Annotated in this window: 44 protein-coding genes and 4 pseudogenes (1 of these 48 running past the window's edge); 25 read left to right on the top strand and 23 right to left on the bottom strand. The window is 69.8% G+C overall.

Features of this window, described 5'->3' with window-relative positions; translation table 11 throughout:
- Together QIT00_RS31870 and QIT00_RS31865 are read left to right on the top strand one after the other, a co-directional pair.
- On the top strand, positions 1-2821 hold the 3' portion of the coding sequence (locus tag QIT00_RS31870; RefSeq protein WP_282538939.1) for a TIGR02680 family protein. It extends 1436 nt beyond the left edge of the window; the window shows 2821 of its 4257 coding nt (coding positions 1437-4257); the start codon falls outside the window, past its left edge; its stop codon occupies positions 2819-2821.
- On the top strand, positions 2818-4098 hold the full coding sequence (locus tag QIT00_RS31865) for a TIGR02679 family protein (protein ID WP_282538938.1): 1281 nt from the start codon (positions 2818-2820) through the stop codon (positions 4096-4098). The genes QIT00_RS31870 and QIT00_RS31865 overlap by 4 nt, the downstream gene beginning before the upstream one ends.
- 334 nt (positions 4099-4432) lie before the next feature.
- Here QIT00_RS31865 and QIT00_RS31860 read toward each other — a convergent pair whose 3' ends face one another.
- From QIT00_RS31860 to QIT00_RS31850, 3 genes are all read right to left on the bottom strand, one after another.
- Positions 4433-4906, bottom strand: a complete 474-nt coding sequence (locus QIT00_RS31860; protein WP_282538937.1) for a hypothetical protein — start codon at positions 4904-4906, stop codon at positions 4433-4435.
- Positions 4907-5675: 769 nt separating this feature from the next.
- The gene (locus QIT00_RS31855; RefSeq protein WP_282538936.1) at positions 5676-5879 is read right to left on the bottom strand and encodes a hypothetical protein; all 204 of its coding nucleotides are present in this window, start codon (positions 5877-5879) and stop codon (positions 5676-5678) included.
- Between the two features lie 827 nt (positions 5880-6706).
- Positions 6707-9616, bottom strand: coding sequence for a putative dsRNA-binding protein (locus QIT00_RS31850; protein WP_282538935.1), 2910 nt, complete (start codon positions 9614-9616; stop codon positions 6707-6709).
- Between the two features lie 770 nt (positions 9617-10386).
- On the opposite strand from QIT00_RS31850, the gene QIT00_RS31845 reads away from it, so the two are divergent.
- Entirely contained in the window at positions 10387-10620 is a 234-nt protein-coding gene (locus QIT00_RS31845) for a hypothetical protein (RefSeq protein ID WP_282538934.1), read from the top strand.
- The gene (locus QIT00_RS31840; protein WP_282538933.1) at positions 10610-11254 is read left to right on the top strand and encodes a protein-L-isoaspartate(D-aspartate) O-methyltransferase; all 645 of its coding nucleotides are present in this window, start codon (positions 10610-10612) and stop codon (positions 11252-11254) included. The genes QIT00_RS31845 and QIT00_RS31840 overlap by 11 nt, the downstream gene beginning before the upstream one ends.
- Before the next feature lie 5 nt (positions 11255-11259).
- Here the strand turns inward: QIT00_RS31840 and QIT00_RS31835 are convergent, their stop codons facing one another.
- Entirely contained in the window at positions 11260-11712 is a 453-nt protein-coding gene (locus tag QIT00_RS31835; protein WP_282538932.1) for a YbhB/YbcL family Raf kinase inhibitor-like protein, read from the bottom strand.
- Positions 11713-11820: 108 nt separating this feature from the next.
- Between QIT00_RS31835 and QIT00_RS31830 the strand changes: the two genes are divergently transcribed.
- The gene (locus QIT00_RS31830) at positions 11821-12381 is read left to right on the top strand and encodes a nucleoside-triphosphatase (protein ID WP_282538931.1); all 561 of its coding nucleotides are present in this window, start codon (positions 11821-11823) and stop codon (positions 12379-12381) included.
- Positions 12382-12873: 492 nt separating this feature from the next.
- On the opposite strand, the gene QIT00_RS31825 is transcribed toward QIT00_RS31830, so the two are convergent.
- Entirely contained in the window at positions 12874-13296 is a 423-nt protein-coding gene (locus QIT00_RS31825) for a secondary thiamine-phosphate synthase enzyme YjbQ (RefSeq protein ID WP_282538930.1), read from the bottom strand.
- Positions 13297-13418: 122 nt separating this feature from the next.
- Between QIT00_RS31825 and QIT00_RS39075 the strand changes: the two genes are divergently transcribed.
- From QIT00_RS39075 to QIT00_RS31810, 4 genes and pseudogenes are all read left to right on the top strand, one after another.
- Entirely contained in the window at positions 13419-13502 is an 84-nt protein-coding gene (locus tag QIT00_RS39075) for a putative leader peptide (RefSeq protein ID WP_350234457.1), read from the top strand.
- 57 nt (positions 13503-13559) lie between these two features.
- Positions 13560-14279 (top strand): annotated as a pseudogene (locus QIT00_RS31820) (ABC transporter permease).
- Positions 14252-14998, top strand: a complete 747-nt coding sequence (locus QIT00_RS31815; protein WP_282538929.1) for an ABC transporter ATP-binding protein — start codon at positions 14252-14254, stop codon at positions 14996-14998. The pseudogene QIT00_RS31820 and the gene QIT00_RS31815 overlap by 28 nt, the downstream one beginning before the upstream one ends.
- Positions 14999-15569: 571 nt before the next feature.
- The gene (locus tag QIT00_RS31810) at positions 15570-16805 is read left to right on the top strand and encodes an NAD(P)-binding domain-containing protein (RefSeq protein WP_282538945.1); all 1236 of its coding nucleotides are present in this window, start codon (positions 15570-15572) and stop codon (positions 16803-16805) included.
- Here the strand turns inward: QIT00_RS31810 and mltG are convergent.
- The gene (gene mltG, locus QIT00_RS31805) at positions 16726-17601 is read right to left on the bottom strand and encodes an endolytic transglycosylase MltG (RefSeq protein ID WP_282538928.1); all 876 of its coding nucleotides are present in this window, start codon (positions 17599-17601) and stop codon (positions 16726-16728) included. The genes QIT00_RS31810 and mltG overlap by 80 nt on opposite strands.
- Before the next feature lie 182 nt (positions 17602-17783).
- The gene (locus QIT00_RS31800) at positions 17784-19613 is read right to left on the bottom strand and encodes an ABC transporter ATP-binding protein (protein ID WP_282538927.1); all 1830 of its coding nucleotides are present in this window, start codon (positions 19611-19613) and stop codon (positions 17784-17786) included.
- 211 nt (positions 19614-19824) lie between these two features.
- Between QIT00_RS31800 and QIT00_RS31795 the strand changes: the two genes are divergently transcribed.
- The 4 genes from QIT00_RS31795 to QIT00_RS31780 all read left to right on the top strand — a co-directional run bounded on the left by QIT00_RS31795 (position 19825) and on the right by QIT00_RS31780 (position 26527).
- Positions 19825-21027, top strand: a complete 1203-nt coding sequence (locus QIT00_RS31795; protein ID WP_282538926.1) for an IS110 family RNA-guided transposase — start codon at positions 19825-19827, stop codon at positions 21025-21027.
- Between the two features lie 103 nt (positions 21028-21130).
- Entirely contained in the window at positions 21131-21583 is a 453-nt protein-coding gene (locus QIT00_RS31790) for a MarR family winged helix-turn-helix transcriptional regulator (RefSeq protein ID WP_282538925.1), read from the top strand.
- A gap of 102 nt (positions 21584-21685) precedes the next feature.
- Positions 21686-24607 (top strand): FAD-binding and (Fe-S)-binding domain-containing protein, encoded by a 2922-nt coding sequence (locus tag QIT00_RS31785; protein ID WP_282538924.1) that lies wholly within the window; start codon positions 21686-21688, stop codon positions 24605-24607.
- Positions 24608-25045: 438 nt separating this feature from the next.
- Positions 25046-26527, top strand: a complete 1482-nt coding sequence (locus QIT00_RS31780; protein WP_282538923.1) for a Gfo/Idh/MocA family protein — start codon at positions 25046-25048, stop codon at positions 26525-26527.
- A 58-nt stretch (positions 26528-26585) separates the two neighbouring features.
- Here QIT00_RS31780 and QIT00_RS31775 read toward each other — a convergent pair whose 3' ends face one another.
- Positions 26586-28052 carry a cation:dicarboxylate symporter family transporter gene (locus QIT00_RS31775; protein WP_282538922.1) on the bottom strand — a complete coding sequence of 489 codons (1467 nt, stop codon included), beginning with the start codon at positions 28050-28052 and terminating at the stop codon, positions 26586-26588.
- Between the two features lie 174 nt (positions 28053-28226).
- Entirely contained in the window at positions 28227-29084 is an 858-nt protein-coding gene (locus tag QIT00_RS31770) for a L,D-transpeptidase family protein (RefSeq protein WP_408909894.1), read from the bottom strand.
- A gap of 267 nt (positions 29085-29351) precedes the next feature.
- Here QIT00_RS31770 and QIT00_RS31765 point away from each other — a divergent pair, with 267 nt between their 5' ends.
- Both QIT00_RS31765 and QIT00_RS31760 read left to right on the top strand, forming a co-directional pair.
- Positions 29352-31373 carry an ABC transporter transmembrane domain-containing protein gene (locus tag QIT00_RS31765; protein ID WP_282538944.1) on the top strand — a complete coding sequence of 674 codons (2022 nt, stop codon included), beginning with the start codon at positions 29352-29354 and terminating at the stop codon, positions 31371-31373.
- Complete coding sequence (locus QIT00_RS31760) at positions 31370-33151, top strand: ABC transporter ATP-binding protein (protein WP_282538920.1); 1782 nt, start codon at positions 31370-31372, stop codon at positions 33149-33151. Before QIT00_RS31765 ends, QIT00_RS31760 begins: the two co-directional genes overlap by 4 nt.
- A 223-nt stretch (positions 33152-33374) precedes the next feature.
- On the opposite strand, the gene QIT00_RS31755 is transcribed toward QIT00_RS31760, so the two are convergent.
- A complete protein-coding gene (locus QIT00_RS31755) occupies positions 33375-34118 on the bottom strand; it encodes an SDR family oxidoreductase (protein WP_282538919.1) in 744 nt (247 codons plus the stop codon).
- A gap of 136 nt (positions 34119-34254) precedes the next feature.
- Here QIT00_RS31755 and QIT00_RS31750 point away from each other — a divergent pair, with 136 nt between their 5' ends.
- Together QIT00_RS31750 and QIT00_RS31745 are read left to right on the top strand one after the other, a co-directional pair.
- Complete coding sequence (locus QIT00_RS31750; RefSeq protein ID WP_282538918.1) at positions 34255-34578, top strand: transposase; 324 nt, start codon at positions 34255-34257, stop codon at positions 34576-34578.
- 237 nt (positions 34579-34815) lie between these two features.
- Positions 34816-35540 (top strand): annotated as a pseudogene (locus QIT00_RS31745) (alpha/beta hydrolase).
- Positions 35541-35714: 174 nt separating this feature from the next.
- Here the strand turns inward: QIT00_RS31745 and QIT00_RS31740 are convergent.
- Positions 35715-36293 carry a TetR/AcrR family transcriptional regulator gene (locus QIT00_RS31740; protein ID WP_282538917.1) on the bottom strand — a complete coding sequence of 193 codons (579 nt, stop codon included), beginning with the start codon at positions 36291-36293 and terminating at the stop codon, positions 35715-35717.
- A 91-nt stretch (positions 36294-36384) separates the two neighbouring features.
- On the opposite strand from QIT00_RS31740, the pseudogene QIT00_RS31735 reads away from it, so the two are divergent.
- A pseudogene (locus QIT00_RS31735) lies at positions 36385-36819 on the top strand (anthrone oxygenase family protein); the annotation flags it as partial.
- A gap of 260 nt (positions 36820-37079) precedes the next feature.
- Here QIT00_RS31735 and QIT00_RS31730 read toward each other — a convergent pair.
- Entirely contained in the window at positions 37080-37871 is a 792-nt protein-coding gene (locus QIT00_RS31730) for a metal-dependent hydrolase (protein ID WP_282538916.1), read from the bottom strand.
- Between the two features lie 145 nt (positions 37872-38016).
- Here QIT00_RS31730 and QIT00_RS31725 point away from each other — a divergent pair, with 145 nt between their 5' ends.
- From QIT00_RS31725 to QIT00_RS31715, 3 genes are all read left to right on the top strand, one after another.
- Positions 38017-40530, top strand: a complete 2514-nt coding sequence (locus tag QIT00_RS31725; protein WP_282538915.1) for a DEAD/DEAH box helicase — start codon at positions 38017-38019, stop codon at positions 40528-40530.
- Positions 40531-40634: 104 nt separating this feature from the next.
- A complete protein-coding gene (locus QIT00_RS31720; protein ID WP_282538914.1) occupies positions 40635-41522 on the top strand; it encodes an acyl-CoA thioesterase in 888 nt (295 codons plus the stop codon).
- Positions 41519-42040, top strand: coding sequence for a tetratricopeptide repeat protein (locus QIT00_RS31715; protein WP_282538913.1), 522 nt, complete (start codon positions 41519-41521; stop codon positions 42038-42040). The genes QIT00_RS31720 and QIT00_RS31715 overlap by 4 nt, the downstream gene beginning before the upstream one ends.
- Before the next feature lie 91 nt (positions 42041-42131).
- On the opposite strand, the gene QIT00_RS31710 is transcribed toward QIT00_RS31715, so the two are convergent.
- Positions 42132-43250 carry a DUF6397 family protein gene (locus QIT00_RS31710; RefSeq protein ID WP_282538912.1) on the bottom strand — a complete coding sequence of 373 codons (1119 nt, stop codon included), beginning with the start codon at positions 43248-43250 and terminating at the stop codon, positions 42132-42134.
- 200 nt (positions 43251-43450) lie between these two features.
- Positions 43451-43858, bottom strand: a complete 408-nt coding sequence (locus QIT00_RS31705) for a roadblock/LC7 domain-containing protein (protein WP_282538911.1) — start codon at positions 43856-43858, stop codon at positions 43451-43453.
- Positions 43859-43934: 76 nt separating this feature from the next.
- Here QIT00_RS31705 and QIT00_RS31700 point away from each other — a divergent pair.
- Positions 43935-44039, top strand: a pseudogene (locus tag QIT00_RS31700) (PPOX class F420-dependent enzyme); the annotation flags it as partial.
- Positions 44040-44047: 8 nt separating this feature from the next.
- Here QIT00_RS31700 and QIT00_RS31695 read toward each other — a convergent pair.
- From QIT00_RS31695 to QIT00_RS31675, 5 genes are all read right to left on the bottom strand, one after another.
- Entirely contained in the window at positions 44048-44659 is a 612-nt protein-coding gene (locus QIT00_RS31695) for a GTP-binding protein (RefSeq protein WP_282538910.1), read from the bottom strand.
- Positions 44660-44925: 266 nt separating this feature from the next.
- A complete protein-coding gene (locus QIT00_RS31690; RefSeq protein ID WP_282538909.1) occupies positions 44926-45348 on the bottom strand; it encodes a DUF742 domain-containing protein in 423 nt (140 codons plus the stop codon).
- A gap of 45 nt (positions 45349-45393) precedes the next feature.
- On the bottom strand, positions 45394-45831 hold the full coding sequence (locus tag QIT00_RS31685) for a roadblock/LC7 domain-containing protein (protein WP_282538908.1): 438 nt from the start codon (positions 45829-45831) through the stop codon (positions 45394-45396).
- The gene (locus tag QIT00_RS31680) at positions 45828-48413 is read right to left on the bottom strand and encodes a sensor histidine kinase (RefSeq protein ID WP_408909893.1); all 2586 of its coding nucleotides are present in this window, start codon (positions 48411-48413) and stop codon (positions 45828-45830) included. The genes QIT00_RS31685 and QIT00_RS31680 overlap by 4 nt, the downstream gene beginning before the upstream one ends.
- Positions 48414-48465: 52 nt before the next feature.
- A complete protein-coding gene (locus tag QIT00_RS31675; protein WP_282538907.1) occupies positions 48466-49242 on the bottom strand; it encodes an MHYT domain-containing protein in 777 nt (258 codons plus the stop codon).
- A gap of 205 nt (positions 49243-49447) precedes the next feature.
- On the opposite strand from QIT00_RS31675, the gene QIT00_RS31670 reads away from it, so the two are divergent.
- The 3 genes from QIT00_RS31670 (at position 49448) to QIT00_RS31660 (ending at position 51731) form a co-directional block, all read left to right on the top strand.
- Entirely contained in the window at positions 49448-50110 is a 663-nt protein-coding gene (locus tag QIT00_RS31670; RefSeq protein ID WP_282538906.1) for a class I SAM-dependent methyltransferase, read from the top strand.
- 27 nt (positions 50111-50137) lie between these two features.
- Positions 50138-50473 (top strand): hypothetical protein, encoded by a 336-nt coding sequence (locus tag QIT00_RS31665; RefSeq protein ID WP_282538905.1) that lies wholly within the window; start codon positions 50138-50140, stop codon positions 50471-50473.
- Positions 50474-50621: 148 nt separating this feature from the next.
- Complete coding sequence (locus QIT00_RS31660; protein WP_282538904.1) at positions 50622-51731, top strand: hypothetical protein; 1110 nt, start codon at positions 50622-50624, stop codon at positions 51729-51731.
- A gap of 31 nt (positions 51732-51762) precedes the next feature.
- Here the strand turns inward: QIT00_RS31660 and QIT00_RS31655 are convergent, their stop codons facing one another.
- The 4 genes from QIT00_RS31655 to QIT00_RS31640 all read right to left on the bottom strand — a co-directional run bounded on the left by QIT00_RS31655 (position 51763) and on the right by QIT00_RS31640 (position 57587).
- Positions 51763-55449 (bottom strand): HEAT repeat domain-containing protein, encoded by a 3687-nt coding sequence (locus QIT00_RS31655; protein ID WP_282538903.1) that lies wholly within the window; start codon positions 55447-55449, stop codon positions 51763-51765.
- A 127-nt stretch (positions 55450-55576) separates the two neighbouring features.
- A complete protein-coding gene (locus QIT00_RS31650) occupies positions 55577-55885 on the bottom strand; it encodes a hypothetical protein (RefSeq protein ID WP_282538902.1) in 309 nt (102 codons plus the stop codon).
- A 31-nt stretch (positions 55886-55916) separates the two neighbouring features.
- Entirely contained in the window at positions 55917-56099 is a 183-nt protein-coding gene (locus QIT00_RS31645) for a hypothetical protein (RefSeq protein ID WP_282538901.1), read from the bottom strand.
- A gap of 369 nt (positions 56100-56468) precedes the next feature.
- Entirely contained in the window at positions 56469-57587 is a 1119-nt protein-coding gene (locus tag QIT00_RS31640; RefSeq protein WP_282538900.1) for a fatty acid desaturase family protein, read from the bottom strand.
- Positions 57588-57671: the final 84 nt, after the last annotated feature.

Raw genomic sequence — 57671 nt, 5'->3', positions numbered from 1 at the left:
GTTGGAGAACGCCGAGGTGGTCGCGAAAAACCGGGCCCGGATGGTTCAGGAGGTGACCCGCCTCATCTCACGGGCGGACGAGGCCCGAGCTGCGGCAGCTCAGGCCGATGCCGAGCGCGAACGGGTGGAGGGCGAGGCGGAAGAGGCCGCCGGCCATCTCGACGACAGTCGTCAGAAGGTCGCCGAGGAGAGCGGCGCCTACTCCCGGCAAGTCGCCGAGTGGGCGGCGCACACGCGGAATGCGCTGGGTCCGGACTGCCCATCACTGGACGCCGTCCACGCCACCGTCGGCCACGAGACCTCTACCGACGCGCCCTTCGCGGACCGTACGCTGCCGCCCGACATCGACAGCCAGGCGTGGCGGACCGCTCAGGCCGCATTGGAGCCGTACGGCGAGGAACTCACCGGACACCGAGACGCCCTGGCACTCAGCGTCAACTGGCTCAGCGAAGAACTCGACCACCTAACGGAGCAGAAGCGGGGCTGGGAGCAACGTACCGACCCCGAGCCGCCGGCTCCGCACCATCGCGCTGCCGCGAGGACGCCGGGCAGTGGAGCACCTTTCTACCGGCTCGTGGACTTCGTGGACGAGCTGGCTCCGACCAACCGAGCCGGTCTGGAAGGGGCGCTGGAGGCAAGTGGAATCCTGGACGCGTGGGTGAGTGCGGACGGCGCCCTGCTCGATCCGCGCACCCGGGACACCCTTCTCCAGCCGGGTCCCGTGCTGTCCGACGGGCCGACCCTCGCCTCGGCCCTGCGCCCAGCCCCTGAACCGGGTTGCGGCGTCACGGCCGAGCAGGTGGAGGGTCTGCTGGCCACCATCGCACTCTCATCAACACAGGAGACCTCCGTACACAACGCGGTTTCCTATGACGGAAGTTGGCGCCTGGGCGTACTCAGCGGTCGTCACGACAAGGGCGACACCGAATACGTGGGAGCCGCCGTACGCGCCGAGACCCGGCGCCGCATCCTCGCCGAGTTGGAGGAGCGGATCGCGCAGACTGCACAGCGGCTGGCCGATATCCGCGAGGAGCTTGCCGCAGCCGATGCCATGCGTCGAACTCTCACGCTCGCGGAACGGGATTTCCCCAGGGCACGGAATCTCGCGGACGCCTGGAGCAGAAATGAATCAGCCGAGCGGACGCTGCGCGACCTGACCGCCAAGGCAGCCCGGGCGGCGCGGCTGGCGGAGGAGGCACGCGCTCTCGCGGCATCGGCGCGGACCAAGTCGCAGGCCACCGCCACCGCCCACGACCTGCCCGGCGACCCGGCCGCCCTGGACCGTGTGCGCACCGCACTGACCGGCCTGCTCGGCGGTATCGGGCATCTGCGCAGGGCAGTCAGCGGCACGGGCGAGCGGCTCGGTACTAACCAGGCCGATGCCGACCGGTACGCACGCACCCAAGAGGATCGCCTGGCCGCGGACGAGAGCTACCGGCTCCACCTCGCCGGACTGCGCACCGCTGAGCAGGACCTGCGTACCCGCGAGGAGGCCATCGGATCGTCCGAGGAGGAGATCCTCTCCCGCGAGCAGGAGGCCAAACAGCGCATCGCGAACGCCGGCCGCGGCCTGCCCGGGGCGCAACGAGCGCGCGACGACCTCCACGACCAGCGCGTGCGCGCGGAAGAGGACGAGAAACGCCTGCGCGGGACCCTGGCGGACCAGGAAACGACGGTCATCGACACCGGCAGCGCTCTTCGCGCTGCTCTCGGCCGACCGGAGGTGGTGCTCGGCGCCGGCCTCGACCGGTCCTCGCTGCCCGAGTACGTGTCGGACGATCCCGGCGCGGACGTGCGCAGCCGTCTGCGAGCGCTGCGGGCCCTGGCCGACGGCGTGGAGCAAGCCCTCGGCCGCCCGAAGGGCGAGGTGTCGGACAGCACCCTGCTCAACCGTCACACCGATCTGCGCGATCAACTGGCCGGCGGGTTCGACGCGCAGCTGGAGGAGCGCGACGGGATCAAGGTGTGCCGCCTGGTCGACGACCACGGGTCCCATGACGTCGCAGCCGTGGGCGAGCGGATCGCGGTTCAGGCCGCGGAGGCCCGAGGGCGGCTCACCGAGCGCGAACGTGAGGTCTTCCAGCGGTTCCTGACCGGCGAGCTAGGCGACCACCTCTCGGCACAGGTCATCACCGCTGCGAACCTGGTCGCGGCTCTCAACGACACCCTGCGGACCGTGCGCACCTCCCACGGCCTCGGCGTCGAACTGCTGTGGAAGCTGGACGAGGACGTGGACGCGGATGTACGCGCGGCCGTCGAGCTGCTGCGCAGTCCGTCGAGCCTCAGGACGCGCGACCAGACCGAGCAGCTGCGCGAGGTGCTGCAACGCCGGATCGAGGACGCCCGCCGTGCCGACCCATCAGCCGGTTACGCCGCCCATCTGCGGACCGCGCTGGACTACCGAGACTGGTTCCGCTTCCACACCTTCGTGGTCGAGGACGCGGCCCCGGGCCGCCGTAGGAAACTGACCGGCCGGACGGGGCTCAGCCAGGGCGAACAACGGGTCCTCTCCTACCTCGTGCTCTTCGCCGCAGCAGCCGCCCACTTCACCAGCCTCGCCGAGTCGGCACCGCACGCACCGCGCCTGATCCTCCTGGACGATGCCTTCGCCAAGGTCGATGAACCCACCCACGGCCGACTGGGCCGTATCCTCGTCGACCTCGATCTCGACTTCGTCCTCACCAGCGAGCGGCTCATGGGCAACTGGCCCGAGGTGCCGTCCCTGCATATCTATGAGTGCCTCCGTGATCCCCACGTACGCGGGGTGGCCACCCTGCACTACACCTGGAACGGTCGGCACCGGCGTCTGGTGTCCGTATGAGCGGGCTGCCCGCCGCAACGCGCGAATGGCTGACGGGACCTGGACTCACCCGGCTGTGGCAGGGGGCACGTAAACGCCTGGAGAGCAACGGCGTACAGGCCACGGGTTCGCTCCGGCTGACCGCGATGAACGCCCGGGAACGCAACGATCTGTCCCTCCTACTGGGCAAACCCCTCACAGGTGCCGCCGTGACCGTACGGCTCGACGTGCTCGACGCACGGCTACGCGCTTCTGCCGCCGGACTCGGACTCAGGCAGACCCTGGAAGAACTCGGGCCGCCGCTCACCGACCGCCGTGCCGCCCGCGCGGATGTGACGGCCCGGCGGGAGCGAGTGTGGTCGTCCCTTGCTTCGTCACTGGACGCCTCCCCGCTCGCCGACCAGGAATGGCCCCGGCAGTGGTACGAAGTGATGCGCCGTGCTGGTGTTCCGAAAGGAGTGACGTCTGAAGCGGCAATATGGACACTCCAGCAGGCGGTCCAAGTCCTCACCGCTCTCCTCGGACCCGAAGGAACTGAACGCAACGGCACACACGGCCGAGGAGAACTCGCCGCCATGACGACCGGCTCCGCGCACGGCCTGGACGACGGCACCTGGCTCGCACGCCTCGTCCAACGCGGCGTCGCCCTCGCCCATGGCACCGAGTTCCCCGACGACGCGGCCGGCCGACGCGCTCTGTGGCGACTGGTGTCCGTCAGGCCGGACGAGGTCTCCAGCACGGTGCTCACCTACGGGCTGCGACCCGTCGGCGAGGGCTGGCGGGAGCGGGCTCTGCGGGAGCGGGCCGACCATCACTGCGAAGTTCACATCACACCACGCGACCTCCATGACCTCCGGCTGCAGCTCCCCGCCGCAACGCTCATCCACATCTGTGAGAATCCGCGCGTGGTGGAAGCCGCGGCGGATGCGGCCTGCGTTCAGCCCATCGTGTGCACCTCCGGGAGCGCCGCCACCGTGGTCTTCACGCTTCTCGACGCCCTCGCCGCCACGGGTTGCCGCTTCGCGTACCACGGCGACTTCGACTGGCCGGGGATCGCGCTGGCCAACCGGGTCATCCGCCGCTACGAAGCCCTGCCGTGGCGCATGGGCACCGCGGACTACGAGCATCTGGCCGCCCGCAGTCAGGCCGAAGGCATCCCTCAACTGGCACTCGACGGACAGCCGGTCGACGCGGACTGGGACCCGGGCCTCGCCCCCGCCATGACCGCCCTCGGCGTCGCGCTCCACGAGGAGGCCACCCTCGATCTCTTGGTGGCAGACCTGTCACACCAGGTGTAGAGCGACGTCGGCATCATGCCGAACTCACCTGGGTTGTCAGTCCTTTTCGGCATGATTGACGCTCACACCTGATACGTCGCCGTGCCCGGGTGGCTCTGACCAGAGGATCACGTCGCGGGGCGGTGTCGACGATTGGAGTCCGATGGCCGCGGCGGAATCACGCTTGTCTCTTCCTTACGACTTCCTGCGTACGGTCATCGCGCAGGCGTCCGAGGATTCCCCGCCTACCCGCATGGCTGTCGAGGCGATACGCACGGCGCCCCCGGGCACGGATCGGGACGGTTTGGCCATGTCCCTGCTTACGGGACCGCTCGCAAAGTCGGCGCCCGAGTGGCTATTGGCCATGGCGGTGGAGAGCGACCTCGATCGCGAACCGCGCCCGCACATGACGACCGGTCGCATGGACTTGACCCGCGTCGCCCTGTCGCATCAAGGCTGCCCGGACGCATACAGGGCGCAAGTCCTGGAGAAGTGCACCGAGGCGCAACTCGGTGCACTCGGCCGGAGAGAGGGTGGCGTAGCACTCATCCACACCGTCGCTGCTGCGCTCCACCGCCGCTCGAAATCGCGCCTGCCCATCACCCCCGAGCTGCTGACGGATCCGACGCCCGCCCAGGTCGTTCTTGGTGAACACGGCCTGCACCAGGACGTGTTCATTGCAGCCCTCGACTGCCTCCCGCTCGGGCCAGACAAGCATGACGGCGAAGAAGACGTCGATGCGTGGATGGAGCGCCACCGCGCCGCATCCGACGCCTGGGAAAGCATGTGGGACGGCGTCCTCCGGGCCCAGACCGAACACCACCGCCACCTATTGGCCTGGTCCGCGAGTCAGCCCGCCGCCGATCGCGTGGTGCGTGAACACCTGCTCGGCTCCATACCGTGGCACGTAGAACCAGCCCTGTTGGAGGAAGTCGCGGCACACAATCTGAAGTCCTTCGAGCGTGCGGTCCTCGTCACCCGGATTTACCGATCCTGCCGGGACGGGCTGACGCGCGCAGGCACGGGAGCGCTACACCGACGAGCTGGCCGCCGCGTCCCAGGAGGAGCGGGACTACGTGGAACAATTCCTCGACGAGGAGATGCAGTCCAAGTCCATCCAGACCATTCTCTGCCGCTCCGCCGTCGACTGGGTGGAGCGGGCAGGAAGCCAGACCTGGCGGTTCCTCCTCAACCCCGGCGAGGCCCAGCGTTACGGCCGGCCCCGAGAATGGCTGGCGTCCCAGGAGCTCGTCGCCGCCCTCGGCACTCGGTTCGCAACGATCTGCCTTTCCGCTCTGAACCTCTGGGAACCGGAACCCGCTTCGCGCTATCGGGTCGTGCGCGATCTCGGCTGGTTGCACGCACTCCTCGTACATCTCCCCGAAGTCCCGGAGGAGGCGCGACAGAAGGCGCGCCTCGTAGTCGAGGACACCAGGAGGTCCCTGGCTGCCCGGTCTGGTGCACACGGCTACCCGTCCAGCCATTCTGCGTGGGAGAAAAACCAACGGGCCAAGGAGCTGATTGCCACCATCATGCCGCTCGTCACGGATCCCGTCCCTGCCCTGCCTGGCCGACGCACAGCCTCCCCCGGCGACCCGCTAAGCATCCGGTTCAGACAGCTTGCCGACGCCGACGAGGCTGTTCTCGTTGCGTACCTGGACCGGCACACGGGAAACGACGCGCTCGTCGAGGAGGCCCTGCTCTCCTTCGCCGCCCGCTCCTACCGAAAGTCCCTCACCTTCGACGACGTACTGGCCCGCCACTCCGCCCCGCAGCAGACTCTGCTCGATCTCACACTGCACCTGCGCAGGCGCCTGGGCGGCGGACCCGAACTGCGCGGAAGCTGGGCGCAGTGCCGGCCCTCGCCGACACGGTCAGCCTCTTCACCCCACCGGTCCTGGCCATCGTCGGCGCACTCGCCCAGGCAGGCGACCACCTCCTGGCCGGCATCCGCGAGACCACCTATTACCGCTTCCTCCCCTTGGCCACCCGCGAACTACACGTCGCCGCCTCGATGTTGGGCCCCGCGCGGGCATCCTGGGCGCGGCCTGCGAGGTCACGGAAGCACGCTTCGCACCGGGGCGCGGTGGACGCGGTACTGCGGTGGGGGCGGTGCTCCTGGGGTACCCCAGGTACGCGGCCGAGCAGTTCGAGCCCCGAACCGAAGGCCAAAAGGTAGGCCCGGTTCGACCGTGCCTGTTCATCCCGTCTGCTGAGCACGCCTCAGGGGCGTGGGCCGCTTGCGGCGCAGATGGCGGCGGTCGTGCCCTGCCGGGTGACGAGCCGGTGCCGGGCGAATGTCTTGGAGCTGGCCACCGTAGACCCGATGCGATCGTGGGCGTTGGTTTGAGTGTGCGGTTCTTGCTCTCCGGCAGACGCTTGCGCAGGAACAGCCATCCAAGGGCACCCACGACTGCGAAAAGCCGGAGCGGCCCTGTCGGTGTGATGAGTTGGGACAGGGTGAGCGTGGTTAGCGCCACGCTGAAGTCAAGGCCAGTGCGTGAACGAGCCGACGACGGACGTCTTTCCGCGAACGGTGTGGGAAACATCTCGCTGTTGACCAACCACAAAGAGATGTCGAGGGCTGCCGCGAAGGCCGTGATGCAAGTGAACCTACCCGGTCTCCTCATCAGCCCTGAAACGGGTCGCGATTAGCAACTTCCCCAGTGGGCCAGCGCCGTTCCGGCAGTCCGGAGGTGTAGACGTTGATGCCTGCTGTGGCCAAGGGGTTAAGTAGAGCTGTCTCGGGGTCACCGTGCAGGCGCAGCAGTACGTGGTCGTCACCGACCATGCAGTCGGTGTAGGGAAGCGCGTGGGAGAGCAGACGGGCAAAATCGTCGCAGGCCGTCTTGACGTCCACCTTGTCGAGGCCGAGACAGACATGCAGCGTGCCGTCTTGAACCGTCAGTTCGACATCTATGCGCGCGTCGGCCGCCTCGGCAGCTTCGCCGCCCCATGTCAAAGTCTCGTCCACTGCGGCGAGATGGACGGGGAGCGGACGAAATACCTGCTGCCGCATATCGTCTCGGACTGCCACTCCGGTGACCGGGGCTTGATCTCGCCACCAAGCCTGCACAACGTCACGGACCGAGGCAGCCTGCGGCCCACTGTGCAGTGCTCGTCCCACAGCATCTGCCGCGTTGCTCCGAACCACGCTTGCGGCGTCGGTGCCCGGGGAAGCGGCCATGCGGCGCAAAAGCGAGCCCGGCCCGATACGCATGTCCTCGAGAACCTTCCGATACAGCTGATGCAGCGCCTCTGGTACGACTGTGCCGCCCTCCGCGAGCAAGGGGCAGACTCGCTCTGTCCAGGCGAGAAATGCTTCGGTATCACCGGTGGCGAGGAGATCGGCACCGAAGTCGCCGCGGGCGAGTGCCCGAGCTCGTTGCCGCTCCGTCGGCCGGCCAAGGCCATCGAGCTGGGCACGCAGAGCGAAGACGAGCAACTCCCGCTCCGAGACAGGGAGATCGTCGACGGCACCGCTGCTGGGAGCTGCGAGGATGTCCAGGACAGCCTCCGCCGTTGCTTTCTTCGCCTCCGGCTTCCCAGGGGTTCCCGGCACCTGCTCGGTCCACCGGTGGTCCCGGCCCCGAGCATCCCGCAGCTCAAGGGCGGCGACGTAGCTCTTCAAGTGGTCCGGCCCTGATGATGCGTAGGTGTACTCGTAGGCGATGCCATACGTGGCTGCCAGGGCGTCGAAGACGGTCACCGGATCGTGCTGGTGCTCCAGGCCGGAAAGCCACTCATGAAGAACAGCGGGTTGCCGCCCGAGAAGCCGGGGCCCGTGGACTCGCCAGGCCGCTGCGACCACCGCCTGGACTGCGTCCGAGACCGCTGCGCGGCCCCGCCCGCTCTCGCCATGGCTTGTCAGGAGACCTTCCGAGAGCTGGAGAGCGGCACCGAGGCGGGCGGTGTCATCGTCAGCGGCGGGGAGGATGCGTGCCTCGTCCTCGTCGGGAGCAAGGCCCTTCGCGAGGGTTCGGCGGACGCGGAGGTGGGCGGATAGGTGATCCACGACGTGCGAGCCGTGGTGGGCGAGGAGGTCGTTGTTGCGCTGGCGGGCTGCGGCCGCTGCCACCGGGTTCTCGTGGACCCAGGAGGCATGGGTGAGCGCCTGGGCAAGAAGTCCGTCAGCGCGGCGGCCGAGCTCGAACATCGCCGCTAGGTCGCTTACCGCGTCCCGATGTTCTTTGCCCGCCCGTGCGTACGACAAGGGTGCTGAGGCCGATGGGCTCGTGGCTCCGGCATTTCGTTTGACGCCTGCTGACGCTGCCCGTTGCGGATACGAGTCGAGCAACGCTTGTGCCGCAGCCGCTCTTGCCGCCTTCTTGGACAGACCGGTGCCTTCCGCCATCCGGCCGTTTCCGGTACGGACAACGGCGCGGAAGACCTTGCGATGGTCAGGGCCTTCCTCGTCATAGTCGTAGCTGAGTCCTTCCTTCTGGAAGGCTGCTTGCGCCAGTGTGACGGAGTCCGCTCCCGCTGGCGTGGACGGGCGGTCGAGGTCTGGCCACACTGCCGCGACCAGCCGCCGGGCGGCCCCGTGTTCACTGTGGAGGCTGAGCACGCCGAGGATCTGCCGAGCCACCGCTTCGTAGACGGACTTGGCAGGCTGCTGCGCCTCTCCTGCTCCCATGCGCGCCAGTCCATGTTCAGCAGCCCAAGCGCCGAGCGCGCTATCTGCGGCGCGGCGTCTGCGGGCGTGCTCGCTCGATTGCTCGCCCGCCTTCTTCGGAGTCGCCCATCTTGCGTAGGCATCGAGGAGGATCACGTTGAGCGTGGTGGCACCGAGACGGTCGAGTAAGCCAAGCACATGTGGTGTGACCTGTTCGGCGTGGTTGCTCTCGTAGAGGTGACTGCGGTGCTCGGCGGCCAGGCCGAGCCATGTGGTCACCGCGGTGCCGGGTTCCCATCCGCCCACAGTCGTTTCAACAATTCTCTGGACCTCTTGGCCAGCGCCTACCAACGACACAGGCGGCTCGCACAGTTCCGGGTGCGTGACATCGTGAACGTCACGCACCCGCTCGACGCTCAAGTAGGGCCGGACCGGCTCCGGCGACGGACGAGGTCCGATCGCAGGCGGAGCCGGGCGCACTGGCCGAGCCAAACGGGCGGCGTCGGGAACTGTGGACCTGCCCCTGCGGGTGGTCACCGGACGCTGGCGGGCGGACCGCGCGTCACTGCGCCGACGCGCCGCCCGCGCCCTTCGCCCGCCGGCCGTCCACGTGCCCGAACGACTGTCCAACAGCCCCCGGAGTTCGATGGTGAGCCAGGAAGGAAGCCTGCTCGGGGGGTAACCGCCGTCGAAGAAATCTCCGGCCAAGTCGACGCAGTACGCGTGCCGTTCCCAATCTCGGTGGCGAGCGTACTCCTGACCGAGCGTGCGCAGCGCCGACCGCATCCGCGCGTACGGCACCACCTGGGTGGCCAGCTGGTACGAAGTCCGCTTACGCGCAGCGTCGATCGCGAGCGCGATGCGGTGCAAGGGTGTCGGCGGCGCGGTCTCACGCAGCGACACAATGCCGACCCAGCGATTCATTCTCTCCCCCTGCCGTGTGACGCGCCCCCGTCACTCTCTCCCAGGCAACGGTGGCGCGCGTCCCAGCAGTTGATTACGCGCGTCGGTCTGCCCACCTGCCTTGCCTCATCTCCCGCCGCACCTCACCGACCCCTCGTGATCGCGGCGGAACGGACAGTCAGCGTAGGCCGCCAAGTGCAGGTCCGGGAAGGGCGCACTCGACGCCGTTCAGTCCGCTCAGACGTGACTCAGATTCGGCCGGCACCACCATTCAGCATCTGCGAGGAGCCCCGGCTGCAGCGCCCGCAGACTTCGGCACCCGTCCAGGACCATCGAGTGCGGGAACCCTCCGGACGGGGTGATCCGATTACCGATCAAGAGGCCGCGTACGTCTCCACCGAGCTCAACCACACGCACACGGTGTGCGGGCAGACCGCGCTGATCCTGAGCCGACTGGCCCGCCGGACCTTCGGTGACAAGGTGCCCGTCCCCTGGGAGGAGCTCACCGCGGACTACGGCGATGGCTTTCGGCTGCCCAACCCCGTGAACGAAGGAACGTCACCCAACCCCCCGGCGGCAGGGCCGCCTTCACCGGCAACTCCCACGCCATGCCAGGGCGCCCCAAAGGCATCTGCTGTCGCAGACCCTGCGCTCCCACGACCAGTGGAACACTGTTCCGTGCAAGAACAACGAGCGCCGTCACGGCGTGCAAGGCACCCGGCGCGTCGTACGCCAGGGCCCCAGCGGACCGCACCGCGCTCGGGCTCTCCCACTGCGAAGGGGTGCATCTCGTGAGTGCCTGGACGGACCGCACCGAGCGCGGCACGGAGGACTTCCGGCTGGTCGCCTGCCCGACCGCACCCGGCTGGGCCGCCGCCCACCACCCGGAGACCGATGTCCTGGTGCCACGGGACAGTACGGCCGATATCAGCAACGCGCCGACGTCGAGGGGGATCCTGGTCAGCCCGGAACGCACCACGACCGGGACCGCCACCGCCACGGCCCCGCGGTCCGATGGCTCATAAGGGGAACCCCGAAGACCTGGTTCGCGCGGCCCGCGCCGTGGGCGTGACCGACGACCGCCTCCTGGCGGCCGTACGGAGCATTCCCCGGGCAGAATTCGTCCCCGCGGACGAAGGCGCATCCGCGTACCTGGACACGCCCGTCCCGCTCCCCCACGGGCAGGTGACCACCCAGCCCTCGCTGATCGCCATGATGGTCTCCGCTCTCGGCCTCACCGGAGACGAACAGGTCCTGGAGGTCGGGACCGGATACGGCTGGCAGACCGCGCTGCTGGCCCGCTTGGCCTCGTACGTCGTCAGCGTCGAGCGCTGGCCCGACCTGGTCGTCGAGGCCCGCCGGCGGCTGACCGGGCAGGGCGTCGGCAATGCCGAGGTCGTACTCGGCGACGGGACCCTCGGGATTCCGACCCGGGCCCCGTACGACGCCGTCATCGTCTGCGCTGCCTTCCCGCGAGTGCCTGAGCCGCTCGTGGATCAGCTTCGCCCTGGTGGCCGGCTCGTCCAGCCGATCGGGCAAGGCAGGCAGGAGCGCGTCGAGCTGTACGAGCGGCATGCCCGCGGCCTGGTGCGACGCAGGACGATCACCGCGGCCCGCTTCGTCCGGCTGTACGGCGCCCATGGCTACGACCAGCGGTGACGCGCTCAGCGCTGATAGGTCCCGACCAGGGTGCCAGAGGCCAGCTCCCTGCCCTTCAGGGCATGGTGCACGTCCTCGGCACCCGGGTAGCCGTGCAACGGGAGCGACTCGGACAGGGCGTACAGGCGGAAGAAGTAGCGGTGCGGCCCGTGCCCGGGTGGAGGCATCGGCCCTCCCCAGCCCACGCGGCCGAAGCCGTTGGGCCACGGCCGGCCCCCCAGGGGCTCCTGGCCCTCCCCCGCCCCGGTGGTCTCCGGATCGATGCCGGTCACCAGCCAGTGCAGGAAGGTCGCCCCCGGCGCGTCCGGGTCCTCACACAGGAGCACCAGCTCCGTGGCCTCGTGGGGCACCCCCGACCAGGTCAGGGGCGGTGAGATGTTCTCGCCCTCCCCGCTGTACCGACGGGGGATCACCGTTTTGTCGTCGAACGCGGTACTGCTGAGTTCAATTCCGCTCATGCGCGCCGCCATACCCGCAAGCGCGGCACCGGCACCGGTCCGCACCCCCAAAAACCCTGTTCGGCCGAGCCCACCCGGGCCGCCGGAAGCGGGGAGGAAGATGGCAGTGTGCCGATAAGGATCCTGCTGGAGAGCCGCCCTGGGGCGGGCAAGACGACCGCCATCCGTCGGCTGGCCGCGCTGCTGCCCACCCACACGGTCGCTGGCTTCACCACTGAGGAGATCCGGCATTCCGGCGCCCGCGTCGGATTCGCCTTGGAGACTCTGGCAGGCCGACGGGAGGTACTCGCCCATGTCGACCTGCCCGGTCCTCCACGGGTAGGGAAATACGGTGTCGACCTGGGCGTCATGGAACGACTGGCGCTGCCGTCGCTTCGGCCGGCAGCAACCGAGGGGGCCACAGGACGGCTGGTGCTCATCGATGAGCTGGGGCGGATGGAACTGGCGTGCACGGCGTTCCGGCACGCGGTCGACGCACTGTTCGTCGCCGAGATCGACCTCGTCGCCACGGTCCACACGCACCACGATCCGTTCACCGACGCCCTCAAGCGGCGCGCCGACATCGAGGTCGTCCAACTCACTCCGGCAAACCGGGACGCCCTGCCGGGAGAGCTCGCGACCCGGCTGCAGCAGCCCCGGCCGCATGGAAGGCCGCTCTCTCACGGATGAGAGACCGGCCTCCGACCTACCGAAAGCCTCGCAGCCGCGCGGAATCCCTCTTGAACCGTCACTGCGCGGCCACTGGATCTGGCAGCCGTTCGACATGGGACGGGACCGGGAGAACATGTCGGACTCCCGAAGGGACTTCTCTTCGGCACCGGCACCACGACCTGCCAGATCGAAGGAGCAGCCGCGGAGGACGACAAAGGCCCACGTGTCCGGCCCGGGAATCACCTGGACTGCGTGCCTCTCCTGCAGCCGGCGGTCTTCGGCGCGGCACGGCTACCCACCACAGGGCTCATTTGGTACGGCCGGAATCCTCGCCTACTGTCGCGCCCTGTCAACCCACCAGCCGAAGGAGGCGAACCCTGCCCACCTGTTCCATCTCACCCAGTCGCCAGCCCCATGGCTTCAGAGATGACGCGGCTCGGTTGCTTTCCACGCAGGGTCGGGCCCAGAGAGTGCGCCGACGTGACGGCCGAACCTCCGCGGACACGGCGATCAGCCTAGGAAGCTCAACCTCACCTGACGGTTGGTGTTACTCCTGTTTGTATCCACCAAACACACCGACTGCCAAGTCCCCAACTCCAACCGCCCGTTGACCACCGGCAACGTCGCATGGGGCGGTACCAGCGCCGGCAGGACATGGTCGCGGCCGTGGCCGGGAGAGCCGTGGGCGTGTTGCCAGCGGTTGTCGGCGGGGAGGAGGGTGTGGAGGGCGGCGAGGAGGTCGTCGTCGCTGCCTGCTCCGGTCTCGATGACCGCGATTCCGGCCGTGGCGTGTGGCACGAAGATGTTCAGGAGGCCGTCGCGGCCGGCCGCCGCCTCGGCGAGGAAGCGCTCGCAGTCGTGGGTGAGGTCGACGACCTGTTCCGTGGTGCCGGTCGTGAGGTTCAGGACGTGCGTGGTGAAGGAGTCGGGCATGCCGCCATCGTCGCGCACCCGACCCCCGCGTGCCCCTCGGCCGCACCGGTGCGCTCACCGCGCACGTCCGTAGACGAGACGCCGGTTGACCCTACGTGGATCATCTCGCTACGTTCAGCGGCATGTCGCGTTCAGCACTGCTCACCACGCGCGGTCACATCGACCTGCTGCGGGTGGCTTCCGCCGCCTGTCGTCGCGGCTGCTGACGCCCCTGTCGGCGTCTCCTTGCTGAGTTGGGTTTCCGCCTCTGACGCTTCGGGGCGTTGTCCCTTCGTCTCGCCGATGAGTCCTCCTCCGCCCGTCCTCGAACCCCTCTCCTCCCCCCGGCCACCTCCTCTCGCCGCTCCCGCGTCCGCGTCCCCCGTTGGCTGCGTCGTACCTCCGGGCCGCTGTTGCTTCTTCTCGTCTGGCAACTCGCCAGCGCAGGCGGGGTGTTGAAGGCCGACGTGCTCGCCTCGCCCGGGACCACCGCCGGGGTCGCGAGGGATCTGGTCGCCGACGGGTCGCTCACCTCCGCCATGGGGGTGTCGCTGCAACGGGTCGCGCTCGGGCTTCAGCTGGTTCGGGATCGGCGAGGCGCCCAAGGTCGCCGTCATCACGCTCGGCATGACCTTCCCGCTCCATCTCAATGTGTACGCCGGGATCCGCGGCGTCGACACCCAGTTGATCGAGGCCGGGCAGTCCCTCGGGCTCCTGCGGTGGGGGCTCGTACGGCAATGTCATCCTGCCGGGGCGTTGACCGGGGCCATGACGGGGCTGCGGTTCTCGCTCGGGGTGGCGTGGCTCGCGCTGGTCTTCGCCGAGCAGCTCAACGCCGATTCCGGGATCGGCTTCCTGATGGTGCAGGCGCGTGACTTCTGCGGACCGACGTGATCGTCGTCTGCCTGATCGTCCACGCGTTCCTCGGCCTGCTCGCCGACTTCGTCGTCCGTACCCTCGAAAGGCTGTTGCCGCAATGGCGACCGACATTCACCGGGCAGTGAGCCCGAGCCAGACCGAGCCCCCTCGCCAGGCCGAGCCACCGCGCCAGGCCGGGGAGGAACCGGCCGCCGTCGTGTCCACGGACCGTCCCGCACCCTTCGACGGACTGCGGGTCATCGACGATCTCCAACTCACCGTGCGGCCAGGCGAGTTCGTGGCTCTGCTCGGGAGGAGCGGATGCGGCAAGTCGACGCTGCTGAAGATCCTCGCCGGGCTCGACCGGGACGTCGAAGGAACCGTACTCGTGCCGCGCCGCAAGGCGACCGCGTTCCAGGCGCCGCGGCTCATGCCGTGGAAGAAGGTCTGGCGCAATGTCCTCCTCGGACTGCCCGGTAAGCCCGAGCGGGCTGTCGCGGAAAGGGCATTGGCGGAGGTCGGCCTTGACCACCGGGTCGACGCCTGGCCGAAGACGCTCTCCGGAGGCGAGGCCCAGCGGTCCTCGCTCGCCTTCGGGGCGCTCGACGCGCTCACCCGGATCAAGGCGCAGCGACTGGTCGGCGAGCTGTGGCAGCGGCGCGGCTGCGCGGTGCTGCTCGTCACCCATGACGTGGAGGAGGCGGTGCTCCTCGCCGACCGTGTGCTCGTCATGGACGACGGAGTGATCGCCCACGAGACGGAGATCGACCTGCCGCATACCCGGGACATCACCGACCCCGGTTTCGCCGAACTCCGCACCCACCTCCTCGACCACTTGGGCGTCGAGGCCCCGGCCCACACCTGACCTTCGTACGAGAGCGCACACCTCGTACGGCTGAAGAACGGAACCTCATGCGACCACCACGCCGCGCGCTCCTGTCCGCCCTGCTCCTCCCCCTCTCCCTCCTGCTGTCCGCCTGCTCCGGGGCCTCGTCCGCCGCCACCTCTCCGGGTGGACGGGCCGGGGCGCCGTGGACGGGAAGGGTTCGCTGACGCTCAACGTCGGGGACCAGGAGGGCGGTTCGCGAGCCGTGCTCGCCGCCGCCGGGAAGTTGGACGACCTCGACTACAAGATCAAGTGGTCCACGTTCAGCTCCGGCCCACCGCTGCTCGAAGCGGTCAACGCGCAGGCCGTCGACCTCGGTGCCGTCGGCAACACCCCGCCGGTGTTCGCCGCCGGCACCGGATCGAAGATCACCGTGGTGGCCGCGACCCACGGCACGGCCTACGGGGAGGCCGTGCTCGTACCGAACGGCTCGCCCCTGAAGCGTCCCGAGCAGGCCGGTTTCCGGGCCCGCTCCCTGGGCGGGAAGATTCCCACCCCCACCCGAGTTAGTAGAAACGTGAACGAATTTGAGGTACGCGCAGCGACGGACGTGGTACGGAACGTCCAGGTCGTGGTGGTGGGTGCCGGGCAGGCCGGCCTCTCCGCCGCCCACCATCTGCGGCGCACCGGCTGCGAGCCGGACCGGGATTTCGTCGTCCTCGACCACGCCCCGCGCCCCGGCGGCGCCTGGCAGTTCCGCTGGCCGAGCCTCACGTACGGCCGCGTGCATGGCATGCACGCCCTGCCCGGCATGGAGCTGACCGGCGCCGACCCCGAGCGGCCTTCGTCCGAGGTGATCGGGGAGTACTTCACGGCGTACGAGGAGACCTTCGACCTGCGCGTGCACCGTCCCGTCGACGTGCGCGCGGTGCGGGAGGGCGAGGGCGGGCTGCTGCTCGTCAAGAGCTCGGAGGGTACGTACGCGACGCGGGCGCTGATCAACGCGACCGGCACCTGGGACCGGCCGTTCTGGCCGCGCTATCCGGGGCAGGAACGGTTCCGCGGGCGGCAGCTGCACACGGCGCAGTACCCGGGGCCTCAAGAGTTCGCCGGGCAGCGTGTGATCGTCGTGGGCGGCGGCTCGTCCGGGGTGCAGCATCTGCTCGAGATCGCGCCGCTCGCGGCGGAGACGACGTGGGTGACGCGGCGCGAACCAGTCTTCCGCGACGGCGAGTTCGGCCGGGACCAGGGGCGGGCCGCGGTGGCGCTCGTGGAGGAACGGGTCCGCCGGGGGCTGCCGCCGCGCAGCGTCGTCTCGGTGACGGGCCTCGCCTTGACGGAGGCCGTGCGCCAGGGTCGGGCCGACGGAACGCTGGACCGGCTCCCGATGTTCGACCGGATCACGGCGGACGGCGTGGCCTGGGACGACGGCCGCGAGGTGGCGGCCGACGTGATCCTCTGGGCGACCGGGTTCCGTCCTGTCGTCGACCACCTGGCGCCGCTGCGGCTGCGCGAACCGGGCGGCGGCATCCGCCTCGAAGGGACGCGCGCGGCCCGCGATCCGCGAGTGCATCTGGTCGGGTACGGCCCGTCGGCGAGCACGATCGGCGCCAACCGTGCCGGTCGGGCGGCGGTTCGTGAGGTACGGCAACTCCTGGAGGGAGAAAGGGAGTTGAGGGCGGGGTCCGCTGAGCGCGGGCGACCCTCGGCTATGGCCCGGACGCTCAGCCCGCGGGGTTGGCCTCGGGCTGTTGATGGCCGGTCGCTCAGCCCGCGGCGTTGGCCTTCGGCGCGTCGGGGCGCTCCTTCTGCTGCCGCGCTCCCTCGGACTCGCGGACGCGGTTGAACTCCTCGACGTTGCGGCGGTGTTCCTGGTAGTCGGCAGTGAAGCGGGTGTCGCCCGGCTTCACGGTCACGAAGTACAGCCAGTCCCCGGCCGTGGGCGCGAGCGCCGCCTTGACGGCCTCGTCGCCGGGATTGGCGATGGGCGTCGGCGGCAGGCCGGTCTTCTCGTACGTGTTGTACGGGCTCTTGATTTTCGTGTCCGCGGTCGTGGTGTCGAGGGTGGAGCGGTTCAGGGCGTAGTTGAGGGTGGAGTCCATCTGCAGGGGCATGCCGCGGTCGAGCCGGTTGTAGATGACGCGGGCCACCTTGCCCATGTCCTGCTTGGTCTCGGCCTCGGACTGGATGATGCTCGCGATCGTGACCGCCTGGTAGACGGAGACGGCGTTGCGGTCGGCGCCCTTGGTGACGGCTCCCGCGCCGAACTTCTTGTTGGCCGTGTCGACCATGTACGCGAGCACGGACTTCGGGGTGGCCTGGTCGCCGATCGGATACGTCGCGGGGAAGAGATATCCCTCGGGGTTGCCGGCGGACTCCCCCGGCAGCTTGAGGCCCGCCGATCCCGCGGCCTTCTTCGTGGTGCCCTTCCGCACGCCGAGGGCCTCGTCCACCGCCTCGTAGACCTGGCCGGAGCGCCAGCCCTCCGGGATGAGCAGGGTGTCCGGTCCGTCGTCGCCACGGTTCAGGAGCAGGGGCACCGCCACGGCCGTGCCGATCACGAGGGCGCCGGTCACCAGCAGGGCGACCCGGCCACGGCGGGTCAGCCGGATCTTGCCCTGGCGCGGAGTCTTGTTCACCATGTGGGAACGGTACCCCGAGCATTCGGACAATCCAGGCATATCTGACATATCTTCAGCCCGGAGTGTACTCAGGTGCGGTGAACCGTGCGGCAACGCGTGCGGTGTGTGCGGCGAGCCCTGCCAGAGCCTCGTGAGGCCGTACGCCGGGGCGACACTTCTCGGCGGCCATGGCACTCTGCGGCTCAGCCGGTTCCGTGGGGCGGTTCTATGTGGGCGTCCTTCCGGACCAGGGCTGCGTAGCGGCCGTTCTCCTTCATCAGCGCTTCGTGCGGGCCGCGTTCGGCGATGCGGCCCGAGTCGAGGACCACGATCTCGTCGGCGGATCTGACCGTGGAGAGCCGGTGGGCGATGGTGATGCTGGTGCGGTTCGCGGAGAGGGCGTCGACGGCCTGCTGCACCGCGTGCTCGGTTCGCGTGTCGAGGGCGCTGGTGGCCTCGTCGAGGATGAGCACGGGCGGGTCCCGCAGGATCGTACGGGCGATGGCGAGGCGCTGCTTCTCGCCGCCGGAGAAGCGGTGACCCCGCTCGCCGACCACCGTGTCGTACCCGTCGGGCAGCGACGCGATGTGGTCGTGGATCTGCGCCGCGCGGGCCGCTTCGTGCAGCTCCGCGTCCGTCGCGTCGGGCTTCGCGAAGCGCAGGTTGTCGGCGACCGAGGCGTGGAAGAGGTACGTCTCCTGGGAGACGACCCCGATCGCGCGGGCGAGGGTGTCGAAGTCGAGGTCGCGCACGTCGACCCCGTCGAGGGTGACGCGGCCGCCCGTCACGTCGTACAGGCGCGGGACGAGGTGGCTGAGCGTCGACTTGCCGGAGCCGGTGGGGCCGACGACGGCGAGGCTGCCGCCGACGGGGACGGTCAGGTCGACGGCGTCGAGCACGGGGGCGCGGGCGGGCTCGGCCGCCACGCCTTCGGCGTCGTACCTGAACTGCACGTTCTCGAAGCGGACTTCGCCCTTCACGGTGTCGAGCCGGACGGGCTCGGCGGGCTCCTCGATGTCGACGGGCAGGTCGAGGTATTCGAAGATGCGCTGGAACAGGGCGAGGGAAGTCTGGATCTGGACGCCGGTGGAGAGCAGGCTCACCGTCGGCCGGAACAGGCCCTGTTGGAGGGAGACGAACGCGACGAGCGTGCCGAGCGAGATCGCCGGGCCGCCGAAGTGCAGGGCCAGGCCCGCGGCCCAGTAGATGACGGCGGGCATGGCGGCCATGACGATGCCGATGACGGACATCCGCCAGCGGCCGGCCATGCTGGAGCGCACCTCCAGATCGATGAGGCGCTCGGACTCGGTGGCGAAGTTGCGGGTGAGCGACTCGCCGCGGCCCATCGTGCGGCCGAGCAGGATGCCGCTGACGGAGAGCGACTCGGTGACCGTGGCGGCCATCGCGGCCATCTGCTTCTGCCGCTGGGTGGCGATCTTCTTGCGCTCGCGGCCGACGCGGCGGCTGATCCACACGAACAGGGGCAGCAGGGCGAGCGAGACGACGGTCAGACGCCAGTCGAGGGCGAGCATCGCAACGATCGTCGCGACGACGCTCGTGAGGTTGGAGACCAGGGAGGTCGCGGTGGATGTGACCGTCGCCTGCATGCCGCCGATGTCGTTGGCGATGCGGGACTGGACCTCGCCGGTGCGGGTCCGGGTGAAGAAGGCGAGCGACATGCGCTGCAGGCGGGCGTAGACAGCCGTGCGCAGGTCGTGCATGACGCGTTGGCCGACCGTCGTGGAGATCAGCGTCTGCAGCACGCCGAAGACGCTGGTGACGACCGCGCTGAGGATCATGCCGAGCGCGAGCAGGCTGAGCAGTCCGGTGCGGCCCTCGGGGATCGCGGTGTCCAGGATCTCCTTGAGCAGGAACGGCGTCGCCACGGAGACCAGCGAGGACGCCGCGACGAGCAGTCCGACGAGGGCGAGGCGACCGCGGTAGGGGCGGAAGAGCCGCAGGATGCGGCGGATCTGGCGGGGCTGGTCGGGATCGGGGGGTGGTGGCGTCCAGCCGGAGTCTTCGGGGTGCATGGGCCTCCGTAAGTTGTTAGGCGGCCCGGGAGGGCCGGATGTGGCTTATGGGTCTCTGCCAGTGGTGGCTTCTCAGGAGTGGCCGTCCGGCTCTCCGGGGCGCCCTGGCTGCTGATTGAGATGTGCGCGCTTCGTGCGGTCGCTGATTACGGAGATGACAGCGGGGTGTTCCTCGGGCCGACGGCAAGCCGTGTGGAACGAGGAGGGGCAAGTGAGCGAACGACAGGCCCGAGCCTGGGCGGGCGTCGACGCGGGGAAGGGCCACCACTGGGCGGCGCTGGTCGACGAGACCGGCGCGACGTTGTGGTCGAAGAAGATCGACAACGACGAGTCGGCGATCCTGACTGCACTCGGCGAGATCCTCGACCTGGCCGAAGAGGTCCACTGGGCGGTGGACATCTCCGGCACGTCCTCCGCACTGCTGCTGGCGTTGCTCGCGGCCCACGGCCAGCAGGCCGTCTACGTGCCCGGCCGCACTGTCAACCGCATGTCGGGCGCCTACCGTGGTGAGGCCAAGACCGACGCCCGCGACGCCTATGTCATCGCCGAAACAGCCCGCCACCGGCGTGACTTCGCCACCATCGACGTGCCCGCCCAGCTCGCCGCCGACCTCGCCCTGCTGACCGCCCACCGGTCGGACCTGGTGGCCGACCGGGTCCGGATGATCAACCGTCTCCGCGACCTGCTGACCGGTGTTTTCCCCGCCCTGGAAAGGGCCTTCGACTACTCCGCCCACAAAGGCGCTCTGGTCCTGCTGACCGGTTACCAGACCCCGGCCGCCATCCGGCGCCGCGGCCGGGCGAGGCTGACAGCGTGGCTGGCCAACCGCGATGTCCGGGGCGCCGACACGGTTGCGGACACCGCCCTGACAGCAGCCCAGGCGCAGCAGACCGCACTGCCCGGCGAAGAGGTCGCCGCCCAGATCGTCGCCGACCTCGCCACGCAGATCCTGGCCCTGGACGCCCGGCTCAAGCGCGTCGACCGGCAGATCCGCGAGACCTTCCGCAGCCATCCGCATGCGGAGATCATCGAGTCGTTGCCCGGCATGGGGCCGATCCTCGGCGCCGAGTTCCTCGTCGCAGCCGGCGACTTGACTGCCTACCCAGACGCCGGCCACCTCGCCTCCGCTGCCGGACTGGTACCCGTCCCGCGTGACTCCGGCCGTCGGACCGGCAACCTGCACCGACCCAAGCGATACAGCCGCCGCCTGCGTCGGGTGTTCTACATGTCCGCGCAGGTGAGCATCATCCGCGCGGGCCCGAACCGGGACTTCTACCTCAAGAAGCGCGGCGAAGGCTGCAAGCATGTCCAGGCGGCCATCGCGCTGGCTCGGCGACGGGCGAGCGTTCTGTGGGCGCTGCTGCGTGACGGACGAGTCTTCACCCCCACCCTGCCGGCCACGCAGGAGGCTTGACTTCATCATTGAGACTCCTGAGGTCGCGAGCACGATGACTGCGTTGAGCCTAGCTCATTGTTACCTCTATTCACAATGAGCATTGTCCTGCTAGGCTGCGATCATGACCACAGCGGCCACGTCCTCACCCGATCCGGACGGCCTCCTCGCCGACCACCTGCTCCGCCTGGCCCGGCGGTTGCACCGCGCGCAGAAGCGCCACCTCGAACCGGTCGGCCTGACCCCGGGTGAGTCCCGGCTGCTCCGCCTGGTCGCGCACCACGAGACGCCGCCGCGCATGGCCGATCTGGCGCACGGCCTCGAGGTGGTTCCGCGCGCCGTGACGACCCTGGTGGACGGCCTGGAGGCGGCCGGTTGCGTACACCGGGCGCCCGACCCGGAGAACAGACGCGTGATCCGGATCGAGATGACCGACGACGGACGCAAGACACTGCGTGCGCTGCGCGACGCGCGCAGGGCCGCCGCAGAGGACATCCTGGCTCCATTGACCGCCGACCAGCGCGAGGTGCTCGGCGGACTGCTCACCACCCTGGTGGACGACCGGGGCCCGTGCTGAGTACCACCCGGACGGGTTGCCGGGTCAGGTGCTGAGCATCGGCCCGGGAGACTGCCCGGGCCGAGGCTGAGAAGAACGGACGACGACGTCGAGGAGGCGCTCATGCCCCTGCTGGAGCCCAACGCGGACGCCCTGCGGCCCACGGTGCGGCAGCCCGCGCCCGCCCCGGACCGCGTGCCGGACCGGCAGGCCGCCGGCACCCCCGAACCGCTCAGGAGCGACCTGACCGCGCTGCTCGGCGAGGACAAGGTACTGCACAAGATCTCCGACCTGGTGCGGTACGCCTCGGACGCCAGCCCCTACCGCTTCGTGCCGCAGGTCGTGGTCGTCGCCGAAGACGTCGACGACATCTCGGCAGTCCTCTCGTACGCACACGGCAAGGGCCGCGAAGTCGTCTTCCGCGCTGCCGGGACCAGCCTCAACGGGCAGGCGCAGGGCGAGGACATCCTGGTCGACGTGCGCCGGCACTGGGCGGGCATCGAGGTGCTCGACGACGGGGCCCGGGCCCGGATCGGTCCCGGTACGACCGTGGTGCGCGCCAACGCCACCCTCGCCCGGCACGGACGCGTCCTCGGGCCGGACCCGGCGAGCGCCATCGCCTGCACGCTCGGCGGGGTCGTCGCCAACAACGCCTCGGGCATGACGGCCGGCACGACCCGCAATTCCTACCGCACACTCGCCTCGCTCACCTTCGTCCTGCCGTCCGGGACGGTCGTCGACACCGCCGAGGCGGACGCGGACGAGCTGCTCGCGCACGCCGAACCCGTGCTCTGCCAGAGCCTGTTGGACCTGAAGGCGGAGATCGAGGAGGACCCGGAGCTCGTCGCCCGGATCCGCGCCAAGTACGAGATCAAGAACACCAACGGCTACCGCTTGGACGCCTTCCTCGACGGGGCGACGCCCGTGGAGATCCTGCGCGGCCTGATGGTCGGCTCCGAGGGGACGTTCGGCTTCATCGCGGAGACCGTCTTCGACACGCTGCCGCTCGACCGCCTCGTCTCCACCGCTCTGCTGTTCTTCCCCTCGCTGCCCGCGGCCGCGGCCGCCGTGCCCCGGTTCAACGAGGCAGGCGCGCTCGCCGTGGAGCTGATGGACGGCAACACGCTGCGCGCGTCCGTGAGCGTGGCCGGCGTCCCCGCCGACTGGGCCGACCTGCCGAAGGACACCACGGCGCTCCTCGTCGAGTTCCGCGCGCCCGACGAGGAGCAGCAGCGCTCGTACGAGGAGAGGGCCGCCGCGGTCCTGGAGCATCTCCAACTCGTCGCGCCCGTCGCCTCGGTGACCAACGCGTTCACGCGCGACGCGAAGGCCATCGCCGGGTACTGGAAGGCTCGCAAGGCGTTCGTCACCGCCGTCGGCGGATCACGCCCTTCCGGTACGACGCTCATCACCGAGGACTTCGCGGTGCCGCCCGCCCGGCTCGCCGACGCCTGCTCCGCGCTGCTCGACCTGCAGACGCGGCACGGCTTCGACGCGGCCGTCGCCGGGCACGCCGCCCACGGCAACCTGCACTTCCTGCTGGCGTTCGACGCGGGCCAAGCCTCGGACGTCGAGCGGTACGCCGCGTTCATGGACGAGTTCTGCGCGCTGACGGTGGAGCGGTTCGACGGCTCCCTGAAGGCCGAGCACGCCACCGGCCGCAACATCGCGCCGTTCCTGGAGCTGGAGTGGGGCCCGAAGGCCACCGAGTTGATGTGGCGGACGAAGCAAGTCATCGACCCTGACGGGGTGTTGGCGCCGCGCATCGTCCTGGACCGCGACCCCAAGGCCCATCTGCGCGGCCTGAAGACCATCCCGCAGGTGGAGGCCGTCGCCGACCCGTGCATCGAGTGCGGCTTCTGCGAACCCACCTGCCCCAGCCACGACGTGACGACCACGCCGCGCCAACGCATCGTGCTGCGCCGCGAGATGATGCGCCAGTCCCCCGGCTCCCCGGTCGAGGACGGCCTGGTGGAGGCGTACGGATACGACGCCGTGGACACCTGCGCGGGCGACTCCACCTGCAAGCTGGCCTGCCCCGTCGGCATCGACACAGGCCTGCTGATGAAGGACTTCCGGCACGCCCGGCACTCACCGCGCGAGGAGCGGATCGCCGCACTCACCGCCCGCAACTTCAAGCTCGTCGAGACCTCAGCGCGCCTCGCCGTGGCCGCCGCCGACAAGATCGGGGACCGGCTCCTCACGTCGGTGACACGGGCCGCGCGCAAGGCCGTTCGCCCCGATCTCGTACCGGAGTGGCTCCCCGAGATCCCCGGCCCCGCCGCGCGCAAGCTGCCGTCCACGTCCCGCGTGGGCGCCGCCGCGGTCTACTACCCGGCCTGCGTCAACCGCATCTTCGGCGGGCCAGGGGAGGGCGTCTCGCTCGCGCAGTCCGTCGTGGCCGTGTCCGCCCGGGCGGGCAAGCCGGTGTGGATCCCGGACGACGTGACGGGCACATGCTGCGCGACGATCTGGCACTCCAAGGGGTACGAGGCGGGCAACCGCGTGATGGCCAACCGGATCGTGGAGGCCGCCTGGGGCTGGACGGCCGGCGGACGGCTGCCGCTCGTCGTGGACGCCTCGTCCTGCACGCTGGGCATCGCGCACGAGGTCGTGCCGTATCTCTCCGACGACAACCGGGAGTTGCACGCGGAGCTGACCATCGTCGACTCGCTGGTGTGGGCCGCCGAGGAGCTTCTGCCGCACCTGACGGTTCGGCGCACGGTCGGTTCGGCCGTCCTGCACACCACGTGCTCGATGCGGCACCTCGGGGACGGCGAACAGTTGCGGCAGCTCGCCGAGGCCTGCGCGGACGAGGTCGTCACCCCCGACGACGAGGCCTGCTGCGGCTTCGCCGGTGACCGCGGCATGCTGCACGAGGAACTCACACGCGCGGCCACGGCCCGCGAGGCGGCGGAGGTCACGTCGCGCGAGTACGACGCGCACCTGTCGGCCAACCGCATGTGCGAGGTGGGGATGGATCATGCGACGGGGCGTAGTTACCACTCGGTGCTGGTGGAGCTGGAGCAGGCTACTCGCCCCTGAGCGGGACCCTGCGGGGCTTGAGGGCGGTGTCATCGCATAGGGGGTGGGGCCGCTCCGGCGGCGGGTGAGTACGTCGCCTCAGACGGCGGCGAGGACGAACGGGTGCCGGAGGAACCGATGACGTAGGGCTGGAGGCTGTCCGCTCGGCTTCGGCGAGTACCGCCTCGGCCCGTTCCGTTCGCGCCGCGTCCGGCGTGACGTCGAGCTGAGCCTCCAGTCGGCGGAGCCGGTCTGGCGTGCCCGCGGCGTGGGGAGATGGAGTGGGGTGCGCACATCGGGGGCACACCGCGCGGCGCCACCGGAATCGCTGAGTCCAAGTCCGCACGCGATAAGTCCAAATCCCCGTCCCTGTCGGTCCCTTGCGCCAAGCGTGATCTTCCGGACAGGGTGGCGTCGCCGTTGCTCCACCCACGTACCACCTACGCGTACGGAGGTCCCATGCACGACGACACGCCCCTGCCGCAGCCCGACGGTTCCGCCGATGAGGCGGCGACGGAGCCGACTCCCGGTCAGGGCGGTACCGGTGTCTCCCGCAGAGCCATGATGCGCAACACCGGAATCGCCGGTGTCGGCCTGGGACTCGCGGGCCTCACCGGTGGTACGGCGCACGCGAACCCCGCCGCCGCGACCACGCCCGCACAGGCCGAAGCCGCCGCCCAGGCCCCACCCCGCAAGGGCCGGACCATGATCGGGGTGCCGTTCGAGAAGCGGTCCACGGTACGGGTGGGAATCGTCGGCCTCGGCAACCGCGGCGGCAGCATGATCGACCTCTTCCTCGCGTTGCCGCAGGTCAAGGTCGTGGCGCTGTGCGACCCGGTCAAGGAGAAGGCCGCCACGGCCGCGAAGAAGGTCACAGACGCGGGCCAGCCCGCCCCGGCCACGTACACCAAGGGACCGGACGACTACGAGAACCTCTGCAAGCGCAGCGACCTGGACTTCGTGTACGTGGCGACGCCCTGGGAATCGCACTTCGAGATGGCGAAGGCGGCGATGCTGAACGGCAAGCACGTCGGCGTGGAGTGTCCGATCGCGCTCGAACTCGGCCATCTCTGGGAGCTCGTGGACCTCTCCGAGCGCACCCGCAAGCACTGCATGCAGCTGGAGAACTGCTGCTACGGCAAGAACGAGATGCGGGTGCTGCGCATGGCGCACGCCGGGCTCTTCGGTGAACTGCTGCACGGCGCGGGTGCGTACAACCACGATCTGCGCGGCTTGATGTTCGACCCGGACTACTACGAGGGTCCCTGGCGCCGGCTCTGGCACACGCGGCTGCGCGGCGACCTGTACCCGAACCACGGCTTCGGGCCGGTCGGCAACTACATGGACGTCAACCGCGGCGACCGCGTCACGCACATCTCCAGCTTCGGTACCCCGGCGCTCGGCCTCGCCGAGTACCGCAAGGAGCACATGCCTCCGGGCGACCCGAGCTGGAAGGAGACGTACATCGAGTCCGACCGCACGATCAGCCTCGTACAGACGGAGAAGGGCCGCGTCATCCGGCTCGAGCACGATGTGTCGACGCCACACCCGTACTCACGTATCAATAGCCTCGGCGGCACGAGGGGTGTGTTCGAGGACTACCCGGAGCGGATCTACCTGGAGCCCACCCACACCGACGATCAGTGGCACGACTTCGGCGAGTACGCGGAGTGGGACCACTGGCTGTGGAAGGAGCACTCCGACCCGCCCGGCGGGCACGGCGGTATGGACTACATCATGCTGTTCCGCCTGATGCAGTGCATGCAGCTGGGGTTGGTCCCGGACTTCGACGTGTACGACGCGGTGACGTGGACGGCGCCGGTCCCGCTGAGCCATGCCTCGATCAAGGCGAAGGGCGCACCGCAGGCGATACCGGACTTCACGCGTGGGCTGTGGAAGAAGGCCCGGCCCGGGGTGGACTCGGAGAAGCCGGAGGGGTAGCGGACGGGGCGTTGTGGTCCGGCCCTGGTTCACCGGGGCCGGACCGCAACGTGTCGGCTCAACTCACTCTCGGATCCGATTCGTTGGAGGTGGCGGTGGCGGCTGCGGCGGAGGTGGCTCCGGACGTCGCTGCCGAGGCAGCGAGCACGTCATCGCTCGGGGACTTCCTCGAAGGCTCAACCGAGTCCTTCGTCAGGTCCACGCCGGACTCCTGCTCATCTTCCGGTACGAACGCGATCTCCCCGGACAGCACCTTCTTCGCCCTGTGGGCGTCGAGCGCGCCCTCCCAGCGGGACACGGCGAACACGGCCACGCAGTTGCCGAGCAGATTGACGGAGACCCGCATCGCGTCCATGATCCGGTCGACGCCGAGCAGCAGGGCGACAGCACCGGCGGGGATGACTCCCAGCGCCGACGCGGTGGCCGACAGGGCCAGGAACGCGGAACCGGGAACTCCGGCCATGCCCTTGCTCGTCAGCATCAACACCAGTACGACGGTGATCTGTTGACCGAGCGTCAGGTCGACACCGACGGCCTGCGCGATGAACAACGTACCGACGGAGAGATAGATCGAGGCACCGTCGAGGTTGAACGAGTAGCCGGTCGGCAGCACAAGCCCCACGGCGTCGTCACGGCAGCCCGCCTGCCGCAGTTTCTGCATCATGCGCGGCATGACGGTCTCGCTGGACGCGGTGCCGAGCGCGAGCAGCAGCTCCTCGCGGGTGTAGCGGATGAACTTCCACAGGCTCAGCCCGGTGACCGCCTTGAGCGCGATCCCGAGCAGAACGAGGAAGATCAGCGCGACCGCGTAGCAGATGCCGATGAGCTTTCCGTACGTGGAGAGCGCGCCGAGGCCGTACTCCCCCACGAGGTGCGCGGTGGCGCCGAACACGGCGAGCGGGGCCAGCTTCATGATGAAGCCGACGACCGCGAAGACCAGCTCCTGCGCCTGCTCGATGGCGGGCAGGATCGCGGGCACCTTGGTGTTGCCGAGGTGCAGCAGCGCCGCGCCGACGAGGCAGGCCAGGACGAGGACCTGGAGCAGGGAGTTCTCGGCGAACGCACCGACCGCGCTGTCCGGCAGCGAGTGCAGGATGAACTCCGAGGTGGACGGCAGCTCGCCGCCACCGGTCTTCTCGTCGACGGCTGACGCGTCGAGGGACGCGGGGTCGACGTTCATGCCGACGCCTGGTCGCCCGAGATTGCCGGCGACCAGACCGACGACGAGGGCGATGGTGGTGGCGACCTCGAACCAGATCAGGGCCTTGATCCCGATCCGGCCGAAGGCCTTGAGGTCACCGGCCTTGGTGATACCGGCGACGACCACGCAGAACACGAGCGGGGCGATCATCGCCTTGATGAGCCGTACGAAGCCGTCGCCGAGCGGTTGGACGGCGGTGGCCACCTCGGGCCACAGCCGTCCGACGAGGACTCCGATGACAAGAGCGCAGGCGACCTGCGCGAACAATGAGGTACGCAACAAGCGTGCGACGCGTCGCGGTAGGGACGGTACGGACTGCGGCACGGGCACTCCTCCGAAGTGACTTCTGGTATGCGGAAACCAACTTCCGCGAGGCGCACTCTTACTGAGAGATGACGCTTGGAGAAGACGTCAGTGTCAGATCCGTGTAAATCTTGGATCTTGCTACAAAGGCGTGGAGTGTGAGGGCCCGGGCGTCGACGCGTTTGGGGCGTCGTTTCAGGCCGACGAGCCGAGGTTGCCCTGGTCGCCCATGACGATCACCGGGTGGGACTTGGGGTCCAGCTCCCGCAGCAGGTACCGCATCGCCGACTTGGACACGCTCACACAGCCCGACGTGCCGCTGCCATGGTCGAGGTGCAGCCAGATGTAGCCGCCCTTGGACTGGCCCTGCGGACGGTTCGGGTCGTTGGGCGGGGTGCCCTTGACGCGGTTGTAGTCGATGGCGATCACATGGTCGAAGTCGTGCCAGTGCGTCTTGGGCCACGTGCGGGACGCCTGGAACGCGGGCGAGTGCGTGTACGGAAGGCGGGCGTCCGGCGCGGCCAGCACCCCGCCCGCGTCGCTCAGCGTGAACACTCCGACCGGGCTCCGCTTGTCGCCCTCGCGGTGATCGGTGGTCCAGCCGCGCTTGCCGTTGTGCGCGGGCCAGTTGCGGGTGCGGTCCCAGGTCGCGCCGTGCTTCTCGTACAGGTACAGCGTGGACTTCGCCGAGTCCTCACCCTCACCCCGGACCACCAGCGCCTGACGGGACACTGCGGGGATGCGCTTGTGCAGGGCGGTACCCACGTCCGGGAGACGTTCGAGGTTCTTGGTGACTGCGGGGTTCTGCGGCTTTTCCGGCTTCTCCGGCTTCTCCCGGTTCTCCCGGTTCTCCGGGTTCTCCGGGTTCTCCGGGTTCTCCGGGTTCTCCGGGTTTGCAGGGCCCGCCTGGTTGGCTGAGTTGCCGGTGCTCCCCGTCGTACCGCAGGACGTGAGGGCCGCCAGAGCGAGCACCGTCGCGAGAGCCGTCCCCACGGTCGTCCGGACGGTTGTCCCGCGTGCCGTCCCCGCCCTGAGTGCCCCCGATATGCGCATACGGCCCATCGTCGCACCCGGTGCCACCGGCTCCGCCCATGCGTGCACCGCACTCCGAAGGAATGACCGGTTCTTTGCAAGCAGGCAGAAAACCGTTTGCCTCGGGCCCCGTTCCGGAGTCAGCCTTACACGGTTTCTCCCATTTCCTCAGACCTCCCCCTTCCTCCCTTCCTCCCCCCCCAACCTCAAGCCCCCTGTCATCAGCTCCTCAGCCGCAATCAGCGTCGTGTGCTCCACCGCAGCGCGGCGATCGACCTCTGGGACGTCATGCAGATCAGCGATCTTCCGTACGCCGACCCGGGTGTGCCCGACGCCCGCTCGGGCCCCCGGTTCCTGTGGTGGCTCGGACGCAACCAACTGGGCGGTCAACTCAAGTCGCTCGCTTGGGGCCTGCTGCACTTCACGGCCGTCATGACCCTGCCGCTCGGGGTGGGCTTCGCCGTCCAGGCCGTCGTCGAGCGGTCCGGCACGCGTCTCGCCGTGGCCGGGCTGCTGCTCGTCCTTTCCGGTATCGGCATCGCACTCGGCGACACCATGCTGCACCGCACCGCCGTCACCAACTGGATCACGGCAGCCGCCCGCGTCCAGCAGCTCCTCGCCCGCAGGACCGCGTATCTGGGCGCGGCCCTGACACGTCGCGTCGCCGCCGGTGAGGTGGTCGCGGTGTCCACGGGGGACGTGGAGAAGATCGGCTGGTTCGTGGAGGCCGTCTCCCGGTTCACCGCCGCCGCCGTGACGGTCGTCGTGGTGTGCGTGGGGCTCGTCGTCTACCAACCTGACCTCGGTCTCGTCGTCGCCATCGGCGTTCCTCTCGTCGGTCTCGGCGTGCTGCCGTTGCTGCCGCGCGCCACCCGGCTCGCGGATGCCCAGCGCGAGAAGGCGGGCAAGGCCACCGAACTCGCCTCGGACACGGTGGCCGGTCTGCGGGTGCTGCGCGGCATCGGCGGCGAGGAGCTCTTCCTCGACCGCTACCGCCGCGCCTCCCAGGACGTGCGCCACGCGGCCGTACGCAGCGCCCGCATGTGGTCGCTCATCACCGCCGCCCAGGTGCTGCTCCCTGGTCTGCTGCTCATCGCCGTGGTCTGGCACGGAATCGGTCTGGTCCGGGACGGCCATATCGCGGTCGGTGAACTGGTCACCGTGTACAGCGCGGTGATGCTTCTGACCTATCCGCTCCGTCACTTCGAAGAGATCGCGATGGCGTACTCCTTCTCCCGCCCGTCCGCGAAGCGCGCCGCGCGGGTGCTTTCGCTGCAGCGGGGCTCTTCGGAGGGTTCGGATTCGGATTCGGATTCGGGTTCGGGTTCGGGTTCGGGTGCTCCTGGCAGTTCGGCTGTTCCTGGCAGTTCGGGTTCGGGTCCCGGCGGTTCGGGTTCGGGTGATGCCCCTTCCGGGGACCTGTACGACCCCGTGACCGGTTTGCTGGCCCCCGAAGGGCGGCTCACGGCCGTGGTGTGCGGGGACCCCGACGAGGCGGGCCGGCTCGCCGAACGGCTCGGCGGGCACGCCGCGCTCGACACCCCCGCCCCCTCGGTACGGCTCGGCGACGCCCAGCTCGACGCCCTCCCCCTCGCCACCGCCCGCGCCGCTGTCCTCGTACAGGACAAGGACCCCGTCCTGCTCTCCGGCACCTTGCGGGAACTGCTCGACGTGCCCGCCTCGGGAAAGGTCGCCGTCGCTGACGCCCTGGCCGCAGCCGAGTGTGCCGACGTGCTCGACGCACTTGCGCAGAACTCGGTGGACGACGACCCGATGGAGGCACCGATCACCGAACGCGGCCGGTCTCTCTCCGGCGGCCAGCGCCAACGCCTGGCCCTCGCCCGCTCGTTGGTGACCGACCCGGAGGTGCTCGCACTGGACGAGCCGACTTCCGCCGTCGACTCACACACCGAAGCGCGCATCGCGGACGGCTTGCGCTCCATCCGCCGGGGCCGCACCACCGTCGTCTGCACCTCGTCCCCGCTGGTCCTGGACCGGGCCGAGCGTGTGGTGTTCGTCCACGAAGGCGAAGTCGCGGCGGTCGGCGTGCACCGCGAACTCGTTCACACCCACCCCCGCTACCGCGCCGTAGTGACGCGGGAGACGGACGAGGAACAACAGCAGCACACCGGCACCGGCGCCAGGACGGACTCGGACACAGGCACGGCCGACGGCACAGGCAGCGGCACCAGCACCGGCACGCGCACTGGTCCGGCTGCGTCCGGCAGGGCGGGCGGGAAGACCACTGCCCGGGTAGGCACGACCCGCGTCGGCATCGAGATCGACATCGACATCGAGGAGAGAGCATGATCGGCCTGGCGCCGCCGGAGTACGATCCGGCGGCTCCCCGCACCACGGAGACGCTGCCTGTGGGCAGCCCCGCGACGGTACGGGCGTACGTGCGTGAACTGTTCGCCCGGCACAGCAAGGCCTTCGCCCTGCTCATCGGCGTCAACGCCGTCGCGGTGATCGCGTCCATGGTCGGCCCCACGCTCCTCGGCGATCTCGTGCAGCACGCCGCCGACGGCAGCGGTGATCTCCAACTGGGCCGCGCCATCGGGCTGTTCACGGCCGCCCTCGTGCTCCAGGCGGTGTTCATCCGCCTGGTCCGGCTGCGCGGGGCGATGCTGGGCGAGCAGATGCTGGCCGACCTTCGCGAGGACTTCCTGATCCGCTCCGTCGGCCTGCCGCCCGGCGTCCTGGAGCGCGCCGGCACCGGTGACCTGCTGTCCCGTATCACCACGGACATCGACCGGCTGGCCAACGCCATGCGCGAAGCGGTGCCGCAGGTGACCATCGGCGTCGTGTGGATCGGCCTGCTCCTCGGCGGCCTGGCCTTCACCTCGCCGCCGCTCGCGCTCACGGTGCTCCTCGCTGTTCCCGCGTTGGTCATCGGCTGCCGCTGGTACTTCAAGCGCGCCCCGTCCGCGTACCGCTCGGAAGCCGCAGGGTACGCCGCCGTGGCCGCCGCGCTGACGGAGACCGTGGACGCGGGACGCACCGTTGAGGCGCACCGGCTCGGTGCCCGCCGGATCGCGCTGTCCGACCAGCGCGTCGGGGAATGGACTGCTTGGGAGCGATACACCCTCTACCTCCGTTCCGTGCTCTTCCCCGTCATCAATGCCACCCACGTCACCGTGCTCGCCGCGGTGCTGCTCATCGGCGGCGTCTTCGTCCTGCGGGGCTGGATCGACGTCGGCCAGCTCACGACCGGCGCCCTGATCGCCCAGATGATGGTCGACCCGGTGAATCTGATCCTGCGCTGGTACGACGAGTTGCAGGTGGCCCAGGTGTCCCTGGCCCGCCTCGTGGGCGTCCGCGAGATCGAACCGGGCGCGGGCGACACGTCCGTCAGCCCCGACGGGCGCGAAGTCACCGCGGACGGCGTGCACTTCGGCTACCGGCCGGGCGTGGACGTACTGCACCAGGTGTCCCTGTCCGTACGCCCCGGCAGCCGGGTCGCACTGGTCGGGCCGTCCGGCGCGGGCAAGTCCACCCTCGGCCGACTGCTCGCCGGGATCTACGGTCCCCGTGCCGGCTCGGTCGCACTCGGCGGTGCGGAGCTGTCCCGGATGCCCGCGGAACGGGTCCGCGAGCACGTCGCCCTGGTCAACCAGGAACATCACGTGTTCGTCGGCTCTCTGCGCGACAACTTGCTCCTGGCCCGGTCCGACGCGCAGGACGCCGAACTGTGGGCAGCGCTCGCCGCGGTCGACGCCGACATCTGGGCGCGGTCTCTCGACGACGCCCTCGACACCGAGGTCGGCTCGGGCGGCTTCACGCTCACTCCCGCGCAGGCTCAGCAGATCGCCCTGGCCCGCCTGGTGCTGGCCGACCCGCACACGCTGGTCCTGGACGAGGCGACGTCCCTGCTCGACCCTCGTGCGGCCCGGAACCTGGAGCGGTCCCTGGCACGCGTCCTGGACGGCCGTACCGTGGTCGCCATCGCGCACCGCCTGCACACGGCCCATGACGCCGACGTGATCGCGGTCGTCGAGCAAGGCCGGATCAGCGAGCTGGGCAGCCACGACGAACTGGTCGCCGCCGACGGTGCATACGCGGCACTGTGGCGGTCCTGGCACGGGTGATCCGGAGGGTACGTGTGCCGACCAAGTGGGCGGGACCGCTGAAGTGACCGAGCATCACATGCGAGGCGGCGAACCTGCGCGCAGACCGGAGGAGCTGTCGGCCGGCGCCGGACGGCGGCTCCCCCGCCCGTCGACCCGCGTCAGGGCGTGCACCACGCCCGGCCCTTCTCCTACCTTCCCCTTTCTTCCGCTCCTACCTCCGCCCCTTCTTCTGCCGTTGCCCTCAGCCGATCCCTCCCGTGGCCCGGATGTTCTGCCCCGTGATCCATCTCCCGTCCGGCCCCGCCAGGAAGCCCACCACGTCGGCCACGTCGGACGGCTGTCCAAGTCTGCGGAGCGGCGTCAGCGCCACGGCCATCTCGAGGTTCTCGGCCGAGTTGGTGCCTCGTAGGAGATCGGTGTCGGTCGCGCCGGGTGAGACCGTGTTCGCCGTAATGCCCCGTGGCCCGAGCTCCTGCGCCGCCACCGCGGTCAGCTGCTCGATCGCGCCCTTGCTGGCCACGTACGGGGCGTTCTGCGGGGCCGGGCGGACGGTGTTCAGCGTGGAGATGGTGATGATGCGGCCGCCGTCACGCATGTGCCGTGCAGCGTAGCGGATGGTGAGGAATGCGGCCTTGGCGTTGACCGTCATCGCCTGGTCGAAGACCTCCTCCTCGGTCTCCGCGAGAGGCGCCACCGAGAAGTTGAGCGCGGCGTTGTTCACCAGGATGTCGAGTCCGCCGAACCGTTCGTCGGCGACCTCCATGAGGCGCTCGGGCGCCCCTCGCTCGGCCAGGTCGAGCTGCACGCCGTGGACGCTGCCGCCGGCGTCCTCGACTTCTCGTACGACGTCCGCCGCCGCCTCGGTACTGTGCGCGTAGTTGAACACCACGCTCGCCCCGTCACGGGCCAGGCGCTCCACGATCGCCCGGCCGATGCCCCGCGAGCCGCCCGTGACGACCGCCGTCCTGCCCTTCAGCACTCCCACTGCGCCCTCCCCGAATCGTGCGCGGCCCTGCCTTCGAACACACTCGAATCTACGCCCTGGATCGCCCGGAATCCGACGTTCCCACAGGCCGGAACATTCGCTGATAGCAGAGCGGCGAGCAGTGTGAAACCTGAACGTGCACCTGCCGGACATCCGCTCACGGCGTGGACCGCGCCGACGGCGACCGGTCAAGATCCGGGCTGACAAGGCGTACTTCTCCACCGACCACCTGGCCTGGCTCCGCGTCCGCAACCTGATCCCGCGGATCGCGCGTCCGGGAATCGAGTCCGGCGAGCGGCTCGGCCGCCACCGCTGGAAGATCGAGCGGTCGATCGCCTGGCTGTTCGGCTACCGCCGACTCACGGTCCGATACGAACGCAAGGGCAGTCACTTCCTCGCCTTCCTCGGCCTCGCCACAACCCTGACCTGCTACAAGAAGCTGGCGAAACTCACCACGTGAGACATCCTCTAAGGGCGTGTCCCATGTGCTGAGGCGACATCAGCCAACGAAGCTCCACAACAATCCGTTGGCGGCATCGCGGCGTCCACTGCTATTTTTGCGGCGGCCGTGCGAGAGAACGAGGAGGTGGTACCCGTGAACGCAGTTTTGACATGGGTGCTCCCCTCCGGGGTCACGGTCGGGCGATAGGTCGTCGTCCGGGAGCGCCGTACCACAGCACTCCCGAAAGGCACGACCATGGACTTCACTTCCGAGCAGCGCCTCGACGACGGCGTCCACGAACGCGAATTCCCCCTCGGCGAGATCCCCGGCACCCTGTGGACTCCCAAGTCCACCGCACCGGCTCCGCTGGTCCTGAGGCCCACAACAACGGCTTGCCCAAGGCGGACCCCCGGCTGGTGGCCCGTGCGCGGTACACCGCGGCACGCGGCTACGCGGTGGCCACCATCGACGCCGCCGGGTGCGGTGACCGGCCCCGTTCCGCCGCCGAGGAACAGGCACGCGCCGATTTCCAACACGCGATGCAGGCCGGCGAACCGGTCGATGAGGCATTCGAATCCTTCATCGGCCCGCTGGTCGAAAAGGCCGTCCCGGACTGGCAGACCACTCTGGACGCTCTCCTGACACTGCCAGAGATCGGCGGACCGGTCGGGTACTCAGGGGGATGGGCCGCCCTCGGTATCCGTCTTGCGGTGGTGGAGCCGCGCATCACGGCAGCCGGTTTCTTCGCCGGGGGTTACGTGCCCCTCGCCCAGCGCGAGGAGGCCCGGCAGCTCTCCCTTCCGCTGCTGTTCTTGCTGCAGTGGGACGACGAGGGGAATCCACGTCAACGGGCACTGGAGCTGTTCGACGCCTTCGGCAGCAAGGAGAAGACGCTGCACGCCAATATGGGAGGGCACACCGGCACCCCGTGGTTCGAGTTGGAGGAAGGGTGCCGATTCCTGGATCGCCACCTGAGGTGAGGCCGGTCCACGCGGTGAGGTCGGTCCACGCGGCAGACAGACAGCGGTAGGCGGCGTCGGACAGCGCGGTCACCTTGGCCTACGCCGTCGTGAATGACCCGGGAAGCGATGTCGCAGCCCGGGGCAGCCGGGCCGGAGACTCCGGCTGCCCCGGCTGCCCGTTCGGACGGCGCGTCAGAGCACTGCGAGTCTGTCCACCAGCAACTCCACCCTCCGCTCGGCGTCTCCCGGCGGCAGCCGTCCGGCCCGGGTCAGGGTTGCCAGCCCGTGCAAGGCCGCCCAGAACACCTCGGTGAACAGCCCTGGATGGACTCCGTCCCCGGCGACCTCGCCGAGGGTCTCCAACAGGGCGGCGAAGGCGTCCTTCAGAGGCTCCGGGGTGTCCTCCTCCGCGAACGCCAGGCCGCCGTCGAGCTGGAACATGGCGTCGTAGACCGCCGGGTGGTGCTCGGCGAAGTCGAGGTAGGCACGGGCGAGGGCGGTGACCCCCTCGCGGGGCCCATCCGCGGCGATGGCCCCGGCCCGCAACGCCGCGGCCATCTCGGAGGCCCCGTCCAGGGCGACGGCGCCGATGATCTCGCGCTTTCCGCGGAAGTGGCTGTAGAGGACCGGCTGGCTGTACTCGATGCGCTCGGCGAGCCGACGGGTGGTGACTGCTTCCCAGCCCTGCTGCTCGGCGAGTTCGCGGGCCGTCGCCACGATGAGGCGTTCACGGCCCGCCCGCTCGCGCTCCTTGCGTTCCTGTACAGACATGATCCGATCCTAGCACCGCTAGACAAGCGAGCGGTAGCAGCGCTAGCGTTGCCTCAGGATCTAGCGCCGCTAGATCCCAGGAAGGATCATCATGCTCAACGCACTTGAGGTCTTCACCACCGTGATCGTCGGCCTGATGGTGGGCGTGGAGTTCTCCGTGGCCTTCTTCATCAACCCGATCCTCGACGGGCTCCCCGGCGACAGCGGCCTGCGCGGCCGCACCCGCGGGGCCCGACTGCTCGGCACCGTGATGCCGTTCTGGTACGTCGCCTCGCTGATCCTCGCCACTATCTGGGCCGTCGCCGGACGGCACGAACGAGGCGCCGGACTCGTCGTCACGGCCGTCGGGCTGCTGATCATCAGCGTGATCATGTCGATCCTGCTACTCGCCCCGATCAACAACCGGGTCAAGACATGGACCGCCGACGGCCTGCCAGCCGACTGGAAGCAGCAGCTGAACTGGTGGGACCGCTTCCACTACGCCCGCGTCGCTGTCATCATTGCCGCCTTCGCCCTACTGGCCGCCGACCCTCATATGAAAGAGGACGGAGAGCGCCGAGGTGACGCGCCCGCCATCCCGCGGACGGCAAGCCCGGCTCATGCTTCCGGTGCGCCCGCCGGGGCAGCCTCAAGCCCCGACCCCGCGAGCGGCGGTCTGACCTGACGATCGAGTGGAATCTCACCCTAAGGTCGAGGGTTAGGCATGAAGTGAAGGCCCTCCACCGCGCCCCGCGGTCCCGTGGGCCGTACCGCGCGAATCCAGCGCGGGCCCGTGCCCCGAACCTCCTAGATGAAGTTCAGCGCAGCCGCGCCACCCACGCCGCCGAGCAGCATGAACACCGGCATCAGCACCTTCAGCTCCACCCAGCTGCCCGCGCGGAACCGCATCGCCTTCGGCGGCCCCATCGGGTACCAGCGCTTGCCCGCTATGGGGATCGGCCACAGGATCGGGCAGCCCGACACCGTCAGGGCATCGCCGACGCAATGCACGAGGGCGCCCAGGATGATCGGCAGGCCCAGCCACAAGTACTCCTGGCCCGGGCCGGTGAACAGCCAGTCCGCACCCTTGCCCGGCTGGTCGAGCACACCTGCGAGGATCCACGCACTCGTCGCACCGAGCAGCCACACCAGCACGTCGCTCGAAACCCGGGCGGCCCTCCACAGCAGGCCCTCCACAGCCAGCACCAGATGCACGAAGAGGATCGCGAGGACCGCCCACCGCCCCCCAGTGATCGCGAGGACCGATGCACCACCGCCGATCAGCACCGCCCACAGCCACGTGTGCGTCAGCGTGCGATGGCCACCCGTGCGCCGCGGGTCCTGACGGGTCTTCGTCGCCTTGTAGACCGCGTACGAGAGCTTGTCCACCACCTCGCACAACCCCCGCGAGATCGGGCCGAAGGCCCTGGAGATCGTGGCCGACTTATGGTCCAGGTCCGGGGCCAGCGCCGCGCCCGCGCAGATCAGCGCGCCGACGACGAGGACCGGCCAGGGCATCGGGTGCCCCGCGGCAGCCGCCGCCGCTCCCACCCCCAGCCAGGCCGCCGCTCCCGACAGTGAGTGTGCTGGACCCATCATGGCCGTTGCCCGCCCCAATTCTCTTTGTGCTGACGCCCAGTTGACGCATGGTCGGGCGCCCGGTCGACGGCACAGCGTAACGCTCGTGATCTTCCCGCCGACCTCCGGTTCCCGGATCGGGGGTACGGGCAGGCAAGATGGGGGTGTGACCCTTATCGATCAGCTGCCGCCGGACGCCGACCCTGATGCCCTCTTCGACGCCTTCTCGTCATGGACCGAGGAACAGGGCATCACTCTCTATCCGGCTCAGGAGGAGGCGCTGATCGAGGTGGTCTCCGGCGCCAACGTGATCTTGTCCACGCCCACCGGGTCCGGCAAGAGCCTCGTCGCCGCAGGCGCCCACTTCGCCGCCCTCGCCGCCGACAAGGTCACCTTCTACACCGCGCCGATCAAGGCACTGGTCAGCGAGAAGTTCTTCGACCTGTGCAAGCTCTTCGGCACCGAGAACGTCGGCATGCTCACCGGCGACGCCTCCGTCAACGCCGATGCTCCGGTCATCTGCTGCACCGCCGAGGTCCTCGCCTCCATCGCGCTGCGCGACGGCAAGGACGCCGACATCGGCCAGGTCGTGATGGACGAGTTCCACTTCTACGCGGAACCGGACCGCGGCTGGGCCTGGCAGATCCCTCTGCTCGAACTGCCACAGGCCCAGTTCGTCCTGATGTCGGCGACGCTCGGCGACGTCTCCATGTTCGAGAAGGACCTCACCCGCCGCACCGGCCGCCCCACCTCCGTGGTGCGCTCCGCGACCCGGCCGGTGCCACTCTCGTACGAATACCGCCTCACACCCATCACCGAGACGCTGACGGAACTGCTTGAAACGAAGCAGGCTCCCGTCTACATCGTGCACTTCACCCAGGCGCAGGCCGTCGAACGCGCGCAGTCCCTGATGAGCATCAACATGTGCACCAAGGCCGAGAAGGAGCAGATCGCCGAGCTGATCGGCAATTTCCGCTTCACCACCAAGTTCGGCCGCAACCTCTCCCGTTACGTACGCCACGGCATCGGCGTGCACCACGCGGGCATGCTGCCCAAGTACCGCCGCCTCGTGGAGAAACTCGCCCAGGCAGGACTCCTCAAGGTCATCTGCGGTACGGACACCCTCGGCGTCGGCGTCAACGTCCCCATCAGGACAGTGCTGTTCACCGCCCTCGCCAAGTACGACGGCAATCGCGTGCGCGTGCTGCGTGCGCGCGAGTTCCACCAGATCGCGGGCCGCGCGGGCAGGGCCGGATTCGACACCGCCGGATTCGTCGTCGCCCAGGCCCCCGAGCACGTCATCGAGAACGAGAAGGCCCTCGCCAAGGCCGGAGACGACCCCAAGAAGCGGCGCAAGGTCGTCCGCAAGAAGGCACCCGAAGGCTTCGTCGGCTGGACAGAGAACACCTTCGAGAAGCTCATCGCCTCCGAACCCGAGCCGCTCACCTCCCGGTTCCGCGTCACCCACACCATGCTCCTGTCGGTGATCGCCCGGCCAGGCAACGCCTTCGAGGCCATGCGCCGCCTCCTCGAGGACAATCACGAGCCGCGCAAGAACCAGATTCGGCACATCCGCCGGGCCATCGCCATCTACCGCTCGCTTCTCGACGGCGGCGTCGTCGAGAAGCTCGACGAGCCCGACGCGACCGGCCGCATCGTCCGGCTCACCGTCGACCTGCAGCAGGACTTCGCCCTCAACCAGCCCCTGTCGACCTTCGCACTCGCCGCGTTCGAACTGCTCGACCCCGAATCCCCCTCGTACGCCCTCGACATGGTGTCCGTCGTCGAGTCCACGCTCGACGACCCACGGCAGATCCTCGCCGCACAGCAGAACAAGGCACGCGGCGAGGCCGTCGGCCAGATGAAGGCCGACGGCGTCGAGTACGAGGAGCGGATGGAGCGGCTCCAGGACATCTCGTACCCGAAGCCCCTCGAAGAGCTCCTCTGGCACGCGTACGGGCTTTACCGGCGCTCGCACCCGTGGGTCGGCGACCACCCGGTGTCGCCGAAGTCCGTGATCCGGGACATGTACGAACGCGCCCTGTCCTTCACCGAGTTCACCTCCTTCTACGAACTCGCCCGCACCGAAGGCATCGTCCTTCGCTACCTGGCGAGCGCGTACAAGGCGCTCGAGCACACCATCCCGGACGACCTCAAGTCCGACGACCTCGAAGACCTCATCGCCTGGCTCGGCGAGATGGTCCGCCAGGTCGACTCCTCGCTCCTCGATGAGTGGGAGCAGCTCGCCAACCCCGAGGTCGAGACCGCCGAAGAGGCACAGGAGAAGGCCGACCAGGTCAAGCCGGTCACCGCCAACGCCCGCGCCTTCCGCGTCCTCGTCCGCAATGCCATGTTCCGCCGCGTCGAACTCGCCGCCCTCGACAACGTCGACGAACTCGGCGAACTCGACAGTGACTCCGGCTGGGACGCCGACGCCTGGGGCGAAGCCATGGACGCCTACTGGGACGAGTACGACGACCTCGGCACCGGCCCCGACGCCCGCGGCCCCAAGCTGCTCTCCATCGAGGAAGACCAGGCCCACGGCCTGTGGCGCGTCCGCCAGACCTTCGCCGACCCCAACGACGACCACGACTGGGGCATCAGCGCCGAAGTCGACCTCGCCGCATCCGACGAGGAAGGGCGGGCTGTTGTTCGGGTTACGGGGGTGGGGCAGTTGTGAGGGGGGTTGCTCTTCGGGGACCCCTTCTCTAGGGGGCCTCCCCCCTCCCCCTCCCTCCCCTCCACCCCCGCCCCACACCCCCCTCGTGATCACCGGAGCCCCTGATGACCACCAACCCCGCAGAGAGACTCGTCGATCTGCTCGACCTTGAGCAGATCGAGGTCAACATCTTTCGCGGCCGCAGCCCGCAGGAGTCGCTGCAGCGCGTCTTCGGCGGGCAGGTCGCCGGCCAGGCACTGGTTGCCGCAGGCCGCACCACCGACGGCGACCGGCCGGTGCACTCGCTGCACGCCTACTTCCTGCGCCCCGGCCGCCCCGGTGTGCCCATCGTCTACCAGGTGGAGCGTGTCCGCGACGGCCGCTCGTTCACGACCCGCAGGGTCACCGCCGTGCAGCAGGGCCGCACGATCTTCAATCTGACTGCCTCCTTCCACAAGGCCGAGCAGGGCAGCTTCGAGCACCAGTTGCCGCCTCGGATCGACGCTCCCCCACCGGACACACTGCCGACCGTCACCGACGAGATCCGGGCCCATCTCGGCACCCTGCCAGAGCAGTTGGAGCGCATGGCCCGCCGCCAGCCCTTCGACATCCGGTACGTCGACCGGCTTCGCTGGACCCAGGACGAGGTCCAGGGCGCCGAGCCTCGCAGCGCTGTGTGGATGCGCGCCGTGGGCCCTCTCGGCGACGACCCGCTCGTCCACACCTGCGCCTTGACATACGCGAGCGACATGACCCTCCTCGATGCTGTACGTATCCCCGTCGAGCCCTTGTGGGGCCCGCGCGGTTTCGACATGGCGTCTCTGGACCACGCCATGTGGTTCCACCGCCCGTTCCGAGCCGACGAGTGGTTCTTGTACGATCAGGAATCCCCGATCGCCACGGGTGGTCGTGGTCTCGCCCGCGGGCGCATCTACGACCAGCAGGGTCAACTCCTCGTCTCTGTCGTGCAGGAGGGCCTGTTCCGTCGGCACGAGCCCGGAGGCGCTTCATGAACGATCGAGACACCCGGCTCGCTGACGCGGTCCGGCTGCGGGAGAACGGTCACCCGACCAAGGCCAGGGAACGTCTCGTCGTTCTCGCCGAGGAACTGCCCTACGACGCCCAAGTCGCGTACCAGACGGCCTGGGTGCACGACACACTCGGCCTCGAGGCCGAAGCCGTGCCGCACTACCGGCGGGCTCTCGGAACCCCCGGTGGTCTCTCGACCGACGATCGTGCCAACGCCCTGCTCGGACTCGGATCCACCTACCGCGTCCTCGGCAGGTACGAACAGGCCGTGGAGACACTGACCGCCGCATCTGCGGAGTTCCCGGAGAACGGTGCGCTGAGGGCGTTCCTCTCCATGGCCCTGTTCAATGTGGGCCGCCACCATGACGCGATGGAACTGCTCCTCACCCTGGTCGCCACGACGAGCGACGACCCGAACGTCGCTGAGTACCGGCCGGCCATCGAGCACTACGCCCAGGACCTCCACGAGACCGTTCAGAGTGACTCCTTCGGCGAGGCGTAGCCGTGAGCGTGGGCAACCGACGCGACAGGAGCTGCCCACGCCCGCGGCGCCGCCCTCTTCGCCTGGCCAGTGAGGGGATCGCAAGCAAGACCTAACCCTGTCTGCGGCTGAGCCAGCCCAGGAGACCGCGTCGGGTCGGTCCAGTTGCCGGCGCCGCTTCTCGGTCGCGTTGGTCCCGCTGGTCTCGGTGTTCGCTTGGCGTTTCACATGGTCCGCGCTCCACTCCCCCGCCGGGTTCGTCCGGCTCGTCGCAGTGCCCCACGGCGTCCCTGTAGGGCCTCCTCGCGGCCGGTGTGAGGGTGGAGGAGGTGGGCTCAACTCCCCGGGGCGTATTGCTCTGTGGCGCTGCGGCGGTGTTCAAGGGTGAAGCTTGGGCCGGGGTATCGGTGGCGCTGCTCGGCGTCTTGGGTGGTGCTTCGCGCGGTCGTGGAGCCGGGCGATCGTTCCTCGCTTCGTCGATTCCCAGGGCCAGTGTGGTGCGCAGCCAGCGGATCTCGTCCGGGTCGTCGGCTTGCAGGACGTGTGCGGCTGCTTGTGCTGTGGGTGAGTCCGGGGCGCCGGGAAGGGTCGTGGACTCGGGGCGGAGGCGGTTCAGGTAGGCACGTTCGTACGGGTCGGGCACGATGTCGGCGACCTGGGTGGGGTCGAGCATCGAGGCCGTCACCGCCGCGCTCTGCCAGGGGTCTCGGGCCAGGCGGAGTAGGTGGCCGCAGTGGCGTTCCCGCCAGTTGCGGGCGCGTCGGTCCTCGCCGGCGCCGAGGCGGGTCCGGAGCGTGACGGGTGCCTTGCCGGAGAGCAGCGAGGCGTTGGCCTCGGCGAACTGGCGGACGTCGTCGGCGAGATAGAGCCAGACGAGCGTGCGGTATCGGTTCAGGTAGAACTTGGCCGGTGTGAGGAAGCCGAGGCGGGCGAGTTTGGTGAAGCGGTCGCGGGTGATGCCCATGAGTTCGGCGCCTTCGGTGGTACCGACGAGCTTGACGCGTTCACGCAGGGTGTCGGGGAATCCTTGGGCGGACTGGAGTCGTTCGATCTCTGCCCTGGGGATGCGCCAACGCCCGGGATCCTGGCCTGCGGTGGTGCGGACCAGGCCGAGTTGGACGGCCAGGAGCAGCTCGGTGCGTTTCAGGCTGAGGTCGACAGCTGCGCGGCTGGGCGCGTACGACGCTGTGAGGGCTTGAACTGGCTTGGTGGGTACGGCTTTTCCGGTCATGGTGGTCTCCCCCGTTGAGGTCGGATCGCTCTGACTACTCTCGGTGAAGACCGTAGCTCGGTCGTGCCTCGGGCCGCTCGGCCTGTGGATAACTCTGGCGGCCGGTCGGTTCCGGCTATTTACGTCAGCCTTCTGTCGCCGCTCCGTGCGGGCCGTCGCCGCAGGTCGGGCGGGTCGGGCGCGCTCGGAGTCGCGGGCGTTCAGAGATCGACGGCGGGCGAGCGGTGACGTGCGCCGACGCCGAGGTGTTCGCCGACGCGGTTGACGAGCAGCGTCATCTCGTACGCCACTTGTCCGATGTCGGCTTCGTCGGAGCTCAGGACGCACAGGCAGCTGCCGTCGCCGGCGGCTGTCACGAAGAGGATCGCCTCGTCGAACTCGATCATGGTCTGGCGTACGTTGCCGGCGCCGAAGTGGCGTCCGGAGCCTTTGGCGAGGCTGTGCAGTCCGGAGGAGACCGCGGCCAGGTGTTCGGCGTCCTCCCGCTGGAGGTCTGAACTCGCCCCTGTCACCAGGCCGTCGTTGGACAGGACCAGTGCGTGCCGTACGTGCTCGACGCGCTTGGTCAGATCGTCGAGCAACCAGCCGAGTCCGGTGTTCTGCGTCATGATGCGGACCTCCCCGTTCATCCGTTGCTCGCCAGCCTTCCCCACCGTCGCGCTGCGGGCAAGACGGGATGGGGACATGGCACAGAAGATGACTGACGCCGAATGGCAGGCATTTGTCTCACATGGGACCCGTACCGGGAAGCTGTCGACCGTGCGCGCAGACGGATCGCCGCGTATCTCCCTGGTGCGTCAGGGTTGGGCGACGCTGTCGAGGAGCCGGGCGGTGTGCCTTCGCCCGGCGTACTCGACGAGCCTGATCAGCACTTCCTTTCCGGAGTCACGGTCGCGGGCGTCGCAGAGCACGACGGGTGTGCCGGGGTCGAGGTCGAGGGCGCGGGAGACGTCGTGGGCTCCGTAACTGCGCGCTCCGGGGAAGCAGTTGACGGCGACCACGAATGGGATGTGCCGGTGCTCGAAGAAGTCGACTGCGGGAAAGCAGTCCTCCAGGCGCCGGGTGTCCGCGAGTACGACCGCGCCGAGGGCTCCGAATGAGAGCTCGTCCCACAGGAACCAGAAGCGGGCTTGTCCAGGTGTGCCGAAGAGGTACAGGGACAGTCCGCTTCTGATGGTGATCCGCCCGAAGTCCATGGCGACCGTGGTGGTGGTTTTTCGGTCCACGCCCGCGGTGTCGTCCACCGACTCGCCTATTTCGCTGAGGCGTTCCTCTGTCCGTAGTGGCCGGATCTCGCTGACGGAACCGACCAGAGTGGTCTTTCCGACGCCGAATCCGCCGGCGACGAGGATCTTCAGGGCCAACGCGGTGGAGTCGCCGCTGTCGGCGTAGAAGCGCTCAGGGGCCATGGTCACTTCTCTCAGGGGGTGCGGGGAGTCGGTACGTGCCGCGCGTGACGCGCTTGCGCGACACGCGCGGTGACGGTTGCTGAGGGGTGGCGGCTTCCTTCGGTGGGGTGGCGTCTCTGGCTGGGCAGCAGTATCGGGTCCGGGGGCTCTGGCTCGGGGGCCGGGACCGGGGATTGTGTGTTCTGACCGTTGGGCGTCCAAGTGGTTCCTATATGGGGGCAGGTATGGGCTCTGCAGGGGGCGTTTTGGCGGCGGTGGTGTGCTCATCACAGAGCCCGCAGGCCGTCGATGACCTCGCGCAGGATGCGTTCGTCCGGTAGGTGTGCGGGCGGTACGGGGCGGCTGATGCGGATGCAGCCTCGGTTCAGGAGGTCCCCGAGGAGGACGCGGACGACTCCCACGGGAAGGTCCGCGTCCGTGGCGAGTTCGGCGACCGACTGGGCTTCTACGCGGCAGAGTTCGAGCAGCGCGCGGTGCTCGGGTCCGAGGGAGGTGTAGGCGCCCGGGGCGGGGGCGCCGGTGTCCAGGGCGACGAGGGCGATGAGGTCGAAGTGCGCGGCGTTCGGGCCGGGGTCGGTGCGTCCGCCGGTCATGGCGTAGGGGCGGACGACGGGGCCGGCTTCGGCGTCGTACCAGTGGCTGCCGGGCCGGGGGCGGCCGACGCCCTCGGGGCCCTCGTCTGCGTTCACTCGGGGCCCTCCTCGGTGTTCATGTGTGACGGCCGCCTTTCCTGCTCATCGTGCGGCGGGACGTTGTTCTGTGCGCCGAGGCGGGGTGTGGAGGTGCTCGCCGACGCGTTTGACCAGGCGGGCCATCTCGTAGGCGATCAGCCCGATGTCGGCGACGGCCGTGCTCAGTACGGCGATGCAGGAGCCGTCTCCGGCTGCGGCGACGAAGAGGTGGCCCTGATCCATTTCGACCATGGTCTGTCGTACTCCCCCGACGCCGAAGTGTCGGCCCGCACCTTTGGCGAGGCTGTGGAAGCCGGATGCGACGGCCGCGAGGTGTTCGGCGTCGTCGCGGCGGAGTGTGTGCGAGCAGCCGATGGCGAGGCCGTCGCCGGAGAGCATCACGCAGTGGCGTACGTCGGGGATGCGGGTCACCAAGTCGTCCAGGAGCCAGTCGAGTTGGCCGGTGGTGTCGGCGTCTCTGTGACCGGTTTGGTCGATCATGCGCGGTCTCCTTCGTAGCTGTCTCCGCGTGTGGGCGGGCGCTGGGTTCCGGGGCTTCCCGGTGGGCGGCCGCCGCCTCGGGCCCAGCCGTCGCGGTAGGCCGTCATACGTGCTCTGACCTGTTCCGGGGTGCGTTCCCCGGGTTCGGCAGCCGGTGGCTCGGGTGGGGCGTCTGGGGCGGGTTGCTCGCGGAGCTGCGGGGCGAGGCTGGCTTGGCGCACTCTGCGCGGGAGGCCCTTGGAATCGGAGACGGGCTCAGAGCTTGTAGTGCCGGTGCTGGTGTGCAGCGTGAGGGTGGTCGTTCCGGGGCGCACGGTCGGTTGGCTCGGTTCCGGCACACGCGCGTGGAGGGTGTTTTCGCCGAGTTCTCGGCCGTTGTAAGTGCTTGTTCTGTGCGCCGTTTTCGCAGGCGCTGTGTTCTCAAGCGCTCGGGGCTGCCGTTCCGCGCCGGTTTGTGCCTGGTTGAGGAGAGTGGTCGGCAGCAGGACGACGGCTGTGGTGCCTCCGTACGGTGAGGTTCGCAGGTGGACCTTGATGCTGTGGCGGGCGGAGAGCCTGCTGACGACGAACAGGCCGAGGCGGTCGCTGTCGAACAGGTCGAGGGCGTCGGACTGCTCGATGCGGCGGTTGGCGGCGTCGAGGCGCTCTGGGCCCATGCCGAGGCCGCGGTCCTCGACTTCGAGGGCGTAGCCGTTGCCGACGGGTTCGCCGCTGATACGGACTCGGGTGTGCGGTGGGGAGAACTGGGTTGCGTTTTCGACGAGTTCGGCGAGGAGGTGGGTGACGTCGGCGACGGCTGACCCGACGACCGCTGCTTCCGGGAAGTGTTCGACCTGCACGCGCGCGTAGTCCTCGACTTCGGCTACGGCGGCGCGGACGACGTTGGTCAGGGGGACGGGGGCGCGCCAGGCGCGGCCGGGGGGTGAGCCGGAGAGGATGATCAGGCTCTCGGCGTGCCTGCGCATGCGCGTGGTGAGGTGGTCGAGCCGGAACAGGTCGCTGAGTTCGTTCGGGTCGTCGGCGCGGCGCTCCATGGCGTCGAGCAGGTTGAGTTGGCGGTGCACGAGGATCTGGGAGCGGCGGGCCAGGTTGACGAAGACGCCGGAGATGCCGTCGGCGAGTTCGGCGCGCTCGACGGCGGCGTGCAGCGCCGCGCGGTGCACGGTGTTGAGTGCTTCTGCGACTTGTCCGGTCTCGTCGTCGGCGGCGGAGCCGTGCGGGGCTTCCGCGTGGACGTCGAGTTCTTCGCCGGCTCGCAACCGGCTCATGGCTTGCGGGAGTTTGTGGCGGGCGATCTGCAGGGCGCTGTTACGGAGGTCGACAAGTTCGACGACGAGGGCGCGTCCGATGCGTACGGAGATCACGAGGGACGTGGCGACCGCGAGGAGGCCGAGGAGGACTGCGGCTCCGGCCGGGGAGAGCGCGCCGCGGGTCAGTGGGTCAGCGCGGCTCACCGCGTCGCTTCGTGTGTCGCTTTCGATGGCGCGGAGGCCCTCGGCCACGGTCCGGTAGGCCTCTTCGCTCTTCATGCCGCTGACAGCCGCGTACGCCTTCGCGGGGCTGGAGGCGGTCAGGACGGCGTCGTCGGTTTGGCGCATGTCGCGGTAGGCGCTGGTCTTCTGCAGTTCGCGCCAGGCCTGCCGGTCGGCCGCTTGCAGGTCGTGTACGGCGGTTCCGGTAAGGGTGCGCCGTGTCTCGACGGCGCCGATGAAGGCGTGCAGGTATGTGCCGTCGAGGGTGCCGGTCAGCCGGGCGGAGCTGAGCAGGGTGTCCTGGCGGGCTGTCATTTCGACGGCCTGGGCGATTTCCAGCAGCACGCGCGCGTCGGAAGTGCGTTGGGGGTCGTGGATTCCGGTGAGGGCTCCTGTGACGCCGAACGCGGTGGTGATGGTGGAGGTGTACTGCTCGTATGCGTCGTTCCCGTTGTTGTCGCGGTCGCGGATTCCCTTGCGGAGTGCGGTGAGTTCATCGGCCCTTGCCATGAAGTCGGTGAGGCGCCGGGCCACTTCGGGTGGGAGGTCGCTGCCGGCGGCGACGGTGTGGCCGGGGGCGAGGCGCAATCGGTCGACGGCTCGGTCGGTGGCTGCTGACCGCTGTTCGAGTTCAGTGGCTGCTTGTGCGTTGGGTTTCGTGGCGTAGCTGACGGCGGCGCGGCGTTCGGCCTGGAGTGCGGTGACGGCGGCGCCGATGGGTGCGCGAATGTGGGTGTCCACGCGCTGTGCCTGGCTGAGGCGGGCCATGTCCTGGGCTGTGGTGACGGTGGCGTACGCCCACAGGGCGAGCAGCGAGACGACGGGCACCATGAGCAGGCACACGACTTTGGCGCGCACGGTGCGAGGGCGGAGCCGGAATCGTGACGCACGCGTGCGTGGTGGTGGTTGTGGCGTCGTGGGGCGATCGGCGGCAGCAGGAGACGGCTGCTCCTGCTCCTCTTCGGCGGGGCGGCCCGCGTGCGCTCGGCGGCCGGACCGGGGCGGCGGGTTCGCCTCGGAGGCCGGTTCGACGCCCGTCTGCTGTGCAGGCGGCGAAGTGCCCTTCTTGGAGGGGGAGTTGGGGCCGGATGTGCGGCGGGGTGTGCGCATGGCCTCCTCGCTCGGGCCGTGGTGGATGGGTCTGCAACCACCGGGGGCGGGATCAGTGGGCGGTGGCGCTCTCGACCGGTCGTTGGGCGGAGGCGGATGCCTCGTGTTCCACGGCTGTCGGGGAGAGTGCGACGAAGGCCGAGGTGAGGAAGAGGTAGGAGCCGAGGCCGACGGCTAGAGGGAAGACGAACTGCATCGCGGTGGCTCCGGGGAGGGCGGCGCTCGACGGGTCGACACGGACGCTCACGGCCATCATTCCGGTGTAGTGCATGCTGCTGACGGCGACGCCCATCACCAGGGAGGCAGCGGCCACGGCGAGTGGTGAGGTGATGTGGAGCGCCGCCCACAGGGCCGCGGTCGCTGCGACGACGGCGATCGCGACGGAGAGTGCGACGAGCAGCGGGTCGTAGTCGACGGAGCCGTGCAGGCGGACGGCGGCCATGCCCAGGTAGTGCATGCTCGCGACGCCCAGGCCGGTGGTGAGGCCACCGACGAGGAGGGCTCGGCCCCGGTCCCGGCCGTAGCCGACGGCGAAGACGCCGGCGCCGACGACCAGCATCGCGACGAGGAGGCTCAGCACGGTCAGCGGCACGTCGTAGCGGATCTCGGTGCCGCTGACGCTGAAGCCGAGCATCGCGACGAAGTGCATCGTCCAGATGCCGGTGCCGATCGCGGAGGCGGCGGTGATCAGCCAGTTGCGTCGGGCCCGGCCGGTGGCGGCCAGGGCGCGGACGGTGCAGCGCAGCCCGAGGGCGGCGCCGATGCACGCCATGACGTACGACAGCACGGGGGTCAGCCAGCCGAAGGCGGCGTGGTCCAGGTGTCCCATGGCTCAGGGACGCTAGACCTGAAGGGGGCGCGCAGGGGGCGCAGTTCGAAAGCTGGCGGAATATGACACGGATATGTTCCTGAACGACCGAGCCAGGGTCGAACATGCGCACCGCACGGACGTACGAGGGAGAGTTGTCCACAGGTTTGCCGCTGCCCGGCTGTCGGCGGACGCCGTTGTCAGTGGGCTGCGCCATCATGAACACATGAGCGAGAAAGACGGCCGAGGACGGCAGTTCAAGGAGTACGACCCGGCCCGGGTCCAGGAGTTCTTCGCGGCGCGGGCCGCCGACTGGGACTCCCGCTTCCCGGACGACGGGCCGGCGTACGAAGCGGCGGTCGCGGAGCTCGGCCTGCGCCCCGGCGCCGCCGTCCTCGACGCGGGCTGCGGCACGGGGCGCGCGCTGCCCGCGCTGCGCGCTGCCGTGGGTGCGGACGGCGTGGTCGTGGGAGCGGACCTGACGGCGGAGATGCTGGACGCGGCGGTGGAGGCGGGCCGGGATCGCGCCGGTCAACTGGTGCGCGCGGATGTGTCGGCGCTGCCGGTACGAACGGGATCGCTGGACGCGGTATTCGCCGCAGGCCTGATCGCCCACCTGCCGCAACCGGCCGAGAATCTCCGTGAGTTGGCTCGCGTCGTACGCCCCGGTGGGCAGCTCGCGCTCTTCCATCCCATCGGGCGCGCGGCACTCGCAGCCCGTCAGGGCCGCCAGTTGACCTCGGACGACCTGCGGGACGAGGCCAACTTGCGTCCGCTGCTGGCCAGTTCGGGATGGCACATGATGTCGTACGTTGACGAGGACACCAGGTTCTTGGCTCGCGCGGTCCGGCAGGACCCAGCCGACCACACGCGGAACGCGCTGGCCTGAACCGCACAGGGGGAAGGGGATCAGCTGATGTACGACAGAATCCGCGGCATTTTCCGGCCGGACGGACGCGGTTCGGGCGGCACCGCACTCACAGCGGCCACGGGTGAACACCCCAAGACCAAGACCACGCACAACCTTTTCGAGGCGGCCGCGACCTACATATCCGCGTCGGCGGCCGACGACCACGACCGGATGGACGAGGCCGCAGGCTGGGTCTCGCCCGAGGCGCTCTCCTTCGGAGTGAGCGAACTCGCCACGCGGGCGGTCCTCAACCTGGCCAGGGAGCGCGGCGAGTCACCGGAAGCGGTTGCGCGCGCCCTCCTCGACCTGCCTGCCGTGGAGGGGGTCGTTCCGGACGCCTGAACTCGACCGGCGTCGGCTCGACTCCTCGGCGCCGGCCGGCAGAGGGGATCAGCGCGGCGACGAGCCACTTCCCGTATCACCGGGCCTCGACGCGCGAGTTACCCACTCGTTAAGGTGCGCCGACGGACGAAGCGATGTGGAGGATGCCATGGCCGGGACGGGCAAGGCCGTCGCCGCCGACGACGACGCGCTGTTGGTGCTCACAGCGGTGCTCTTGACGCCCGCGAAGTTCCCGAGCGTGCTCGGCGACGACTTTCCGGAGGCGTGCGGAGCGCTCGGCCTCACCCCGGTCGCCGACGGGTACGGACTCGTGCTCGGGCAGGACGTCGACGGCGCGCGGTGGACGGTGGTCGTGGACGACGTGTCCCTCGTGGCCGTGGCGATCGCCTCGTGGGACTGCGGTATGGAGTACGACCTCTCGCCGGACGACCGAACCGTCGTGGCCGCGCTGCCGGGCTGGCCACTGGCCGTGGCCGTCGCTGCCCCCGGCGTGCCCGCCCCGCACGACCCGGAGCCGGACCAAGACGAGGGCGACGACTCCTCCGTTCGCGTGCTCACGCCACCGGACACCAGCACGTGGGGGCCTGCCCAACGGCGGCTCGGCGCGGACGAGATAGCCCTCCAGTGGGCTACTTGGCGGGCACAGATAGACGACTCGGAGTTTGAGAACGCGGAGAGCGACTCGGAGTCGACGGGCGCCGGGGTCGCCGCTCAGAGCCCTGATTCCGAGCCCGGTGCCGAGGCCCAGGCCGACGCCGAGCCCGACCTCGACGCCGAGGCCGACGCCGAGGCCGCGGCTGGGGCCCCGGACGCCGCGGGCACCTCCACCGAGGGCGAGGCGATGGCCGGAGCCGGGTCCGATGCAGGTTCCGAGACCGAAGACGCGGACGGCACCGAAGGCTCGGCCGGTGCCGAATACGTAAAGGGCCCCGAAGGCGCGGACGGTGCCGCAGTGCGGTCTCGATCCGTAAGCACCGAGGCGGCTCAGCCCGTGAGCGGGGTGCTGCGCGTGCTGGAGGAGGCGCGAGGGTACGTGGACGCGCCGCCTCCTCTCGGTCGCGTGCGGTCGGCGTTCGCCACGCAGGAGGCGCGTACGTTGCGGGCCGACGGTCCGGGCTGGTCCCTGGTCGCCCGGACCGACGACATCGCGTTCGTGCTGCTCGACGAAGAGCCCGGCGAGGTGCTGCCGGTGGGCCGGGGCCCAGAACTGCCCGCGCTCCTCGAGGCCCTGGACAAGATGGCGGTACGGCCTGCTTGAGTGCGGCCGGGGCTGATGGCGCCGAATGACGTCAGTCGACGCCGGGATCCACCAGCAGCGCCTCGGCCGACGTCTCCGTGTCCGGGTGGCCGCGCAGCGCGTCGAGTTCGGCGCGCCAGACGGGCGACCAGGAAGAGCGTTCGCCGCAGGCCCGCACGAGCTCGACGGCGAGCCGTCCTGCTGCGCTGGTACCGCGTGCGCGGAGGTCTCGTACCGCTGCGAGGGCTGGTTCCGTAGCGGACATGAGGGCGGCGGGGGCCGAGGGTGGTGCGGAGGCCGGTAGTAGCGGCGAGGGGCCGGGGAGGGGCGGGCGTTCTTCGACGGTGCGTAGCAGGCGGTCCCAGCGTTCCGGCTGGTACTGCCGACCCCGCTGCAACGCACTCACCAGAGCACCTCGCAGCAGTCGCACCGCGCGCTCATGCAGGCCGACGGCCTCCAGTGCGTCCGCGAGGCCGTCGACCACCTCGCCCCAGCCCCCACCAGAAGCAGAGTCCCCACCGGATCCGGAGTCCGCGCCGGATCCGGAGTCCGCACCGGGGCCCGGGGCCGCACCGGGGCCAGCTGCGTGACCGTGTCGAGAAGCGTTCTGAATGGTGTCCGCGCAGGCGGCGAGGCGGCGTAGGGCGTCAGGGCGGTGCGAACCGGGAGGCATCCCGCCATGCGCAGGGGGACCGTCTCCCGTACCTGCTGTGCGCGCACGTGTGCGCAGGTCGTTCCACAGCGGCGGGAGCACCCTGCGGGCCGCTGTTCCCTCGCACGGGAAGCGTCCCAGTGCCTCCGCCGCCGCACCCCACACCTCAGGCTCGCGGGCCGGGTCGGCGATCAGTCCGGCCAGCGCTTTCAGTGCGGCTTCCGGGTCGGGAGCGCACCGGTTCGGCAGCACCCGGCAGATCGCGAGAGTGGTCTCACGGTCCGTGTCCGTACGGCGATGCAACAGCCGGATGAGGAACGCCAGAAAGGCGGTGGACGGTGGCGCGACAGTCGCGGAATCGTGCTGCACGCGCGCGTGGAGCACGGTGTCACGGATCGCGGGCTCGGTCAGGTGGGCGGCCAGGCGGGCGGCGATGTCCGGGCGGTCGATTCCAGGTACCAGGAAGGGGGCGAGGGCGGCTCGCACGTCCCGGTGTTGGCCGTCGGTGTCCCAGGCCGCGAGGAGGACGTCGAAGGCGTCGGCGTCGGGGAGTTCACCGAGGGCGCGGGCGGCTTCCTTGCGGCTGCCGACCGGTGAGCCCGGTGTGGTGAGGACTCCGCTCAGGAGCGCGATGGCCTCGTCGGCGGGTCGGCCGGCGAGCAGGCGGCGCAGTGCGGCCATGGCGGCGCGTCCGCGGACGCCGCCGGTACCCGCGTGCTGCAGGAGCAGTACGTGCAACTCGTCCTGGTTCGCCTGTGGTTCGTCGGGGGCTCCGAGGGCGGTGAGTGCAGCCGCGGCGACAGGTTGTGGGGCGTCGGCGGCGAGGGTGGTCAGCAGGTCGCGGGCGCGGAGTTGGGAGGCGCCCGCTGCTCTGGTGTGCAGTGGGGCTGTTTCGTCCTGGGCCACGCGCGCGTAGTGCTGATTTTGGGCACTGCGTTGTTCGGGCAGCCAGCGGCCCATCGTGGCGGGTGTGATGCGCGGTGCCCAGGGCATGGGGCGTGGGCGGAGGTGCCCGGTGAGACCGTGCGCCGCTGCTGCGATGACCTGGTCCAGGAGGTCGGTGCGGCGTGTGGTGACGGTGTGCAGGATGCGCGGTACGAGGGCGTACGACGGGTCGTGGGCGAGGAGTTCGGCGCAGCGTTGCTCGCGCAGTCGACGGGGCGTGACCCAGGCTTCGGCGGCGCGCGCGGCGAGGGTCGGGTCGTCCGCGTGCAGGGCGATGTGGTGCACGTGGTCGTCGAGTTCCGGCAGGTGCGGGAGGTGGGGCGCGAGGAGTTCGGCGAGCGGCACGCACAGCGTGGGGGTGTCTCGGGTGCGTGGCGCTGTTGCCGCCCAGACAGCCTGCGCTGTCGCCGCGTCGAGGGGCAGGGCCGGTACGGCTCCGGCTCGGCGGCGGTCGCCGCGGCTGCGCGGTGGGGAGGTGGCAGGCTGCGGATGCGACGGGTGCCGTGGGTCGTTGAGGAGCTCGCACAGCAACTCGACGCCATGGGCGGCGTTCACGTGATCGTCGCGGTCGGCCGCGCCCACGGTGGTGCGGCGCAGCAGCCGGTCCGCCTCCAGGAGAGTGGCAGGAGAGGTGTCGCCCGACTGGACCGCGGTCAGCGCTACGTCCCGCAGGACCTTCCTGGGCAGCGCGGCGATCAGGCGCTTCGGGGCTCCGGCGAGTTGGGTGAGGGTGCGGAGTCGGATTTCGTCCCGGTCGTGCCAGGCACGTTCGCAGACAGTCGCGATGCGTACGAACTCCTGCGGGTCGCCGTTGAGTTCCGCGCAGGCGAGGAGAGCAGGCCAGGCGAGCGCGCGGTGATGGGGGCGGTGTTGTGCGGCGAGGTCGAGGAGGATCGGCTCGGCCTGGTCGAGGGGCAGGGCCACGGCGCGGCGACTGGCGTTGCGCGCGCCGTGGGTCCGGCGCTCGCGGTCTGCGGCCGTCAGTTCGGCGCGGTCCTCGGGTGCGAGAGCAGCGAGGGCGGTGATGGACAGCGCGCCGAGGCGCGGCGGTGGCCTTCCGCCCTGCGGGAGATGACGCGGCGGCGTTCGGCGGGCGGAAGCAGCGTGAGGAGCCCGTCCGGCGCCACCTCGTACCGCTGTCGGAAGCCGAGGCGGCGGGCCCCCTTCCGTGCAGCGCTCCGCGAGGTCGGCGAGGTCCTCGTGCGACAGGCGCAGCAGCGCCTCGCGGACGGACCTCGGCAACGGGCTTGGCGGAACCGGTAGTTCAGCGCGCGGAGTGCCGCCGTAGGCTTCCTCCTCCTGCAGCTTCCGCCGCTGCTCCGGCGCCGCGCGCAGCGCTTCGAGTACGGCTGCGGGCCGGCGCAGCACGGACAGCACGGCCTCGCCTTCGAGCAGGTGCGGCGCCGCCCCCACCAGTACGAGACCGGCGTCCGGATCACGTCGGGCCACGAGACAGGCGAGCGGACGGTGGACGCGGTCGAAGGCGTACCGGGCGCGTCGGTCGTGTGGCTCGATGCGGGCATGCCTGTCCGCGAGGAACCGGGCGACCGCGACGGGTGCCGTGCGGGCCAAGGTGCGCAGAACGCCGTGCGGTGGGTCGAGTCGCGGCAGCCACCTGTCTGCGGTGGAGGCGGGACAGGCGGTCAGGAGCCGGGCCGCGTCGTCGTCGCCGTACCGCTCGTGCACCCTGGGCAGCAGGGCGTCAGCGAGGGCTCTGCGACGGCTGTGTTTCAGGACTCGGTACGTGTCGTGGCGTACGGCCCGAAGGGGGCTCAACGTCAGTTCTTCCAGGGCTTGTTCGGGTACGGGGAGGCGGATCGTCGCGGACAGGGCTCGGCGGCGCAGCACCGGGTCGTTCAGGGCGGCGGCAACGGTGGGCAGGTCGCGGCGCGCGACGGCGAGGAAGAGTGCCCTGTGCCGTTCATGGTCGGTGCCCGTGTCGAGGGCGTGGTGCAGGGCTTGATAGGCGGCCGGGGTGAGGGCTCTGGCGTAGCGGGCCAGGGCGCTCGTGCGGGCCGGGAACGGCAGCGGGTCGAAGTGGGCGCTGAGCCAGCCCGGCGTGAGGGGTTGCGGGGCGGGCGGCGAGGCCTGCTGCGGTCGTTGCGGCTCAGGGGATGCGGGTGTGGATGCGGGTGTGGCCATCAGCGATCACCGTGGGGTCGCTGGGCCTCCTTTCCGGAAGTCATGGAGGACATGGTGCGGGTGGGGCGTCGGGTGGGCAACTCCTTTTTCCGAGGGACTCGTTGTCACAGGACCTCCGTGGTGCGATTCAGTACCTACGGGGTTCGGCGGGGCTCTGCAACGGACGCAGGTCGTAGAGGTAGGAGCGGTCGTCCTTGAAGCTGCGCCAGACCGTGGCGGGCGGCTCGGGTTCGTTGCCGGGGCTGTCCACGGGGTGGGCCGTGACGACGCCGTCGGCGATCTCGCAGTGCCAGCCTTCATCGGGCGCCCAGACGCACCACACCACTCCGTCGGTTCGGCGAAAGGCCGGCCGGCCATGGCGCTCGCCGACCCTCTCGAAGTGGTGGCGGAGCCCGTCCACGTGGCGCACGAAAGCGAAGGCGGCACCGCTCGTCATCCGGCCGCCCTTCCCATCAGCACGTGCTTCCTCACCGCCCGATCTCACGACGCCGCGTGCGACGGAGTCTGCGGCGCTGGGACGGGTCGAGGGTGAGATATGCCGCGGCGGGTACGCCGACGACGATCAGCACCACGGCCCACAGCGGCAGCCAGATCCACAGGAACAGGCCGAGCGCCACGCCCCCGATGGCGATCTTCGCGTTGTTCGACATGACGTCGCCTCCTCTGCGGCCCTGGGGACGTTCGCCCGGTGCCGCGTTCTCTGCGTGCCGCCTCGTGTCTGACGCGGCTTTCGGTACGACCACGGCCGCCTTCGCGGGACCACTACCGCCTTCGTACGGCCGATGCCGTCTCAGTACGGCCGAAGCCGCCTTCGTACGGAGAACGGGCCCGAGCACGTCCTGGTTCCAGTCTCCCTCTGGAGGTCCCCCTGCTGTCGAGCGTCCGGAACCCTGACCTGACCCTGATCCGACCCTGACGCGCCCCGGATCCCCCGGCCGCGAGCCACCGACTCCCTGGAATCACCGAAACCACCGGAGCCACCGGAGCGCCGACGTCGCCTCGCCTCGCCTCGCCTCGCCTCAGCGTTCCGCCCGCAACGGTTCCCCCACCTCCCGGAGGTGCCGGAGAGCCTGCCGGTAGGAGTCGACGAGTCCGGTCTCGGCGTAGGGGAGTCCGAGGCGGCGGCAGTGGGCGCGGACGAGTGGCTGGGCCAGGCGGAGGTGGGGGCGGGGCATGCTCGGGAAGAGGTGGTGTTCGATCTGGTAGTTGAGGCCGCCGAGGAACCAGTCGGTGAGTGCGCTGCCGCCGATATTGCGCGAGGTGAGGAACTGGCGGCGCAGGTGCCCCCAGCGTTCGCCCGTACCGTCGGGCATCTCCATGCCCTTGTGGTTGGGTGCGAAGGCCATGCCCAGGTGGAGGCCGAAGAGCGCCTGGTGGAGCAGGGCGAACGCGATCGCCTTGCCCGGGGAGAGGACCGAGAGGAGCAGTGCCGTGTACGCGGCGACATGGGCGAGGAGCAGGGGCCCCTCGACGGCCCGTTCGCGCGGTGTCTGGCGGCGCAGATCGCGGAGGCCCTGCACCTTGAGGTTGAGGCCTTCGAGCAGGCAGAGCGGGAAGAACAGCCAGGCCTGGTGGCGGGTGAGCCATCCGTGCAGGCCGGTCCGTCCCCGCGCGTGTGCGGTGGCGAAGACGAGGACGTCGGGGGCGACGTCGGGGTCCTTCTCCAGGTGGTTGGGGTTCGCGTGGTGCCGGTTGTGCTTGTCGTTCCACCAGGCCGCGCTCATGCCGAGGAGAAGGTTGCCGTGGATCAGGCCGATGGCCCGGCCCGCACGGCGGCCGCGGGTGATCTGGGCATGCCCGGCGTCATGGCCGATGAAGGCCGTTCGCGCGGAGAACACGGCGAGCGGCACGGCGAGGAGCAGCGTCCACCAGCTGTCCCCGGCCGCGAACAGGCCGACGACGATCGCGGTGAGCGCCAGCGCGTTGGCGGCGATGCCCAGGGTGTACCAGCCGGTCCTGCGCTCCAGGAGGCCTTGCTCGCGCACGGTGCGCAGGAGGGGCGCGAATTCGCTGCCGCTCGGCTCGCCGCCCTCCTCCGCGCGTGCGCCTGTTTCCGGGCGTTGTTGCCTGCCCACGCCCACATCGGGGAGCGCTCCTGCGAGCTCTCCCTCGGGTTCCGCCAGGCTGGTCTGCGACATGGAGCGACTCCGGTCTGCGTAAACTGGTCTGCGTGAACTGGTCTGCGTGAACTGGTCTGCGTGAACTGGTCTGCGTGAACTGGT

The sequence above is a fragment of the Streptomyces luteolus genome (assembly GCF_029968015.1).
Taxonomy (GTDB): Bacteria; Actinomycetota; Actinomycetes; order Streptomycetales; family Streptomycetaceae; genus Streptomyces; species Streptomyces luteolus.
Note: the sequence above shows the minus strand (reverse complement) of the source record. Positions and strands in the feature narration are given on the sequence as shown.

What these genes read in the sequence shown, in the direction of transcription:
- QIT00_RS31785 (WP_282538924.1), top strand. Translation starts at nt 21,686, where the DNA reads ATGCCCCTGCTGGAGCCCAACGCGGACGCCCTGCGGCCCACGGTGCGG.
- QIT00_RS31740 (WP_282538917.1), bottom strand. Translation starts at nt 36,293, where the DNA reads ATGTCTGTACAGGAACGCAAGGAGCGCGAGCGGGCGGGCCGTGAACGC.
- QIT00_RS31705 (WP_282538911.1), bottom strand. Translation starts at nt 43,858, where the DNA reads ATGACGCAGAACACCGGACTCGGCTGGTTGCTCGACGATCTGACCAAG.
- QIT00_RS31730 (WP_282538916.1), bottom strand. Translation starts at nt 37,871, where the DNA reads ATGATGGGTCCAGCACACTCACTGTCGGGAGCGGCGGCCTGGCTGGGG.
- QIT00_RS31675 (WP_282538907.1), bottom strand. Translation starts at nt 49,242, where the DNA reads ATGGGACACCTGGACCACGCCGCCTTCGGCTGGCTGACCCCCGTGCTG.
- QIT00_RS31720 (WP_282538914.1), top strand. Translation starts at nt 40,635, where the DNA reads ATGACCACCAACCCCGCAGAGAGACTCGTCGATCTGCTCGACCTTGAG.
- QIT00_RS31680 (WP_408909893.1), bottom strand. Translation starts at nt 48,413, where the DNA reads ATGCGCACACCCCGCCGCACATCCGGCCCCAACTCCCCCTCCAAGAAG.
- QIT00_RS31815 (WP_282538929.1), top strand. Translation starts at nt 14,252, where the DNA reads ATGGCGACCGACATTCACCGGGCAGTGAGCCCGAGCCAGACCGAGCCC.
- QIT00_RS31850 (WP_282538935.1), bottom strand. Translation starts at nt 9,616, where the DNA reads ATGAATCGCTGGGTCGGCATTGTGTCGCTGCGTGAGACCGCGCCGCCG.
- QIT00_RS31640 (WP_282538900.1), bottom strand. Translation starts at nt 57,587, where the DNA reads ATGTCGCAGACCAGCCTGGCGGAACCCGAGGGAGAGCTCGCAGGAGCG.
- QIT00_RS31665 (WP_282538905.1), top strand. Translation starts at nt 50,138, where the DNA reads ATGTACGACAGAATCCGCGGCATTTTCCGGCCGGACGGACGCGGTTCG.
- QIT00_RS31770 (WP_408909894.1), bottom strand. Translation starts at nt 29,084, where the DNA reads ATGCGCATATCGGGGGCACTCAGGGCGGGGACGGCACGCGGGACAACC.
- QIT00_RS31695 (WP_282538910.1), bottom strand. Translation starts at nt 44,659, where the DNA reads ATGGCCCCTGAGCGCTTCTACGCCGACAGCGGCGACTCCACCGCGTTG.
- QIT00_RS31710 (WP_282538912.1), bottom strand. Translation starts at nt 43,250, where the DNA reads ATGACCGGAAAAGCCGTACCCACCAAGCCAGTTCAAGCCCTCACAGCG.
- QIT00_RS31645 (WP_282538901.1), bottom strand. Translation starts at nt 56,099, where the DNA reads ATGTCGAACAACGCGAAGATCGCCATCGGGGGCGTGGCGCTCGGCCTG.
- QIT00_RS31655 (WP_282538903.1), bottom strand. Translation starts at nt 55,449, where the DNA reads ATGGCCACACCCGCATCCACACCCGCATCCCCTGAGCCGCAACGACCG.
- QIT00_RS31715 (WP_282538913.1), top strand. Translation starts at nt 41,519, where the DNA reads ATGAACGATCGAGACACCCGGCTCGCTGACGCGGTCCGGCTGCGGGAG.
- QIT00_RS31800 (WP_282538927.1), bottom strand. Translation starts at nt 19,613, where the DNA reads ATGCACCCCGAAGACTCCGGCTGGACGCCACCACCCCCCGATCCCGAC.
- QIT00_RS39075 (WP_350234457.1), top strand. Translation starts at nt 13,419, where the DNA reads ATGTCGCGTTCAGCACTGCTCACCACGCGCGGTCACATCGACCTGCTG.
- mltG (WP_282538928.1), bottom strand. Translation starts at nt 17,601, where the DNA reads ATGGTGAACAAGACTCCGCGCCAGGGCAAGATCCGGCTGACCCGCCGT.
- QIT00_RS31865 (WP_282538938.1), top strand. Translation starts at nt 2,818, where the DNA reads ATGAGCGGGCTGCCCGCCGCAACGCGCGAATGGCTGACGGGACCTGGA.
- QIT00_RS31760 (WP_282538920.1), top strand. Translation starts at nt 31,370, where the DNA reads ATGATCGGCCTGGCGCCGCCGGAGTACGATCCGGCGGCTCCCCGCACC.
- QIT00_RS31650 (WP_282538902.1), bottom strand. Translation starts at nt 55,885, where the DNA reads ATGACGAGCGGTGCCGCCTTCGCTTTCGTGCGCCACGTGGACGGGCTC.
- QIT00_RS31685 (WP_282538908.1), bottom strand. Translation starts at nt 45,831, where the DNA reads ATGATCGACCAAACCGGTCACAGAGACGCCGACACCACCGGCCAACTC.
- QIT00_RS31660 (WP_282538904.1), top strand. Translation starts at nt 50,622, where the DNA reads ATGGCCGGGACGGGCAAGGCCGTCGCCGCCGACGACGACGCGCTGTTG.
- QIT00_RS31835 (WP_282538932.1), bottom strand. Translation starts at nt 11,712, where the DNA reads ATGAGCGGAATTGAACTCAGCAGTACCGCGTTCGACGACAAAACGGTG.
- QIT00_RS31790 (WP_282538925.1), top strand. Translation starts at nt 21,131, where the DNA reads ATGACCACAGCGGCCACGTCCTCACCCGATCCGGACGGCCTCCTCGCC.
- QIT00_RS31780 (WP_282538923.1), top strand. Translation starts at nt 25,046, where the DNA reads ATGCACGACGACACGCCCCTGCCGCAGCCCGACGGTTCCGCCGATGAG.
- QIT00_RS31825 (WP_282538930.1), bottom strand. Translation starts at nt 13,296, where the DNA reads ATGCCCGACTCCTTCACCACGCACGTCCTGAACCTCACGACCGGCACC.
- QIT00_RS31670 (WP_282538906.1), top strand. Translation starts at nt 49,448, where the DNA reads ATGAGCGAGAAAGACGGCCGAGGACGGCAGTTCAAGGAGTACGACCCG.
- QIT00_RS31840 (WP_282538933.1), top strand. Translation starts at nt 10,610, where the DNA reads ATGGCTCATAAGGGGAACCCCGAAGACCTGGTTCGCGCGGCCCGCGCC.
- QIT00_RS31765 (WP_282538944.1), top strand. Translation starts at nt 29,352, where the DNA reads ATGCAGATCAGCGATCTTCCGTACGCCGACCCGGGTGTGCCCGACGCC.